General features: G+C 60.5%; 50 protein-coding genes (1 of these 50 running past the window's edge). 27 read left to right on the top strand and 23 right to left on the bottom strand.

Translation table 11 applies throughout. The features are described 5' to 3' along the window. The 3 genes from JKG68_RS13860 to JKG68_RS13850 form a co-directional block, all read left to right on the top strand. Positions 1 to 1,136, top strand: partial view of a glycosyltransferase family 2 protein gene (locus JKG68_RS13860; RefSeq protein ID WP_202060371.1) — the 3' portion only. Its footprint begins 79 nt before the window's first position; the window shows 1,136 of its 1,215 coding nt (coding positions 80–1,215); its start codon lies beyond the left edge, outside the window; the stop codon is at positions 1,134 to 1,136. 8 nt (positions 1,137 to 1,144) lie between these two features. Then, entirely contained in the window at positions 1,145 to 2,167 is a 1,023-nt protein-coding gene (locus tag JKG68_RS13855; RefSeq protein ID WP_202060369.1) for a glycosyltransferase family 4 protein, read from the top strand. A 170-nt stretch (positions 2,168 to 2,337) separates the two neighbouring features. Next, on the top strand, positions 2,338 to 3,312 hold the full coding sequence (locus JKG68_RS13850) for a class I SAM-dependent methyltransferase (RefSeq protein ID WP_202060367.1): 975 nt from the start codon (positions 2,338 to 2,340) through the stop codon (positions 3,310 to 3,312). A gap of 125 nt (positions 3,313 to 3,437) precedes the next feature. Here the strand turns inward: JKG68_RS13850 and JKG68_RS13845 are convergent, their stop codons facing one another. Beyond that, positions 3,438 to 4,328 (bottom strand): glycosyltransferase family 2 protein, encoded by an 891-nt coding sequence (locus JKG68_RS13845; protein ID WP_202060365.1) that lies wholly within the window; start codon positions 4,326 to 4,328, stop codon positions 3,438 to 3,440. A 390-nt stretch (positions 4,329 to 4,718) separates the two neighbouring features. Between JKG68_RS13845 and JKG68_RS13840 the strand changes: the two genes are divergently transcribed. The 8 genes from JKG68_RS13840 (at position 4,719) to JKG68_RS13805 (ending at position 14,330) form a co-directional block, all read left to right on the top strand. Next, positions 4,719 to 6,026, top strand: coding sequence for a nucleotide sugar dehydrogenase (locus JKG68_RS13840; protein WP_202060363.1), 1,308 nt, complete (start codon positions 4,719 to 4,721; stop codon positions 6,024 to 6,026). A 128-nt stretch (positions 6,027 to 6,154) separates the two neighbouring features. Further along, positions 6,155 to 6,958, top strand: coding sequence for an ABC transporter permease (locus JKG68_RS13835; protein WP_202060361.1), 804 nt, complete (start codon positions 6,155 to 6,157; stop codon positions 6,956 to 6,958). Between the two features lie 9 nt (positions 6,959 to 6,967). Next, complete coding sequence (locus JKG68_RS13830) at positions 6,968 to 7,732, top strand: ABC transporter ATP-binding protein (protein ID WP_202060359.1); 765 nt, start codon at positions 6,968 to 6,970, stop codon at positions 7,730 to 7,732. Positions 7,733 to 7,870: 138 nt separating this feature from the next. After that, positions 7,871 to 9,886, top strand: coding sequence for a glycosyltransferase domain-containing protein (locus JKG68_RS13825; protein ID WP_202060357.1), 2,016 nt, complete (start codon positions 7,871 to 7,873; stop codon positions 9,884 to 9,886). A gap of 176 nt (positions 9,887 to 10,062) precedes the next feature. Next, positions 10,063 to 11,124, top strand: a complete 1,062-nt coding sequence (gene rfbB, locus JKG68_RS13820; RefSeq protein ID WP_202060355.1) for a dTDP-glucose 4,6-dehydratase — start codon at positions 10,063 to 10,065, stop codon at positions 11,122 to 11,124. Between the two features lie 83 nt (positions 11,125 to 11,207). Further along, positions 11,208 to 11,765, top strand: coding sequence for a dTDP-4-dehydrorhamnose 3,5-epimerase (rfbC, locus tag JKG68_RS13815; protein WP_202060353.1), 558 nt, complete (start codon positions 11,208 to 11,210; stop codon positions 11,763 to 11,765). 45 nt (positions 11,766 to 11,810) lie between these two features. Next, positions 11,811 to 12,707 (top strand): glucose-1-phosphate thymidylyltransferase RfbA, encoded by an 897-nt coding sequence (gene rfbA, locus JKG68_RS13810; RefSeq protein ID WP_202060351.1) that lies wholly within the window; start codon positions 11,811 to 11,813, stop codon positions 12,705 to 12,707. Between the two features lie 216 nt (positions 12,708 to 12,923). After that, on the top strand, positions 12,924 to 14,330 hold the full coding sequence (locus JKG68_RS13805; protein WP_202060349.1) for a glycosyltransferase family 2 protein: 1,407 nt from the start codon (positions 12,924 to 12,926) through the stop codon (positions 14,328 to 14,330). 139 nt (positions 14,331 to 14,469) lie between these two features. Here the strand turns inward: JKG68_RS13805 and JKG68_RS13800 are convergent, their stop codons facing one another. The 6 genes from JKG68_RS13800 to JKG68_RS13775 form a co-directional block, all read right to left on the bottom strand. Continuing rightward, on the bottom strand, positions 14,470 to 16,386 hold the full coding sequence (locus JKG68_RS13800) for a glycosyltransferase family 2 protein (protein WP_202060347.1): 1,917 nt from the start codon (positions 16,384 to 16,386) through the stop codon (positions 14,470 to 14,472). Between the two features lie 282 nt (positions 16,387 to 16,668). Further along, a complete protein-coding gene (locus JKG68_RS13795) occupies positions 16,669 to 17,388 on the bottom strand; it encodes a hypothetical protein (protein ID WP_202060345.1) in 720 nt (239 codons plus the stop codon). A 42-nt stretch (positions 17,389 to 17,430) separates the two neighbouring features. Further along, positions 17,431 to 18,336 (bottom strand): hypothetical protein, encoded by a 906-nt coding sequence (locus JKG68_RS13790; RefSeq protein WP_202060343.1) that lies wholly within the window; start codon positions 18,334 to 18,336, stop codon positions 17,431 to 17,433. Position 18,337: 1 nt separating this feature from the next. Continuing rightward, on the bottom strand, positions 18,338 to 20,542 hold the full coding sequence (locus JKG68_RS13785; RefSeq protein WP_202060341.1) for a glycosyltransferase: 2,205 nt from the start codon (positions 20,540 to 20,542) through the stop codon (positions 18,338 to 18,340). Between the two features lie 141 nt (positions 20,543 to 20,683). Next, positions 20,684 to 22,750: an acyltransferase family protein gene (locus JKG68_RS13780; protein ID WP_202060339.1), complete on the bottom strand. Its 2,067-nt coding sequence runs from the start codon at positions 22,748 to 22,750 to the stop codon at positions 20,684 to 20,686. Between the two features lie 1,137 nt (positions 22,751 to 23,887). Beyond that, positions 23,888 to 25,015, bottom strand: coding sequence for a calcium-binding protein (locus JKG68_RS13775; RefSeq protein WP_202060337.1), 1,128 nt, complete (start codon positions 25,013 to 25,015; stop codon positions 23,888 to 23,890). A gap of 1,184 nt (positions 25,016 to 26,199) precedes the next feature. Here JKG68_RS13775 and JKG68_RS13770 point away from each other — a divergent pair. The 3 genes from JKG68_RS13770 to vapC all read left to right on the top strand — a co-directional run bounded on the left by JKG68_RS13770 (position 26,200) and on the right by vapC (position 27,996). Continuing rightward, positions 26,200 to 26,820, top strand: coding sequence for a hypothetical protein (locus tag JKG68_RS13770; protein WP_202060335.1), 621 nt, complete (start codon positions 26,200 to 26,202; stop codon positions 26,818 to 26,820). A gap of 544 nt (positions 26,821 to 27,364) precedes the next feature. Then, positions 27,365 to 27,583, top strand: coding sequence for an antitoxin (locus tag JKG68_RS13765; protein WP_202060333.1), 219 nt, complete (start codon positions 27,365 to 27,367; stop codon positions 27,581 to 27,583). Then, positions 27,583 to 27,996: a type II toxin-antitoxin system tRNA(fMet)-specific endonuclease VapC gene (gene vapC / locus JKG68_RS13760; RefSeq protein ID WP_202060331.1), complete on the top strand. Its 414-nt coding sequence runs from the start codon at positions 27,583 to 27,585 to the stop codon at positions 27,994 to 27,996. Before JKG68_RS13765 ends, vapC begins: the two co-directional genes overlap by 1 nt. A gap of 272 nt (positions 27,997 to 28,268) precedes the next feature. Here the strand turns inward: vapC and JKG68_RS13755 are convergent, their stop codons facing one another. Beyond that, on the bottom strand, positions 28,269 to 28,646 hold the full coding sequence (locus tag JKG68_RS13755; protein ID WP_202060329.1) for an HNH endonuclease signature motif containing protein: 378 nt from the start codon (positions 28,644 to 28,646) through the stop codon (positions 28,269 to 28,271). A gap of 279 nt (positions 28,647 to 28,925) precedes the next feature. Here JKG68_RS13755 and JKG68_RS13750 point away from each other — a divergent pair, with 279 nt between their 5' ends. Both JKG68_RS13750 and JKG68_RS13745 read left to right on the top strand, forming a co-directional pair. Continuing rightward, positions 28,926 to 29,189, top strand: a complete 264-nt coding sequence (locus JKG68_RS13750) for a hypothetical protein (protein ID WP_202060327.1) — start codon at positions 28,926 to 28,928, stop codon at positions 29,187 to 29,189. A gap of 345 nt (positions 29,190 to 29,534) precedes the next feature. Continuing rightward, positions 29,535 to 30,482, top strand: a complete 948-nt coding sequence (locus JKG68_RS13745; RefSeq protein ID WP_202060325.1) for an NAD(P)/FAD-dependent oxidoreductase — start codon at positions 29,535 to 29,537, stop codon at positions 30,480 to 30,482. A gap of 9 nt (positions 30,483 to 30,491) precedes the next feature. On the opposite strand, the gene JKG68_RS13740 is transcribed toward JKG68_RS13745, so the two are convergent. Then, positions 30,492 to 31,511, bottom strand: a complete 1,020-nt coding sequence (locus JKG68_RS13740) for an alpha/beta hydrolase (RefSeq protein ID WP_202060323.1) — start codon at positions 31,509 to 31,511, stop codon at positions 30,492 to 30,494. Between the two features lie 163 nt (positions 31,512 to 31,674). Between JKG68_RS13740 and JKG68_RS13735 the strand changes: the two genes are divergently transcribed. Next, a complete protein-coding gene (locus JKG68_RS13735) occupies positions 31,675 to 33,006 on the top strand; it encodes a solute carrier family 23 protein (RefSeq protein WP_202060321.1) in 1,332 nt (443 codons plus the stop codon). A gap of 146 nt (positions 33,007 to 33,152) precedes the next feature. Here the strand turns inward: JKG68_RS13735 and JKG68_RS13730 are convergent, their stop codons facing one another. Then, on the bottom strand, positions 33,153 to 33,356 hold the full coding sequence (locus JKG68_RS13730; RefSeq protein ID WP_202060319.1) for a hypothetical protein: 204 nt from the start codon (positions 33,354 to 33,356) through the stop codon (positions 33,153 to 33,155). Positions 33,357 to 33,553: 197 nt separating this feature from the next. On the opposite strand from JKG68_RS13730, the gene JKG68_RS13725 reads away from it, so the two are divergent. Then, complete coding sequence (locus tag JKG68_RS13725; RefSeq protein ID WP_009494036.1) at positions 33,554 to 33,727, top strand: DUF1328 domain-containing protein; 174 nt, start codon at positions 33,554 to 33,556, stop codon at positions 33,725 to 33,727. An 85-nt stretch (positions 33,728 to 33,812) separates the two neighbouring features. On the opposite strand, the gene JKG68_RS13720 is transcribed toward JKG68_RS13725, so the two are convergent. Both JKG68_RS13720 and JKG68_RS13715 read right to left on the bottom strand, forming a co-directional pair. Further along, a complete protein-coding gene (locus JKG68_RS13720; RefSeq protein WP_202060317.1) occupies positions 33,813 to 34,358 on the bottom strand; it encodes a sigma-70 family RNA polymerase sigma factor in 546 nt (181 codons plus the stop codon). Next, positions 34,355 to 34,579: a NepR family anti-sigma factor gene (locus JKG68_RS13715; RefSeq protein ID WP_246515414.1), complete on the bottom strand. Its 225-nt coding sequence runs from the start codon at positions 34,577 to 34,579 to the stop codon at positions 34,355 to 34,357. Before JKG68_RS13715 ends, JKG68_RS13720 begins: the two co-directional genes overlap by 4 nt. A gap of 185 nt (positions 34,580 to 34,764) precedes the next feature. On the opposite strand from JKG68_RS13715, the gene JKG68_RS13710 reads away from it, so the two are divergent. The 5 genes from JKG68_RS13710 (at position 34,765) to JKG68_RS13690 (ending at position 38,655) form a co-directional block, all read left to right on the top strand. Then, on the top strand, positions 34,765 to 35,571 hold the full coding sequence (locus tag JKG68_RS13710; RefSeq protein ID WP_202060315.1) for a response regulator: 807 nt from the start codon (positions 34,765 to 34,767) through the stop codon (positions 35,569 to 35,571). A 303-nt stretch (positions 35,572 to 35,874) separates the two neighbouring features. After that, a complete protein-coding gene (locus JKG68_RS13705; protein WP_202060313.1) occupies positions 35,875 to 36,399 on the top strand; it encodes a hypothetical protein in 525 nt (174 codons plus the stop codon). A 375-nt stretch (positions 36,400 to 36,774) separates the two neighbouring features. Beyond that, complete coding sequence (locus tag JKG68_RS13700; RefSeq protein ID WP_202060311.1) at positions 36,775 to 37,539, top strand: PRC-barrel domain-containing protein; 765 nt, start codon at positions 36,775 to 36,777, stop codon at positions 37,537 to 37,539. A gap of 308 nt (positions 37,540 to 37,847) precedes the next feature. Further along, complete coding sequence (locus tag JKG68_RS13695; RefSeq protein WP_202060309.1) at positions 37,848 to 38,084, top strand: hypothetical protein; 237 nt, start codon at positions 37,848 to 37,850, stop codon at positions 38,082 to 38,084. A 28-nt stretch (positions 38,085 to 38,112) separates the two neighbouring features. Further along, entirely contained in the window at positions 38,113 to 38,655 is a 543-nt protein-coding gene (locus tag JKG68_RS13690; protein WP_202060308.1) for a hypothetical protein, read from the top strand. Between the two features lie 80 nt (positions 38,656 to 38,735). Here the strand turns inward: JKG68_RS13690 and JKG68_RS13685 are convergent, their stop codons facing one another. After that, positions 38,736 to 38,930 carry a con-10 family general stress protein gene (locus tag JKG68_RS13685; RefSeq protein WP_202060306.1) on the bottom strand — a complete coding sequence of 65 codons (195 nt, stop codon included), beginning with the start codon at positions 38,928 to 38,930 and terminating at the stop codon, positions 38,736 to 38,738. A 491-nt stretch (positions 38,931 to 39,421) separates the two neighbouring features. Between JKG68_RS13685 and JKG68_RS13680 the strand changes: the two genes are divergently transcribed. After that, positions 39,422 to 39,847: an HIT family protein gene (locus tag JKG68_RS13680; RefSeq protein ID WP_202060304.1), complete on the top strand. Its 426-nt coding sequence runs from the start codon at positions 39,422 to 39,424 to the stop codon at positions 39,845 to 39,847. Positions 39,848 to 39,906: 59 nt separating this feature from the next. Here JKG68_RS13680 and glpK read toward each other — a convergent pair whose 3' ends face one another. The 3 genes from glpK to JKG68_RS13665 form a co-directional block, all read right to left on the bottom strand. After that, positions 39,907 to 41,403, bottom strand: coding sequence for a glycerol kinase GlpK (gene glpK / locus JKG68_RS13675; protein ID WP_202060302.1), 1,497 nt, complete (start codon positions 41,401 to 41,403; stop codon positions 39,907 to 39,909). Between the two features lie 21 nt (positions 41,404 to 41,424). After that, a complete protein-coding gene (locus JKG68_RS13670) occupies positions 41,425 to 42,945 on the bottom strand; it encodes a glycerol-3-phosphate dehydrogenase (RefSeq protein ID WP_202060300.1) in 1,521 nt (506 codons plus the stop codon). Positions 42,946 to 43,024: 79 nt separating this feature from the next. Beyond that, entirely contained in the window at positions 43,025 to 44,227 is a 1,203-nt protein-coding gene (locus tag JKG68_RS13665) for an MFS transporter (RefSeq protein WP_202060298.1), read from the bottom strand. A 268-nt stretch (positions 44,228 to 44,495) separates the two neighbouring features. Between JKG68_RS13665 and JKG68_RS13660 the strand changes: the two genes are divergently transcribed. Next, the gene (locus JKG68_RS13660; protein ID WP_202060296.1) at positions 44,496 to 45,998 is read left to right on the top strand and encodes a DEAD/DEAH box helicase; all 1,503 of its coding nucleotides are present in this window, start codon (positions 44,496 to 44,498) and stop codon (positions 45,996 to 45,998) included. 458 nt (positions 45,999 to 46,456) lie between these two features. After that, positions 46,457 to 47,707 (top strand): DUF763 domain-containing protein, encoded by a 1,251-nt coding sequence (locus tag JKG68_RS13655; protein ID WP_202060294.1) that lies wholly within the window; start codon positions 46,457 to 46,459, stop codon positions 47,705 to 47,707. Here the strand turns inward: JKG68_RS13655 and JKG68_RS13650 are convergent. Beyond that, the gene (locus tag JKG68_RS13650; protein ID WP_202060292.1) at positions 47,704 to 48,651 is read right to left on the bottom strand and encodes an acetamidase/formamidase family protein; all 948 of its coding nucleotides are present in this window, start codon (positions 48,649 to 48,651) and stop codon (positions 47,704 to 47,706) included. The two genes, JKG68_RS13655 and JKG68_RS13650, sit on opposite strands and share 4 nt — an antisense overlap. A gap of 166 nt (positions 48,652 to 48,817) precedes the next feature. Between JKG68_RS13650 and JKG68_RS13645 the strand changes: the two genes are divergently transcribed. Continuing rightward, positions 48,818 to 49,243 carry a GNAT family N-acetyltransferase gene (locus JKG68_RS13645; RefSeq protein WP_202060290.1) on the top strand — a complete coding sequence of 142 codons (426 nt, stop codon included), beginning with the start codon at positions 48,818 to 48,820 and terminating at the stop codon, positions 49,241 to 49,243. 31 nt (positions 49,244 to 49,274) lie between these two features. On the opposite strand, the gene JKG68_RS13640 is transcribed toward JKG68_RS13645, so the two are convergent. The 6 genes from JKG68_RS13640 to JKG68_RS13615 all read right to left on the bottom strand — a co-directional run. Continuing rightward, positions 49,275 to 50,438 carry an ABC transporter permease gene (locus tag JKG68_RS13640; protein ID WP_202060288.1) on the bottom strand — a complete coding sequence of 388 codons (1,164 nt, stop codon included), beginning with the start codon at positions 50,436 to 50,438 and terminating at the stop codon, positions 49,275 to 49,277. Then, entirely contained in the window at positions 50,435 to 51,454 is a 1,020-nt protein-coding gene (locus JKG68_RS13635; protein WP_202060286.1) for an ABC transporter permease, read from the bottom strand. Before JKG68_RS13635 ends, JKG68_RS13640 begins: the two co-directional genes overlap by 4 nt. Further along, on the bottom strand, positions 51,451 to 53,364 hold the full coding sequence (locus tag JKG68_RS13630; RefSeq protein WP_202060284.1) for an ABC transporter substrate-binding protein: 1,914 nt from the start codon (positions 53,362 to 53,364) through the stop codon (positions 51,451 to 51,453). Before JKG68_RS13630 ends, JKG68_RS13635 begins: the two co-directional genes overlap by 4 nt. Beyond that, the gene (locus tag JKG68_RS13625; RefSeq protein ID WP_202060282.1) at positions 53,364 to 55,229 is read right to left on the bottom strand and encodes an ABC transporter ATP-binding protein; all 1,866 of its coding nucleotides are present in this window, start codon (positions 55,227 to 55,229) and stop codon (positions 53,364 to 53,366) included. Before JKG68_RS13625 ends, JKG68_RS13630 begins: the two co-directional genes overlap by 1 nt. A gap of 31 nt (positions 55,230 to 55,260) precedes the next feature. Then, positions 55,261 to 57,192 (bottom strand): glycosyltransferase, encoded by a 1,932-nt coding sequence (locus JKG68_RS13620; RefSeq protein WP_202060281.1) that lies wholly within the window; start codon positions 57,190 to 57,192, stop codon positions 55,261 to 55,263. Beyond that, positions 57,189 to 57,671 (bottom strand): glycosyltransferase family 4 protein (locus tag JKG68_RS13615; protein ID WP_202060279.1); only part of this gene is annotated, 483 nt, incomplete at its 5' end. The genes JKG68_RS13615 and JKG68_RS13620, both read right to left, overlap by 4 nt.

Raw genomic sequence — 57,671 nt, 5'->3', positions numbered from 1 at the left:
TTCTTGATCAGACCGTACAGGACTTCGAAATCGTAGTTGTAGACGATGCATCTAGCGATCGATCGGTCGAAATCGTGCGGAGCTTCGCCGATCCTCGGATAAGATTGCATGTCAATGAACGCAACGTCGGAGGCGCCGCGAGCTACAATCGCGCGGTGGAAGCCGCCTCCGGGGATTGGCTGGTAAACTTGGATGCCGATGATTGGATCGCTCCGCAGAAGGCCGAGCTTCAACTGGCAGCTCTCGCTGCTGACCCGTCGCTCGACATTATTGGAACGTACGTTAAATTCGTCGACAAGCAGGGCATGCCACATCCAAAGGCCCAGGAATTGGAGGCGCTCACGAACGTCGCGCACGACCTCAACCGCCTTGATCCATGGTTGGGAGCCAATCCACTCTGCCGGTCGTCTACAATGGTACGTCGCGCGGCCCACTTGCGGATCGGTCTCGATGATCCAGCGATGGTTCGGGCCCCCGATTATGAGTTATGGACTCGTGCACTCCGTTTAGGCTGCCGCTTCGCAGTTCTACCTGAGCCTCTCACGTTCTCTCGGCAACATTCACAGGGCGTGACACATGCTGATCCGCTAGGGACAATGCTTGAAATCACCCACTCGATGTTGCGAAACCTCGTCCCGTTGGCCGAGGCCCGGGCCCTATATCCATCAATTGAGCGCATTGTGACCTGGGTCGCACGCCACCCTCAACTCAGCGCACTGCAGCCTATCGAGGTACATAGGCTGCTTGGTCTGATGATGGCAGGAACTGGGTTTGCCGATTTTACAACGTTCCGAACGGCATTGGCTGCGCGCGACGAGGACCCCTCTCTCACACGCCTCGGTCGCCGAACTCTTGCCTTGACGGATGGTTCAGAGCAGGCGGCGCACCTGAGTAGGCTTGAGCGAGATATCGGGGCTTATATTGAAGCTCGAGACTACTGGTATCAGAAGAGTAAAACATGGGAGGATCTATATCGGGAGGCTTCGAAGGCCACTCGGCACAAGAAGAGCAGTAGCCCTCAGCCCAAACCCACAGTACTTCCAAAGAAACCTGCCACTAAAACTCCAAACTATCTTCGATGGGGACTCGGTCGTTTATGGATCAAGGTATACTCGCGCTTCACCCGTTCCTTGTGAACGGAGCCTTGTCTCTGATCGTGCTCCGCGCGATGCGCGATCGAGGCATCGATGTTCATGTCGGATATTATCGAACGGGAGCCGGAGGTTACACACCCGATCGAGCTGAGGATTTCGCTGCCGATGATCGGTTGATCGACTTCTCTGATGCACATGGTGTGACAGGCGTTGATATGCTGGCCGGTGTTGTGCGAGAGCGGCAAATTGGTCTGGTGCTGCAAATTGGATCACCTTGGGCATACCGTCAGCTCCCATATTTAAAGGAGCGTGAGCCGCAGCGACGTATCGTTGATGTGCTCTATAATAAGGTTGGTCATACGCTAAATCACTTCCTCTTTGAGGCCTGCTTCGATGGGGTCATCGTTGAGAGCAGTGACATGCAGCAGTTTATATGTGATAATACTTCTAAGACTGACCCAAACATATGCAAAGTAGAAAGTGGGATCGACCTAGATATTTTTAAACCAAAGAGCTCTATTCGGAATGACAATAGCCTTGTTGTAGGGTACTTTGGGAGAATGTCACCTGAGAAGAATCCTCTCGGCTTCGTCACTCTCGCTGAATACTTGCATCAAGCTCTGCCAGGGTTACAATTCGTTATGTTCGGTGAAGGAGAGATGTCTGGGGCAGTTAAAGCCCGCATCGGAGATGGTCCGGCTGCGGATGTCATTCAGTTTGGTGGTTATGTGGACCAAGCATCTGCGGCTCTCGCCCAGCTCGATGTTCTAGTTGTGCCGTCGAAGCTGGATGGCAGGCCAAATGTGATCATGGAAGCAAACGCCTGTGGTGTCCCGGTTATTGGTGCGCCAGTCGGCGGCATCCCAGAACTCATCCAGCCCGGTTCTAACGGCTTCTTGTTCCGACCCGAAGACCACCCGCAAATTGCGCGGGTGCTTGCCGAGTGGCTCAAGGAGCCGTCAATATTTCGTCAGATGCAGCTCATGTGCAGAATCGTAGCGGAAGAACGGTTTGATCGGACCCGAATGCTAGATGATTACGAGGCAGTATTCAGGAGCCTAATATTATCATAGTTCATTGATCGCTCATTCTGTAATATATTCAAGTTAGATCTCTGAATTACGCTCGACTCTGGAAGGATGCGCCCATGAGTTTCTCATGTAATGTCTGCCACTGTGTACAAGTTGCAAACTATGTTGCACGCGGGGACGGGCGTCGCATACAGTTCTGTGCAGATTGTGGAATGGGTACAATTGAGGATCCGCCTGAAAGTACGGAGGCCTTCTACGAGGATGGTTATTATGGTCAGACTGCCGCCGGTGCGGTCGGCTATGAAGATTATGCTTTTACTGCTGAGCACGGTCTTCTTTGGGCAAGATTATTTGTTGAAGCTGCAAAGCCTTCTGGAGGTAGGGTCTTAGATATTGGTTGCGCTGATGGGTTTCTGCTCCGACGCTTAGCCGGCCCCTATGAATGTTTTGGAATCGAAGTGAATGGCAGTGCAGCGGCGCAGGCTGCGAGCCACGGCGTGACGATCCTGTCTCACGATGTTGCTGATCCTGCGATATCCGTTGATAAAGTGGGTCGCTTTGATGTCATCACATCTATCGCTACCTTCGAACACGTACTTGATTTCTCTGGCGCTATTAGAAAAAGTCTCGATCTGTTGACGTACAATGGAGTCCTGCTGTTCGAGGTCCCACTTATCTCTGATCATCGCGACAATCGAGATTGGTTCAACTCTTCATATGAACATATTTCATATCCGACAATCTCGGGGCTGGAACGTCTTTTTGCTATAAATATCGACGCGTACTTCAGTGGGTTCGAGTCCGACATCAAGGGATATGGATCCACTTATATTGGCGCGGCAACGCGAGATCCCGCGATGTTCGCTTCTATTGATCGGCTCATGAGAGTGATGGCTCAAGACGGATTGGACGATCTGAGTGTTATTGAGACACGCCTCAATCTCGCTTACCATGTAGTGCATTGCTTCCGGCCTACCCCGGAGCGGGTGTTGGCATTGCCGGCTCTCCTTGATATTGCAGCGACACCCAACTTGCTGAAGCGATTAACCCAACTCTGGTATGGGGACAGCGTTCGAGCTTTGGAGGCAGAGACCAACTCGGCCCAAGCCAAGTGGATGGAAAAACAGGCTACGAACTGGCAGAATGCATATCATGAACTTGCATCAACAATGCAAAATTCGAGATAGAGAGCGACCCTGTTGTCTGGCGTCGTTACCAAGATCAGCGTGTCTAGAATGACTGTAGCCATGGGTCAATGTGCTGTCGACATGAATGCAGGGATATAGCTTTCACTAGCTTAGTAAGCCGCCGTTCACTTCAAAGAACCCAAATGCCCAGTGAAACTGTCCCAGATCCCACGACAAATAAGCCGGAGCCTCATGAGTCGATGGTCGGTAAGAGTTGTGTAAACGAGCGGAAATATTAAGGCCCTGCTGATGAAATAGAGCCGCCAAGCCAAGGGAGTGTAGGGCTGGCGGGAGAGCCAGAGGGCATTTCTGACCCAGTAATAGTTTCGTATCGGCACATGGACCGCCACTCTCCGGGGGCCAATTCGTGCGATCGTGCTACCCAAACGATGCTCGACTGCGGCTGTAGGAGACAAAAAGCTCTGATATCCACTTGCACGGGCACGTAAGCACCACTCAACATCGACAAGATCAATGAATAGATCCTCCTTGAAGCTGCCAATTTTATCGAGCGTGTCTAAGGAGACTAGAGATGCCGAAGCGATGATGAAGTCGCTCTCCACGGGACAGTCCAAGCCTTTGAGCGAACGACGGGATAGGAGAGGCCCGTTGGCCTGATAGGCTCGGGTCTGCCGCTCGCTGTTAAGTTCGTAATAGGCTGGACCTATGGCAGCGACTCCATCGTACTCTACCTCAAGAGCGGCCAGATGGCTCGAAAGGTCTGCCACGACGCCAGCTGCCAACACCGTATCCTGGTCTAGCAGCAGTATGTGCGAGTAGCCTTCGTCACGTGCCAATGCGACGCCCTGATTCTGAGCAGCAGCTATGCCGAGATTCTGTTCATTTTCAAGGACATGAGCCCGAACCGCGGATGCGGCATCTCTCACGCTCCTAGCATTGGACGAATTATTATCAACCACCGCGATCCCCTGGACTTGGGGGGCGACAGATCCTAGGACACGGGCCAACAGGTCCGGATCTGGATTGTAGGTGACCGCGACGGCCAAAACGCGCATTCATGCTCTCCAAGATCGGATCCGTTCTAGTAAATCGATCAGATGAGGCAGGCAAGACGGAGACGCAGAGGATGGCTAACCCCTCCATAACCTTGGCCATGTCGGGTCGGGCGGCTAACGAATAGGACCTATGAGAGGCCCAGATGCCGTTCGGAAAGGCGTCGTTTCGCCCTCATTGCGTCAGGTTGGTCTGACGCTGTGTCAGGGTTGCTGGACCGAGTTCAAAGAGGTATAGCGGCGCCCAAGGGACGCCGGTCAGGCTTGTTGGCCGGATTGGCCTTCACCTGCAGGAGGCGCGGCACTATGGCGCTTTCCGGAGGTATGCGGTCTAGATCAATGCCCTTATAGAAGGGCCGTCCTATCCTAGGCGCCTAAAGCCGAGATTTTTCGATGCACAAAGATACGCTGCTGAAAAAGTTCAACGAGAAGACCGCTGTGATCGGCATCGTCGGGCTGGGCTATGTCGGTTTGCCGCTTTCGCTCCGTTATTCCGAGGTCGGCTACAAGGTCGTCGGTTTCGATATTGACCAGAGTAAGGTCGATCTCCTCAAACAGGGGCAGACCTATATAGAACATATCGGCTCCGAAGGGATTGCCAAGGCGATCAAGAACGGGTTCGAGCCAACCTCCGATCTGTCACGTGCTCGCGACGTAGACGCCCTGATCCTGTGCGTCCCCACGCCCCTGAACAAGTATCGTGAACCGGACCTCAGCTTCGTATTGAATACGGTCGACGCGCTTCTGCCGCATCTGAGAGTTGGTCAGATCATATCTCTGGAGAGCACCACCTATCCTGGCACCACTGAAGAGGAGTTGCGCCCCCGGATTGAGAGGGCTGGCTTCACCGTGGGCGAGGATGCGTTTCTCGTATTCTCGCCCGAGCGCGAGGATCCGGGGAATGCCAAGTTCAGTACGCACAATATCCCCAAGGTTTGCGGCGGCAGCACCCCGTCCTGCCTAGAAGTGGGCCTTGCTCTCTACGGCCAAGTGATCAACACGGTTGTTCCGGTAAGCTCCACGCAGGCTGCTGAGTTGACAAAGCTGCTGGAGAACATCCATCGCGCGGTCAATATCGGTCTCGTCAACGAGATGAAGATTATCGCCGACCGGATGGGAATCGATATCCACGAGGTCATTCGGGCAGCCGCTACCAAGCCGTTCGGCTTCGTTCCCTATTATCCCGGCCCAGGCTTGGGAGGGCACTGCATCCCGATCGATCCGTTCTACCTGACCTGGAAGGCGCGCGAGTATGGCCTCCATACCCGCTTCATCGAGCTCGCGGGCGAAATCAATAGCACGATGCCGGAATGGGTCGTCGAGAAAATCGCCGATGCCCTCAACGAGCGCGAGAAGCCGATCCGTGGCAGCAAAATCCTTGTTCTCGGCATCGCCTACAAGAAGAATGTCGACGACATGCGGGAGTCGCCCTCAGTCGAGCTGATGACGCTGCTTCAGGATAAAGGGGCGCAGATTTCCTACAGCGATCCGCACGTCCCGAGCTTCCCTAAGATGCGGCGTTATTCCTTCGATCTCAAGAGCGTCGAGCTAACCCCCGAGGCACTTGCCGATTACGATCTGGTGCTTCTCGCAACGGACCACGACAAATTCGACTACGGCATCATTGAGAAGCACGCGAAGCTCATCGTCGATACGCGCGGACGATATCTGGGCGCCCGCGGTAACGTGGTGAAGGCGTAAACGCGCAGATGTGAGGTCATCCGAGACGAGAGCCACTGCCTCACCAATGGGCGTCGGCCCAAGTTTAGATAAGTTTGGCGTCTCGGGTTCAACGTCCGAGCGCCAGGAACGGGATCAAGGAAGCGAAGTTGAGAACCAACGGTTCGAATATGTTGGATGTCCTGCAAGAGGTTCGGGACGGCTGGCGCTGGCGTGAGTTGTGGATGACGCTGGGCTGGCGCGATGTGCAGACACGTCACCGTCGCTCGCGCATCGGCCCGTTCTGGAATACGCTGAGCCTGGCTTTGTTCGTGACCTGCATTGGCAGCCTGTACGGTGGGATCATGAGCCATCCGACGTCTGACTATATCCCCCATCTTGTCACCGGTTATATGGTATGGGTTTTTCTCAATGCTCTCGTGCTCGAGGGGAAGGACGCCTTTGTGGGTAATGCCACTGCGATCCGGGAGATCCCCGTTCCGAGGACCGTCTATATCTATAAGCTTCTCTGGAAGAATTTGATCATCCTCGGCTTCAACTCGCTGGTGTATATTGCGGTTGTTATTCTCTACGGTGTGTCGGCATTTCCTAATGTCATCCTGATCCTTCCCGCCTTAATGCTTGTGTTTCTCAATGGGATTTGGGTTGCACTGCTGCTTGGTCTCATCAACGTGCGTCACAGAGATCTGGGGCAGATGATCCCGAACGCCATGCGTCTCGCCTTTTTCGTGACCCCGATCCTCTGGTATCCGGACAGTGTCACGGGAATCCGCACGATCTTCGTGGATTTCAATCCATTCTATTATTTTATCGAACTCTTACGCGCACCGCTGCTTGGGCACGCACCGACCACCTTGGTCTGGGCGGTGGCCATCGGGATTACAGCGATTGGTTGGGGTGTCACCGTCCCGATCTATGCCCACTGGCGCCGGCGCATTGCGTTCTGGCTTTGAGGTGGGGCAATGGCACTAATCAAGCTTGAAAACATCACGCTGGAATTTCCCGTGCAAGCGTCGAAGTCCGACCGGCGGCAGTCGTCCAAGGAAAGCCACATTGGCGGGCAGTTGTCACAGGGGCAGTCGGGCCAAATGGTGGTTCGCGCCCTGGATCAATTGTCGCTCACGCTAGGGCCGGGGGATCGCTTGGCTCTTCTGGGACACAACGGTGCAGGCAAGTCAACGCTCCTGCGCGTCATGGCGAAGCTCTATCCGCCGACCCACGGGCGGGTCACCGTCCAAGGACGGGTGGCACCACTGCTGAATCTCGGCTTCGGTCTCGACATGGATTCCACCGGCTACGACAACATTTTCATTCGTGGTCTGTATCTGGGGATGAGCAAAGCTGAGTTGAAGAAGAAGGCTGATGCCATTGCAGAATTCAGCGAACTCGGAGACTTTCTCGATCTTCCGATGCGTACCTATTCCTCTGGCATGCGAGCACGTTTGGCCTTTGCAATTTCCACACACGTTGAAACCGACATCCTGTTGTTGGATGAGGTGGTTGCTACCGGCGATGCACGATTCCTGAAGAAGGCCAATGAGCAGCTAGAGAGCTTCGCTCGTGACTCCAAGCTCTTGGTGCTTGCTTCCCATTCCAACAAGGTGCTGCGAGACCTCTGCAACAAGGCGATTATCTTGGAGCACGGTCGAATCAAAGCATCTGGGCCCATCGATGAGGTTATTGAAACATACGCTGTCTCCATGGGCGTAGATGGTAATGACGGGTGATCCTGTCATGCTATCGGAAAGGCTCAATGATGATGAGCATGGAACTGACGCGAAAATCAGCATGACCGCCTCGGGTTCAGCATTCCCACGCAGCCATCGGCTGGGCTCGCGGGTTCTGATCGGCAAGGTCCCGATCGCATGACCCAAGAACTTCCGCGTTCCATGTCCCAACCCGCTGACCCTAGCGCTTTAGCAGATGCCGCCTCGCTGCAGGAGCAAGTCCAGCAACAAAAGGACGAGATCGCGGAACTCAAAGCCACGGTCCGAGAGCTGCGATCAGAAGTCAACGGGTTACGCGGTTCTCTGTCCTGGACAGTGACGCGTCCCTTGCGGCTGCTGGCCAGGCGTCTTCCCAGTATGGCGGCTGGGGTGCAGCGCGGTGTTGATCGAACGAAGGACATTCTAGCGACAAGATTGCCGAGGCGGGCCGCCCGGGCCTTCTTCGACAATCGATGGGATGTGAAGGACGATATCGCGCGGCAGATTTCTGCCCACCGTTCCTCTGCACCGGAAGGCCGGAGAATCGTCTTTTACACGGCCATCTTCGGCGAATACGACAACTTGCTTCTTCCAGATCGCATCGATCCCGATGTTGAGTACGTGTGTTTCACGGATCGCCCGCGGAATGATTACGGCATCTGGCAGATGCGATCCTCGCCATACTATCACCCTGATCCAACGAGGATCGCCCGCTGGGTTAAGACACATCCGCACGAGCTTTTCCCGACCCACCAGGCTGCTGTATGGCTGGATGCCAACATCATCTTCAGAGGCGATGTACATCACTATATCGAGATGGTCAGGCAGCAGGGCGCCCAGCTTGGTTTGGTATCGCACCCGCATCGCACGTGCTTCTATGAGGAGGCCGAAGCCTGCAAGCGGCTTAAGAAGGATGCAGCAAAGCTCATCGATTTACAGATTGAGCACTACAGGAGCGCTGGTCTCCCCTTGAATCAGCCGCTATTCGAAACCGGGTTCATGATCGTTCTCCTCAAAAGTCAGGAGACTGCCGATGCCCTTCATGCCTGGTGGCGGCAGATCGAAAGCTTCAGCCGCAGGGATCAACTCGCCTTGGCATGGGTCACCTACAGCCATCCACCTCTCCAGATCGTTCCGCTTCTGCCACAGGGTGCGTCCGTCAGAGACCACGAGGACTTCTCCTACTTTCGCCACAGCTTCGCGCGGGCTTTGAAGCTTCCGGATATTCTCGTAAAGCTCGGCCATGTCGCCACCCCTTCAGCGGGATTGAGCTTCGCCGAGGTCAAGAGGGAGCGACTGGAGCCTCTAGTCGACATTCCCATCGACATAATCGTCTGCGTTCACAACGCTCTCGACGACGTCCGGCTTTGCCTGGAGGCAGCGTGGGCGAGCCTGTTGCCAAGTCACAGGATCATTGTCGTCAATGACCGTTCCGACGAGGCGACGACCTCTTATCTGCGAGAATTTTCAGCGACCCGGGACCGGGTCGTCCTGCTCGAAAACGAGCACAATTTGGGGTACACGCGTTCGGCAAATCGTGGCCTTGCCGCTGCGGGAGCCGGATTTCGCATCCTTCTCAACAGCGACACGATCGTAAGCCCGAACTGGGCCTTGAAACTGCTCGATGCAGCCAACCAGAGCGATAGGATAGGCATTGTCGGCCCGCTCTCGAATGCAGCGGGAGCGCAATCCATTCCTCAGATCAAGGATAAACGCAACAACACGACCATCAATCCGCTACCGCGTGGCCTGAAACACTCCGATCTCGACCTTGCCTGTGAGACTTGGAGCAAGGCGGATCTCGTGCCTCGGACTCCGCTGGTTCACGGCTTTTGCTTCGGCATCAAGAAGGAAGTCATTGAGAGCATCGGGTTCTTCGATGAAGTGAATTTCAAGCTCTTCTATGGTGAGGAAAACGACTACTGCTTCCGGGCTCGCGCCGCGGGCTTCGAACTGGCCGTCGCAACTAACACCTTCGTCTTTCACCGCAAGTCGAGGAGCATCGACGAGGAAAAGCGGGTCGTTCACATGGCGGAAGCTTGGAAGCGCCTGCGGGAGCTCTACGGCGCTGACAAGATCCTCGCCGCTTACCGTCAGGTGGAGGAGCATCCGCTATTAGAGCGGATCCGCAAGGAAGCGGCGGGTTATTTCCGGTCAATGCAACGGATGAGCTAGTAGTTGTTTTTGCTACCTGGAGTTGAGGTAGAGCCTCGATTGTGGCTTTTTGCCCCCAGGCAGAGGAGACGCCAGAGGCCGTGGACGATATTTCTTTGATAGGTTAGAACCCTCGCCTCAACGAGCGGGCTTGCTCGGCAGTGCCGACGTAACTGGTAATGGAGAGAGCACAGGTCATGGCAAAGCGATATCTGGTCACCGGGGGCGCCGGGTTTATTGGATCGGCCGTCGTGCGCAAGCTTATCGCCAGTACCCCGCATGAGGTTCTCGTCGTCGATAAACTCACCTATGCGGGAAATCTCGACTCCCTCCGATCTGTCGCAGGCAGTGACCGATATCGCTTCATGCGCGCCGATATCGTCGATGCCGAGCGGATGAAGACCGTGATCAATGAGTATCAGCCGGACGTGATCATGCATCTCGCCGCCGAAAGCCATGTTGACCGCTCGATCCACGGTCCTGGAGTGTTCGTGCAGACGAACGTCGTCGGCACCTTCACACTGCTCCAGGCGGCGCTGGCTTACTGGAGTAGGCTTGATGCCGCGCGGCGCGATACATTCCGCTTCCATCACATCTCGACGGACGAAGTTTTCGGATCCCTTGGCCATGAAGGATTCTTCCATGAGGAGTACCCGTATCAGCCCAATTCGCCTTACTCAGCGTCGAAGGCTGCGTCGGACCATTTCGTGCGCGCCTGGCACCACACCTACGGCCTGCCGACGCTGATCACCAATTGCTCTAACAACTACGGACCTTACCATTTCCCTGAGAAGCTCATCCCTCTCATGATCCTGAATGCGCTCGAGGGAAAGCCTCTACCCGTTTACGGAAAGGGCGAGAATGTGCGCGACTGGCTCTACGTGGAGGACCACGCTGACGCGCTGATCCTCGTAGCCGGCAAAGGCAGGGTGGGCGAGAACTACAACATCGGCGGCTGGAACGAGCGCACGAATATCGACGTCGTGCGCTCTATCTGTCAGCTCGTCGATGAGATGGCGCCGAGCAACGCGATCGCGCCACGAGAAAAGCTGATTTCCTACGTGACCGATCGGCCCGGCCACGATCTGCGCTATGCCATCGACGCCAGTAAGATCGAGCGCGAGTTGGGATGGCGTCCATCCGAAACTTTTGAGACCGGGCTCCGGAAGACCGTCTCCTGGTATCTCGACAATCAAGCTTGGTGGGAGCGCGTTCGCTCCGGCGTCTATCAGGGCGAGCGGCTCGGAGTGGCGATCTAACTCGCAGATATGGGCTGAATCGGTTATTGCGAGTGACGGCGTTCAAGTATGTTGAAGCAGTCAAACCAGAGTGAGGATGGGCCGTGCTGAGTGTGGAGCCAACGAAAATCCCTGATGCGAAGGTGATCACGCCAGGGCGCCTGAGTGATAGCCGTGGATATTTTTCGGAGGTTTTTCACAAGCAGCATTTTGCCGAGGCGGGCATTGCGGCCGATTTCGTTCAGGACAATTGTTCTCTTTCCGCGTCAGCAGGCACTGTGCGGGGCCTGCACTTTCAAGCCGAACCATTTGCTCAGGCCAAGCTGATCCGTGTCGTGCGGGGCTCTATTCTTGATGTTGTCGTTGATATTCGTCGGTCCTCTCCGACCTATGGAAAGCACGTTGCTGTTGAGCTTTCAGCGGAGAATGGTCGCCAGATGTTCGTGCCGATAGGCTTCGCTCACGGCTTCTGTACACTCGAGCCTAATACCGAAGTCCATTATAAAGTTTCGTCATATTACTCTGCCGCTCACGATCATGGATTGCTCTGGGACGATCCTGCTCTCGAGATTGAATGGCCAATCGAGCCTTCCCGAGCCGTTCTTTCCGATAAAGACCGCCACCAGCCAAAGCTTGCAGAACTTCCGGTCTACTTCTCGTAGTTTAGGCTCGCCCCGGTGACGTTAGAAATATCAAGGAGTATAGCGATGAAGGGCATCATCTTGGCCGGCGGCAGCGGAACGCGCCTGCATCCTATGACCTACGTTACGTCAAAGCAGTTGCTGCCGATCTACGACAAACCAATGATCTACTATCCGCTGACCACCCTCATGCTGGCGGGAGTGCGGGATATTCTCATCATTTCCACGCTGGATGACCTGCCGCGGTTCAAGCAGCTTTTGGGTACCGGCGAGCAGTGGGGCATTCGCTTGTCCTATGCGGAGCAACCGAAACCCGAAGGGCTTGCTCAAGCCTATGTTATCGGTGCTGACTTCGTCGCAGGCGAGCCGTCCGTGCTGATCCTCGGAGACAACGTCTATTACGGACACGGATTGACTGATCTTCTGCGTTCCGCAGCACACCGAACATCCGGCGCGTCCGTCTTCGCATACCATGTCACCGATCCCGAGCGGTATGGTGTTGTCGAGTTCGACAGCAATGGCAAAGCGGTTTCGATCGAAGAGAAGCCTAAGGCTCCCCGCTCGAACTGGGCCGTGACGGGGCTGTATTTCTATGACCATCAGGTGACCGACATTGCAGCCCGGCTAAAGCCCTCCGCTCGCGGCGAACTCGAAATCACTGATGTGAACCGCATCTATCTGGAGATGGGTGAGCTCCAAGTCGAGCTGATGGGCCGGGGTTATGCCTGGCTGGACACCGGTACGCCGGACAGCTTGGTCGAGGCCTCCGAGTTCGTGCGCGCGCTCGAGAAGCGTCAGGGGTTCCGCATCGCATGTCCGGAGGAAATCGCCTTTACGAGCGGCTGGATCGACCGCACTCAGCTCGTGTCTCTGGGCACGAAGCTTTCGAAAAGCACATATGGTCAGTATCTGCTCCGAATTGCGGATGATGCGGAGCGTTTTCCTCGCAGATTGCTTGGATAACGGCGCGTTCCGACGCCAGCACCAGAAGGCTGTCCATTCCATATGCAACGTCTCCTCCGAAGCACTGTCTCACGGCTCAAAAAGATCGATCTTCTTCGAAGGATAGTGTCGCGGGCTAGGACAATCGGCTTCAGCCGCCAGAGCGTTGCGCTCCAGCATGCCAGGAGGAACATCGACGCAGGCAACTTCAATGCCGCGGCCGCGCAGATCGAGAGCATGGAGACGAAAAATGCTCGGGCCTGGCGTATACTGCTCGATTGCTATCTCACGGCACACCGATTCAAGGATGTCATACAGGCATACGAAGCGATGCCAGAAGAGAACAGGAAGGACTTTGCCTGCCGGCACGTCTATCTTCTGGCGGCTGCCAATCTGAAGCAGTTCGATGCGGTTGCTGGGATCATCCAGGGTGCCTTGAACGAACCGAATTCCATGGCCGCGTCCGAGTTCCTGAACAAGGTCCGCCCTTTCGCCGAAAGAATGGGGCCGGATGCGCATAGGTTTGTGGTGGAACGAATTGTCTCTCAACGGACTTGGCTGGCGGCGGAGCAGTTCGACACGATCCTCAAATGCGCCCACGATCTTCGCGAGAAAGGCTGGGAGCAAGACGCGATCGATCTGGAGAAGGCGCTACGAGACGCAGCAGGCAGCGCCAGGACGGGAATGAAACTGGACATCTTCGATGCTCAGCTCCACTTCTGGAGCGGACGCTATGACCTTCAGCTTGCCTCAATTAACTCGGTCCTCTCGAAGCAGGGCCTAACCCCGGTCCAGTTGAAGGATGAGAGTGCACCGTTCGCCTGCGAGAATCTAAAAAGTGCGCCGGCCAATCCTCCTTTGCAGGGACCATTGGTGTCGATCCTGGTGCCGGCCTACAACAGCGCCGGAACCATTTCGTACGTCTTGGAGTCCTTGCGCAATCAGACCTACCGCGACTTCGAGGTGATCGTCGTGGACGACGCGAGCACCGATGACACTGCCAGCATCGTGGCGCCGTTCTGTGATGCCGACCCACGCTTTCGCCTGTTGTCCATGGGGCGTAATTCGGGCGTATTTGTTGCCAGGAACATGGCGCTTGCATCCGCCACGGGAGAGTTCGTGACCAATCAGGACGCTGACGATTGGGCTCACCCGCAGAAGATTGCTACCGCGGTTGCCGAGCTCCGGCGAGATCAATCGATCATCGCGACTTGGGTAGATCATGTTCGCTGCTCTAAACAGCGCGGCTTCAGGGCTCTGAACGGCTACTTCAGGCCAGATGCCTCGTCGCTCATGTTCCGACAAAAGCCGGTCCTGGAAACGATAGGATACTATGACTCCGTGCGCGCGGCAGGCGATGGGGAGTTTCATCTCAGGATGGGTCGGTCGTTCGGTTCAAGGTCCATACGAAAGATCGACAAGCTGCTCTCTTTCGTGAGTTGGTCGGACGCAAGTCTCTCGGGGGGAGGGGCTTTCCAGATCGACAGCGATCTGGGTCTTTTCAGTCCTGCACGGAGCGCATACCGCAAAGCTTTCGGCCTCTGGCATGAGACCGCGAACCCGCTCTACGTGCCTTTTCCTCTTGAGAAGCGGCCGTTTCCGATACCGGACAGTCTCGCCCCCTCGCCCGGACATGGCTCCTGAGCGTCGGACCCGGCTCATGACTGGCCGGTCCTGCCAACAACGCCGCTTCCACACGAGCGTCGGCTGAACGACTGGCGACGATGCGTGGCCGACATTGGGTTCTGGCAGCTTCAATCGGCCGTTGAGATCCTGTGGGGATTTACGTCGGGGCCGAACTCAACCCCTTGGATGTCAACGCCGCCAGCAGAGGCTCGGCGTAGTCTGAACCGATCACGACAGGAGCACAGCCGAAGCGTTGCCTGAAGGCTTCATGCTGCTCGTCCGAGAGGCCAAGCTCGGTCACCACATACAGGCGCTCGGTTTGGATGCTCGGCAAAGGATGAGGAGGGTCGTTGAGCAGATCGGAGCCGAGTACGATTGCAGTCGTGCACAACACGGCCTCACCCGGAACGATGTTTTCTGCGAGCCCAATGGCAAGAGCCGTGCGAGCGGGTGAGGCGATGTTGGCTTCCGCCCGCCGGTAGGATGGCCAATGAGCCAACCCCAGTTTGAGGCCGGCTCGGGCCAAAACGTCCCACTGGGCAATGTGGTGTTCGGTCGAGTGCTTAGCATCGGCGAAGTTACCGACGATCACGAGGTCTATGTCCGTGATTTCTCCCTTCTGCCCCAGCAGGATGCGCGGGGCTGGAAACCGACGGGTCTCCGTCATGCGGAGGTCCGGTTCGGGTTTGGCCAACTCGCTCGCATGCCAAAACCGGTAGGCTTCCTTGTACTGCCGGCGTGCCCCATAGTTTACCGTCGCAAGGCCGGCCGCTTTGGTTTGCGTGAGAGACGAACCGCTGAAGAGGATGAGGGTCAGGGGCGTGCCCATGAAGAGCTTGTTCGTTATTAACTTGTGCTTGGCCTTCACACGCTCATAAAGTTCTGAATCAGCGCCCATCCGGGTTTGGTCCCAGCCGCCGAGTTCGACCAGCATTTGCCTCCTCAGGAGCAACGACGACGTGTTCTCCATGAGCATCCCGGCCATGTTCGCTTTCACATCGAACTGGAGGTCGGAGGAGACTCGAACGCCAATGGTTGTGCTAATGCTCTCGGGATGGGAGGTTGCATAGAGCATCTGGGCGGCAAATTTTTCTGGATGTGACCAATCATCTGCATCATGAACAGTCACGAACTCTCCGGTAGCATGTGCAAGTGCGGTGTTCCGGGCCGCATAGGCACCTCCATTCCGCTCATGACGCAAGGGAATAACGCGGCTGTCGGTCTGCGCGAAGCGCTCGATGACCTGCCAGGTATCGTCTTGGCTCCTGTCATCGACGACCAGCACTTCCAGGTTGCGCCATGTTTGGTTCAGGATGCTGATTAGGGAAGTAGGCAGGGTGTCCGCGCAGTTGTAGGCGGGCATCAGAACACTCAATTTCGCCGATGCTTCCACCGGACGGGGATGCGGAACGGTGATATTGCCGAGGGTCAGCGGAGCTGCCTCGTTCATCTTCTCGATCTTCGAGAAGCCTGCACCCTCATAGACTTGGTTCAGCAATGACAGCCTTTCGGCGTCGGCTGAGGATGCCGAGCTCTGAAGGCGCGCCAGCGCAAGGCTGATATTAGCCGCGGACAGACAGAGTTCCGCTTTAGGTTCGGCTCCTCTTGACGCCCACTGCAGCCAGTCCCGGGCTTCATCCGGTCGGTCCAGCTGAAGCAGGCACTCGACTATCATGAGCTGGGTATAGGCGTTGCGGCGCATCCTGGGGATGGCTGTCGTCATTAGAATGAGGTTCTCAAGAGCTCTGCCGTAATCTCTGTTAAAGGCATACCACTTGGCGAGAGACCAGGCAGTCGATGCAAGGACCTTGCGGTCCCGCTGGTCTGATAGCTTCGAAAGCTCGAGCTCCTTGGCCGTCCTCTCCCCAAATCCGCACCACATCTTAGAAGAGAGGTGGTGAAGGCGTTGGTTGGGATTTGGCTGCAGAAGCCTTTTCCACGCGCGTCCGTTCAGAGCGGAAGGAAGCAGGTCTACACCGATAGCAACTTTTTCGACGAGTTCCGGAAATTTCTTCTTTATGAGAACCCGCCCCTCTGCTGGAATCAGGTGCCTAAGTTTCTTTGCTATGGCCATATCTTTAGGCTCAACCCGCAACTTCTAGATGAATCTGAGACGTAAAAGATACAGCCTTCTCCTCGGCCGATATGGGTCCGCGCTTATTCATAACCTTGATCCAGATAGAGAAAGCCAAGCCGCCATCCCAAGTGTCGGCTAAAATCCATCTGGGTTGCAATATCTTGCGTAAAACTGGGTGTCTAGAAGAAGAAGCGCAGCCGGTTCACATTTTGGCCCCGGACCAGCATTCCCATTGTGATCACCGTTGCGCATGAACCAAAGGACCTCCGCATCGTCTCCCTAGCTGCGCAGCATTGATCCAGGAAGGATCACAGCCGTAGCAGGGCTTTCAATAGTAGGGCTGCACCCGAAAGCTTCCCCAGCCCCGCCTCCGTAGACCTCATCCGGCTCGAATACGTTTGCCTCTGCCCAACCCCCTCGATGAAGCCACTCTAGGAATGCGTGCGGGCCCCGCTGCCATTGGATCGGGTGCCACCGACATGAGGTGTCGAGGGTGAAGATCTGCTTTCCCTTGGGGGACAGGAGCGCGTCCAGGCTGCGCAGGCTCTTCTCAGGCCCCATTTTGCTGCCCTGCAGCCAATAGGAGTGGATGCAAAGATCCACCTTGGAGCGCAGGTCGACAGGTACGTCGGCCGGATCCGGCGCGAAGGTGACTTTCTCCAATCCCTCGCAAATGAGTTGGAGGACGTCGTCAGATCCAACAACGAGGACTTGAGTATCCGCCAGCCTCGCATGAGCATAGACGGCGAGCGCCAGTTTCCGGTGATGTGGCAGGGCGCCACAGCCTGTGCACTGGATGTCCAACTGGGATGGGGCGCTCGGCAGGGATGTGCCGCAGATAGGGCATTGGGGCTGAATGGGCCTGCGGCCGTTATCAGCTTTGTCGCGGGTTGAGGCTGGGGGCGTGGCAACTGCGCCGACTATGCGCGCGGGAAGCCGGTTCTTCAGGAAGATGCGAAGCGACAGCGGCGTTAGGTTCTTGATAGCTCTGGAGATCATCGCGTCATCGTCAATTCGGCTGCTGTTCTCATGAGGGGCTGGTCACATGTGCGTCCTCGCACCGGACCTTATCATGTCCTGCTCCCGAGGCGAGAAGAAGTGCCCCGCCTCGGAGAACGAGCGCAGCCTCGCCGCAGCCTCGTCAAGATCCTCTGAACTGCCGGTCCTCCTTGCCCACAGGAGCCTGACGAACCAGAAGTCCGGCAGGTCGTCCGGTGTGTTGCTGTACTCATGACCTTCGGCAAAGAACAACTCGAGGCTGGCCGGATCAAGCAGCAGGTCCGACAAGGTGTGGAGTTCCTTTCCCAGCAGGGGAGCATCAACCGCGATATTCACTGCGGCGAGTAAAGCAGTAAGACGCTTGATCAGCTCAACCTCGCCTTGGTCCAGATCATTGACCGGAAGAACCAAGCGTCCGAGTCCTGCATCCTCCGAGAACAGCAGAGCCGCGGCGATGGTCGGTATGAGGGCATTTAGCTGACCTTTCCCTGGTGAGAACAAGCCAAAGTTGGATGAAATGGTCATGTTGCGCGGGCCCGCCAAAGTCGTCTGCGCGCTCTCGCTCAGCTTGAAGACAACGTCCGGTCTCGTGACCCTCACCGTTGCCGCCATCCGATAGGATCCGTCGCCCAGGATTGCGGTGCGGATGCCCGATGGAATGCGGGCCGGCGAGAGATCGACGCCCTCAAGAAGCACGTTGCGCGGAGAGAACAGATCGCGCAGCGATCCTGCCACATCAGCCCCACAGCCGCGTGACGGGCAAAATCGACCCGAGACGAACGCAAGCAGAAGCAAGGCGTGAGCTGCCGCCTCCCGGTCCCTGTTCAGGTCCGTGATGCGTCCGTCCATCCAGGCATTGGCAGCTGGAGGAAAGGCGTCGTACCGCTCTGGTGAGTACTTGATGGTGATGATCCGCTCGGAGGGGTCGAATACGGTCTCGGTCTGCAAATCAAGCCTCCGACATGTGGCGGCCACTCGTCAGGAAGCGACTTATCTTCGCGTGAACGAGAGCCCTGACTGGCGCTTCGAGCGGCGGAAGGCCCAACCGGTACTCCGCCTTGCCAGTTGCGGCAAGAAAGCAACGGCTGCAGTGTTTGCCTAACGTCCGGATGAGTCCTTCGATATCGTCGCCGACCCGAAAATACTCCCCTTCTCCGGCATCAGTTCCTTCGAAATATGCTTCTATCCGAGATAGGTCGGAATGGGCGCGGGGGAGCACGAAATTGCTGACGTGCTGAATCTCCCCAATCTCTGAGAAGGTGGAGATGATCTGGTTGCAGTCCTTGTTGCTGTCGCAGGCGACGGTGATGGTCTTGACGCCGCCTTGAGGGCCCTTGCTGAACTTGATGTTGATGGGTCGGCGATCAGCCAGCATGGACCTCAACACATCCATTATCCCACCGTCCGCAGGCGGGGGGCTTCGGAACTCGAGCTGCACCCTCTGGGACAGCAGATGCCGAGGCAGGTGCTGAGATGCATCCATGACCTCCGAGAAGGCAATCTGGATCTTCGGGTTCGCTCTTGCAGCTTTCCTATATTGCTGTTCGAGGTCTGCCGACACCGCAGCACGGGCCATAGCCTTGCTGATGGTCGACGTGGATTTCTGAGCCAAATTGTCGGGACCAGCATGATCGTATGGGCGCAGACGCCGAAGGATGACGTAGTGACCGCAATGAGCTAGCCGGACGCTCCCGCGCGCGATCCTGTTCAGCAGGTCGAAGCTGGAGTTCGCCTGAAATGTCTCGTTATATCGGTAATGATCAAGGGTCCGCCTCCTGATCAGAATGCCCCCATGGGCGGGGCCCCTACCAAACATCATCGACGGCAGATCGAACGCTTTCCATCCAGGGTTCGGGGTTAGCGCGCCTGACTGGTCGTCGAAGGCAATCCAGCCGCCATAGGTGCCGGCAAAGTCATGCGCGATGGCGCCAAGCTGATGCTCCAGTCTCTGGGGCAGCATCAGATCCTCATCATCCTGGATTGCGATGTACTCTCCGCGCGCCAGCCTGTTGGCATGGTTCCTCGCATAGGCAATGCCTCTGCTTTCCTCGAGCCGGATCACGCGGAGTCGCTCGTCGCCGAAATCGTCGAGCCTCGGCCTCAGGGCCTCGTTCGATCCGTCGTCGACGACAATGATCTCAAAATCCTGGAACGTCTGCTCCAGACAGCTGCGCACACATTCGCGCAGCAACTCCGGCCTGTTCCTCGTTGCGATGACGATGGATGCCGTGGGATCGGACGAGCGGGATCGCCGAAAGGAGCGCGACAGGTTTCTGACAACCGTGAAATCCTGATCGAGAAGCTTCTTGTTGTTCTCGACAATCTTTGCCTCTGCCGGAGAAGCTCCCCGGGAGTCCGGAGGGTGCCAGATGTGGTAGATCTGGGCCTCAGGGTTCTCGACCCAGTTCAGGATCGCTCCCGAACGGCGGGCTCTTTGCACGAAGTCGTTGTCTTCTCCGCCCCAGACCGTCATCCGCTCATCGAAGCCGTGTAGCCTCGAGAAGAGAGCCTTCCTGAAGGTCGCTGAGCCGCCCATGCCCCATCTGGGGCGGATTGCCGACACCTTGAAAAGATGGTTCCAGTCGAAATGCGAAAGACTTTCAGAACCGAAGCCCTCGGGAAGATCCCGGCATTGGATGATCTGCACGGAATCCGGCATGCGCTGAAGGTTATGAATTAAGACGTCGTGGGACTTTGGTGAGAATATTATGTCTGCATCTGTTGTGAGTATGTTGTTGCTTGAAGCCTCCGCGATGCCTGCGTTGAGAGCCGATGAGCGGCTCCAAACATCAGCTCTACTATAGATGTACTTGCAACCAAACTTTTGGGCTATCTTGGAAACATCGTCGCAGTTGGCTGACCCATAATCTGAAATAATAATTTCCAGGTCCGGAGTATCCGACTCTAAATGTGACCTAAGAGCAACCTTTAGGCGATCTAGCCCCCAGTTTCGGATGCCAATGACCACGCTGAGAGGGGGCTCGCTAGCCGATCCTGAAAACTTGCTCGAAATATCCATTCTGTTAGGTCTGCAGCCTTGGCGATCAAACCGGTTTCTTACCGTGCTGAGCTCTCTTTGAGAAGGGCGGGTAAGTTGTAATATCCAAGGCTGGCTATTAAAGTTCCGGGTGTGCAGGCTCAGATTCCATTCCACGATAACTTGCCGCCTCATGCAGAGCGTCCAAGTGGTTAGGACTGGCTTGCCGCACCCGGTGCGAAGGCAATGGATCTCACAACGATTAGATCCCTCAGTCTTCGTGTTGCTGCAGAGGTGTACTGCTGCAGTGCTAAGAGGCTACTGAGGGTCCATGGCTGAGCTCTCTTGGCTGACGGAAGTTATCTGAAACAGATCTGGCCGAACCTGACGCAGGCGTTCCTCCAAAGGCACGGCCAAGCTTCTGCTGAATGATGCAGTCATGTGATGGTTGTCTCTATAGACAAGCAAGTTCCCCACGACAGCAAGGCACCGTGCCGGATCACAGAAGTGATCGGAGAGGTCGATAAATGAGACATTGCCAGGCTTAGAGGCGAGCCTCGAGGAGGGATCCATGTCATCCAGAACGTCTAAGCGCCGACGGCTGCACTTAAAAACATCCGCAGAGTGCTTCTCAACGCACTCCGGTATGTTGGTACCGAGCCACGGATTGTCGCGAACGGCCACAACTGTCAGCCCCTTTTCGGCAAGACGGGCCCATTGCATCAGATAACCCTCCGGGATGATCTCTCTCGGTTTTTCCAGACCGTGCCCGATAGTGGGGCCGCGGTAGGGACGTGTTGAGGTTGTGAACACGACATCGGGCCTCAATTGGGCCAAATACCCGATGATGTTCTCGTTCCACTCAATGCAGGGCTGCTTGCGCTGAGCATTGATCTCAAAGGGGCAGGCGCTTTTCGTGATGCTGAGAACACGCCATCCATATTGATGAGCGAGCTGCTCAAGGGCTTCGAGCCAATGCGCAGAATGTGACCCGCCGACCAGGGCAATTGTTTTAGTTGGCGCGCGATCGTTCCCATAGTTGCACGCGAGGATATCGGCCTTGCGCTGATCCTGGTGGCACTTATCGACAAATGGCTTGGACTTGTCATCCTTCGCGACGCCGGGATGGGGTTGGATCGCTAGGCCAGGCTTTATTGCAGTGTCGCCTGAGGCCATGACGGATCCGCCAGGATAGTCCTTGATCGAAAGACTTCGGATGTCGTCTACTCCGCCGTTTGTCAGGATCCAAACGGCTGTCACGGCAAGCACAGATGCGGCCATTGCGGCTCCCATGGCGTGGATATGCCATCGGCGGACCTTGCCCAGGGAGGAGCGCTGGATCGGCTGCTCGATCCAGCGGTTGGCGAGGTATGCGCCGCAGAACGCCACCGCAATTACTGTTAATCCAGTCCCTAGGCCGAGATGGGTCCGCCCGGTCAGGAGCATGGCGAATATCAAAACTGGCCAGTGCCAGAGGTAGAACGAGAATGAGATGTCGCCCAGTGCCACCAGCGACCTGGAGGCCAGAATCTGGGTTGCTCCGAAGCGCAGATTGCCGCCGCCTGATAGCAGCACCAGGGCCGCTCCCATCGTTGGCCATAATGCGACATATCCTGGAAAGTCTGCGGAGGCGGGGAGAACAAAGCCGCAACTGACTACCAGTGCAAGGCCAGCCCACCCTGCCAGCCATCGCAGCGCTGGCGGTAGGGTTCGCCGGGGCAAAGCAATGGCAAGAAGGCCCCCTAGGGCAAACTCCCATACACGCGCAAACGTGTTGAAATAGGCTGGAGATGGGTCCTCCCCGGTCTCGATGATCGAATAGGCCAGGGAGGCCAGGAATACGGCTGTCAGAGCCCCAATGTAGATGCCTGTTCTTGACCTAACTCTTCTCGCCGCGATGCCGGTTGCGAGGAGAAGAAATGGCCAGACGGCATAGAACTGCACCTGGACGGAGAGAGCCCAAAACTGCTGAACCGGACTGGGGGCTTCCTCGCGGGCAAGGTAGTCCACCGAGTTCATCATGAGCTTAATGTTCTCAAGATGAACGGCGCTGTAGAGGACCTCAGACAAAAAGCCCACCTGCCGAGATTTGGGCATCCACAGCAGGGCAGCGAGAAGCGTAAGCGCGAGCACCAGATAAGCCATTGGAGCGATGCGCTTGGCAATCCGACCCCAGAAGGCGATCACGTCAATTGTCTGGCTGTTCTGAACTTCCTTGTAGAGCGACCCCGTGATCAAGAAGCCAGAGATGACGAAGAACACATCCACGCCGCCCGAGACTCGCCCGCCCCAAATGTGGAAACAGGCAACGAGCAGCGCCCCAATGACACGGATGCCTTGAATCTCAGGTCGGTAGTTCTGTGTTTTGGCAATCGTGTCGGCCATTCGCTCGATTTTCCATGACTGTAACCTCGCCCGGAGGGAGGTCATACAAGTCTGTGCTGCACAAAGGAAGACCGAGCGTCCGCACTGGCAGCGTAGCATGTCTTTACTAATTTGGACGCCGGCATAGTAGGTGCTACTATGTTCCCGGCAGCTATCATCCTGCTTGGCCCGGGTCTTTCCTACCTGTCGGGGCCACCATGCCGAAAGATCTGTCACTGAGCCTTTGCGGGTCGCGACGATTGGCAACACTTTGAACGGTCCTGGGCTCTCGCACCCAGCCGTTCGTGCCGCGCGCTTTAAGGTCGGCTGTCGAGGTCCGCTCCAGCGGCAACGGAAACCTCGCGGCAAGGTCAGTCCGTTAAGATGGGTTTTTCAGCGCCGGTTAATCTTTTTGATGACGCGATGGAACGCTTGCACGATGCGAACGGGGTCACTCACCATCTTTGCCAGGGAGGTAGCAATGCCCGTATCAACCAAAACTGATATCTCGTCGATGCAACCGGCCGCCTGGCAGCGGAAAAAGCGCCGCTCGCGGAAAGACAACCTGCAAATTCACCCCATAAATCTCAGAGGTCTCTTCCCCAAGCGTCCCTTGGTCCTGGGTGAGGACGAGAGCGAGTACGATGAGCTGCTGTTCAAGGTGATGGCGGCGAGGAAGCCCGCGGATATCCTCGAAGCCATGTGGGCCGAGGACATTACTGACCACATAGGGACCCAACGCCCACGGCGCCCAGGTCGACCTCCTGAACCAGGGCGTTCAAGAGGCACTGGAGGATCACCTGCGAGCAATAGAAGGGTCGGACGTGATTGACGGAGTTGAGCACAGCATTCCGCCTCTCCTGGCTTTCTATACTGTGGTCGACGACCCAGCTCTTGAGGACGTCATAGACCTTCTGTTGCAGACCAGCACACCACACATTGGCCTTGTGTCTCTCCCACAACTTCAGCCGCCCACGATCGCAAAAGCCTAAGTCGGAAGGAGCACTGCTCGGACAGGCGCTGTGAGGCTTAAGATACTGCACCGGACTGAGACGCAACGCGTCCGGTGCATCTGATTCGCAACAGCCAAGGTCGACGTTGCAGGGTGGGGCTGCCTCGCTGACCTGGCGCCTTGCGCGGGATCTCTGGAGACCGAGTCTAGATGACGAGAATATCCATATTGGTCATCCTTAGGCCAGTCGAGAGCTTCGCCACCACAATCTGCTCTGTCGCGCCACTACCGTCGTGATCGTAGTAGAGAACGCCTTGGTCGCGATCATAGATGATGCGGTCGGTTGTATCATGCGCCTCCGTCCCGGTCCTGAAGGCCGATGATCTCAGCTGACCCTCACGCCCTAGACCTGTGAACACACTGTTGTTCAGCCAGAACGTGTCATTGGCAACCGAGAAGTCTCGGATGGTGTCGACGTCCGCCTGACTGTTCGGAACTGCATTGTAGACGAAAGCATCCCTGCCAGAGCCGCCGCGCAGAATGTCTGCGCCCGACTCGCCGTAGAGACGGTCATTCCCGCTTCCGCCACTCAGAACATCGTCATCGAAGCTGCCATAAAGACGGTCATTTCCGCGGCTGCCAGTCAGAGCGTCATTGCCGGATCTGCCGTCCAGATTGTCATTGCCGCTCCCGCCAAACAGAGCGTCATTGCCATTACTGCCGTGAAGGTGATCATTCCCGTCTTCCCCATAAAGGCGGTCGTCCCCATGGCGGCCGTAAAGCCGATCGTTCCCAACGCCGCCCATGATACGGTCGTTGTTCGCCGTGCCGAAGAGAGCATCGTCCACGTTCATATACTGGAGCTGGCCGTAGAGAGGGGCATCGGAGCGGCTGACGCCATCCGGGAAGCTTGTGGTCAAGTTCAGGCCAACCGAATGGAGCACTGACGCGACAACCGAGTTGCTGTTCAGGTCACCTCCAGAAATTTCCTTGAAGATATCAACGCTATAGTCCAGATCCGCTTTCTCGATGTTGTTGGCATGCTGGACCATAATCTGCCAGACATCATTAGCGTCCCTGGTGCCAGTATCGAGAACCTCACGATGCCTCTCCTCGGGAGTGTCGGAGCCTCTCCGATCGGGCGAGGTGGCCAGATTGGCATCGACTAACGTCTCAAGATCACCATTCGATCCTGCTGTGCCTCGGATCACCTTTTCCGAGACGACGCGCCCTTGCTCGTCCGTAACGGTCTTGACGAGGTAGAGGTGAAGGAAGCCGGTATCGATTCCCTCGAATTCAACGGGCTTGGCCTCAATGGCAATCACGGTCGGCATGGGCAGACTCCTACAACGGTTCGGGTCGGCCCGGGCACAACATTTCTCCTTCATCAACTTTGCTTGTGGCTTTGCCGTTCCATGCTGTATCAAAGTAGCGCACAGTCTTTCCTCCGCCACAGTGCCGAGCTTGACCGTATCGGTCGCATGATTGCGGTCGCGAAAGCCCGTCGCCGATCGTTTCTTCAGGAACTGGAGCGGTACCGCGAGACCCAACGGGCCCGGGTCCGCAGGGCTGGGAGAAGCCACGCCTCATTCACAGAGTTAACCTCATCGTATTGACGGCAAATGGTACCGGGCGAGAGCCTCCCCGATGACCTACATGCCCGTGCGCACCAAGCCTCGACGGAGATCTGCGGCATCTGCAGCAGGCCTAGACATCATTCGGGGCGAGGACCACAGGACCTATCAGGCGCTGCATCAAGCGATCACCTCTGACATCAGTCCATGCGATGCCATAGGGACTGCGCTCACCCAAGCCATCATTGATGAGAACTGGGGAACCCCACGTTGCCGGATGATCGGGGCGTGCCTGCGGCTGGTCACAGGCAGGAAGGGGGCAGCCTGACCGCCACAGTTGTGCCGGCACGCACCAGCCAACCCGGAGGGCTGCGGGGTGGTCAGAGCACGGCATTGCGCCAGAGCGGGTGAACAACGCCATCGACGCAGATCGCGCCGGGACACGGACGACACTTCCCGCCACCAACAAGTATGGTCAGCGGATTCGTGCATGATCTGCGCGATGAGCTAGAGGCAAGCCAAGAGCACTTATCGGAGCGTCCCCCGATTGTTGAGGCACAGATCAACGTGTTGCGCGCCTGTAACATCAGGGCAAATCGGGTGCAGGAGATTTCAAATCAGCTATGGGAGACGCTTTGAGCGGCAGCGTAGCGATCTATCACCTTTTGATCTGCAGTCCACGACGTTCGGCCTCTCCTGAACGAACTTGGACATTTCTCCCGGCCTTCAAGCGCGAAAGCCTTCGTGACAGGCATTCCCCAGCTGCCAGGACCCACAAGCCGCCGAGACCAGATCTGACAACCTCACGGAAAGGTCGGCGGTGTAGCCTGTGTGAGTGCGCACAGACCGGTAAATGGGGCTTCGGTCGGGCGCTCGCTGACAACATCCCGGTTCAGAAAAGGTCGCGACTGGCACGCACCGGGTGCATGCAAAGGAGAGGACCAATGTCGCCCACCCCCGCTTCACGCCCGTCAAAGACGGCGCCCAGATCTCGAAAGCCGTGTCGTCCGAGAGACGAGGACGTTCAGGTTCATCCGGATGGCCTCGGTAGTCTTTTCGCCACACGCCCTCTGGTTTGGGGCGAGAGTGCACAGGATTATGATACGTTGCTAATAAAGGTCACGGCTGCCATCAAACCCACCGATGTGATCGAAGCCATGTGGGTCAGGGACATTACGGATCTGATGTGGGAAGGCGAACGCCTGCGGCGGCTCAAGAATGGCCTCCTGAGACGGCGTGCCCAGGAAGAGTTGGAAGACGTGCTGGAGGGTATCGAAGGAGCAAACGTGATCGACGGCATTCCGTCCATTGCAGCGTGCTATTCCAAGGGTCATAAACCCGCAGTCACTCACATAAAGGGCATCTTTGCTGAGCATGACCTCGACGACAATGAGATGACCGCACGGGCTTTTGCCTTTCATTTTGCCTCGGTGGAGCGCATTGAGCGGATGATCGCTGGGGTCAATACTCGCCGCGATCGAGTGATCGGTGAACTCGATCGGTATCGGGAGGGAGGCAAACGCCGGTCCCGGATGATCACCGACGATGTCACCGATATCGACTGAACCCTTGGGCACGACTCATGTGTTCCCCTCGAAGAATTGCTGCCAACCGTGCCAATGCCCAACGCAGCACTGGGCCACGCACAGCAACGGGAAAGGAGAAATCCCGTCGCAATGCGCTAAAACATGGTCTCTCCATTCCGGCTTCGGCCGATGCGGACTGGTCATGCGAGGTAGCGCGTTTGGCACGTCTCATAGCAGGTGAGGAGAGAGACAATCCCCGGATCCTAAAAGCAGCCGAGCGCGTTGCGCAGGTCTCCGTCAGCATGATTCGGATTCGGCACATCAGGACGACCTACTTTGACATTATGTTCCGCAACCTAAAAGTCATCGACTTTGCGCTCGAGATGCTTGGGAAGGGGTTAGCTCGGTTGGACCGTTACGAGCGTCGGGCCTTGTCGGGACACCGCACGGCCATTCGCGCCCTCAATGAGGAGTGCGCCGCTCTGCAGAACCACACGACCGAAAAGCTAGACGACTTATGAGGGGAAACCTTGCATAGTTGCCGATCAATGTATATACTAATATGTATATACGGAGATTTGGGATGGCGGTCGCCAAGGTATTTCAGTCCGGCAACAGCCAGGCTGTTCGGCTGCCGAAGCAGTTTCGCCTCACGAGCGATGAGGTCGAGATCTTTCGCCGGGGCGACGAAATCGTCTTGCGGGAGAAGCCCAGAAGTTTGGCCAAAGCCTTCGAGCTGCTGTGTGATCTCCCGGAGATCGAGCGCGACGAAGCCCCGCCTCAGGAGCGTGACGGCCTATAATGCTCAAATGTCGTTATCTCCTCGACACCAACATCTGCATCTACATCCGCCGGGAGCGCCCGCAAGCCGTCCTCGAGCGATTTCGGATCCTGCCTCCCGGCTCGACGGCGATCTCGGTCATAACCTATGGTGAACTGGCTTATGGCGTTCGGAAAAGCCCGGACCCCGGCAAAGCTATGGTGATCTTGGCGGAGTTGACAGCACTGATTCCGGTCTTGCCGATGGCCGCCAATGTGGCCGATATGTATGGGACCATCCGATCCGATCTTGCTGCTCGAGGTGAACTGATCGGCAACAACGATCTCTGGATCGCCGCCCATGCCAAGAGCCTTGAGGTGATCCTGGTCACCAACAACGAGAGGGAATTTCAGCGGGTGAGTGGCCTTCAGATCGAAAACTGGGCCACTGGATAAGTGCTGTCAGCTGAACTGCCTCGGGCGTGACCCATTCGGTGACGATGCGGCAACCTTGCTTGGTCAGCTCACACGTCTAGACCGCCGTGTGCCTACCCATGCCGCAGGTTTGCTGTTCATGGATTGCGTCTGTGCTCTGACGAGCCGTCCTTGGCTTCCGCAAGCGGCGGGCGACAACCCGAAGCTGGGCCTGAGGCTGTTGCGAGGGTTGGCCTGACCGCCATGTCGCACGTTGGAGCGCAATCAGCGAACTTGTTAAATGGGACGGAGGGTTATTGTCGCGGCACGATGGTGCCATCAATCTTTCTTTTCCAGCGGCTGCGTCTGCCACAGGGCAGGGGGCGTTTGGCTTCATTAGCACCGAGATGCTGGATCTTCTGCCGCTTCGCTTTGGCCGTGCGGCGGTGATCCTCGCGGGTCTTGGTGCGCCCACACGTCTCGTGCGCTGGTCCCATGTTGTCGGGCTCGTCTTGGCCTCCAAGCTCAAGCGCCCGGATGTGCTCAACGATCCAGCGCTCGCGAACACCATCAATTCTCCGTTCACAGATCGCGCAAATGCCCCGCGCCCGCTCCCAGATGGCCAGCCGCTGCCGCGGCGAAAGCCGGCGCCGTAGCGTTGTCCCAAGATCACACGGTCGGGCAAAGGGCATGTTGAGGGCTCCTCAGCGCTCGGCGCAGCCAGAGGGCGGGTCGTCCGACCGTGGAGAGCTGCTGTTCTGTTTGCTTTCGGCCGGAGAGGCGGTCCCGTTCTCACCCTCAAATGGGACGAGCCGTACCCGCAATCCGGTTGATGCGACAGTGGGCGCTTGAGGTGCCTGAGGAGAGGTGTGCGGCCTGTCACCGGCTTCTGGCTCGCCGGAGCAAGGGTCGCAGGACTTGCGAAGTTCGACCAGCGTACTGTCCAAGTTTCGACAAGAGAGAGCAGGAGAATGTTCATTAGGCGCTGCATCCTGCACGATCGCCAGTACGTTGTTCGCGCGGCGGGCCAGGACGAACGTTTCCATCGGGTCAAGGCCAAGCTGCTGGTTGCGCGGATCTCCCAGCAGCGACGCAACATCGCGGAGCAAGCGAACCAGAAGATCACAGTCGTGGCAGGTGCGCAGTGCAGCTTCTTCGGCAGCATTCAGGTCCCGCGCTATCAGTGCCGCGACAACAGCCCGCGCAGAATGGATGGCATACTGGATGTGGGTTGAAGGATCACACGCGGGCCAGTTTTGATCATGAACCATCGGAAAGCCTCACCTTGTCTTATGAACGATATAGCGTTTAGAACGTTAGTCAAGCGTGTTGAAAGTTCGACAGCATCGCTCCGGCCTCGCGGGGCTGTTGTCACGTCGCCTGCTATTACAAGGTCTCTGCAGAAGAGCGTTCGCCCTGATCCCTGATCACCTGTGGGGGATTTTGGCAGAACGAAGCCAACCGTGTTGGCGTGCTCTTCTGAGCCTCTGATCGACGGGGGCGGTTGACGCTTCCCCCACGATCTTTTCCCGCTCTCAAGTGTTGTGCTTCCTGTAGATCACCAGGAGGATTGCAGGGGAATGGCGGCAAACGGAGGGATTCTCGATTGCCTGATCGTCGGCGGAGGGCCGGCGGGGCTGACGACGGCGCTGTATCTGGCCCGCTTCAAGCGCGAGTTCCTTGTGGTGGACAGCGGAACGCCGCGGGCGGCCTGGATCCCCACCAGCCACAACATCCCGGTTTTCGCGGAGGGCATCTCCGGCAAGGATATCGTGGCGCGCGCGCGCTCGAACCTGGAGCAATACGGAGCACGGATCCAGACGGGGCGGGTCACGGGCCTGCGCAAGCAGCCGGATCGCTTCATCGCCGTGGTGGAAGGCAATGACGGCAGCACGAACCAGATCGCGGCCCGCCGCGTGGTGATGGCGACAGGCGCCGTCGATATCGAGCCCGACCTGCCGGACGTGCCAAACGCGGTCCAACGGGGCCTCGTCCGGTATTGCCCGATCTGCGACGGCTACGAGTCGCGGGATCAGAAGATAGCCGTGATCGCCTATGGGGCCCACGGAATAGGGGAGGCGGTCTTCATCGCCAGGACCTATTCCCGCGACGTGACCCTTCTTACCCTAGGGCAGCGCTTGGAACTGGACCCGGAGCAGCAGGGAAAGCTCGATGAGCACGGGATCAAGGTGGTGGAAAGCCCGGTGGAATCCCTCGACATGGAGGGCGACCGCATCTCCGCCGTGAACGCGGGAGGCAAGGAGCACCGCTTCGACGTACTCTACTCGGCGCTCGGGCTCAAATACCGCTCGGATCTTGCGATTTCCTTGGGCGCCGAACACGACCCGTCAGGCAGCCTGATGGTCGACAGTCATTGCCAGACCACGATCAAGGGCCTCTATGCCGCAGGCGACATTGTTCGCGGCATCGACCAGATCGTGGTTGGCATGGGCCATGCGGCGCTCGCGGCCACGCATATCCACAACCACTGCGAATTGCCGACCGAGGATGAGCCGGGCGGCGCCTGAAGTCCCCGTCTAAGCGAGGCCCTTGGCCAGGATCGGCAGGCTGGTGTCCATGCGGTAGTCGACCGAGGAGTGGTCGTCGTGGAACTCCTCGTAAGTATGGGGAATGCCGGCCTTCTTCAGCTTCCGGTGCAGGATCCGTGAACCGTAGACCATGTTGTACTGGTCGATGTCGCCGCAATCGATGTAGAAGGCTTTCAACTGGTGCAGGTTGTCCTGGTGGCCCGGATCATCCGCCATGCGCAGCGGGTCCCAGCGCAGCCAGTTGGCCCAGCGCTCCTCGATAACCTCGCAGGTCTCGAGATCCACCGGCAGGCGGACACCGTAGAACTGGCTCGGGTCGGGGTCGAAGCTTGCTGCCTGCGCCAGCAGCATCAGCACATGCCAGTCCTTGTCCTTCGCCTTCGGGCCGGCCTCGAACTTGCGCAGGAAGGCCTCGATGGACATGCCGTGATCCACGAAGTGGCGCAGCGCCCCGGTGAATTCCCCAAGGTGATAAAGGTATTCGAAGCCCACATCGCCCGAATGGGAGGCCGCGGCCGACCAGACCGATCCTCCGTGCCGCATGGCGTGGACCATGGCCCCGTAGCCGCCCGAGCTTTTGCCGAACACGCCCCGGCGCCCGTCACCTCCGCAGCCGAAACGCTTTTCCACGAAGGGCAGCATCTCGCGGATCAGGAACGTCTCCCACAATCCCATCGCCGCGCTGTCGATATACTGGTTGCCGCCGAGACGGGTGAAGCAATCGGGAAACGCCACCACGACCGGCGGCATCGCCCCGGTGCCGATCAGCCGGTCGAGCCGCTCCGGCACGTTCTCGCCGTAGTTCTTCCAGTTGGTATGGGCAGGGCCGCCGGCCGTGTAGCCGACGAGGTCGACAAGGAGCGGCAGATCCCGGCCGTCGTGGCCTGCGGGAACATACACATCCACCCGCCGACGGCTGGGGTCGCCCAGGAGATTGCCTTGCAGGCACTGGCTGTCGACCCAGAGGCTGTGCACCGCCCCCGTCGGTACGTTATGGTCCTTGCGCATCGGCGTCTCCATAGGCTCGTCGTGTAATCTTGTGGCGATCAAACGGGCATTTGTCCAGAATCTGGGCTCCGACGCCGGTTAATAAGTCCTTACGCCACCTAGCCATTCGGCGGGTGCCAAGTCTACGGTGCAACCCAATGCGTCATAGCCTGGGGGAGTAATCATGGCCGACAGTTTCCTGCCGCGATGGTCGTTGAAGACCGAAGGGGCCATCATGCCGGACGAAAGGCTGCCGACCGGCCAGATGGTGGTTGTGGGCCTGCAGCACGTGGTCGCCATGTTCGGCGCAACGGTGCTGGCGCCCATCCTGATGGGCTTCGATCCGAACGTCTCGATCCTGTTCTCCGGCCTTGCGACCTTGATCTTCTTCTTCGTGGTGGGAGGCCGGGTGCCGAGCTACCTCGGGTCGAGCTTCGCCTTCATCGGTCCCGTGCTCGTCGCCACCGGGGCGAGCGTGGGCAGCCCGAACCCCAATATTCCCCTGGCCCTCGGCGGCATCATCGCGGCCGGCGCGCTCTATTTCCTGATCGGGCTTGTGGTTCAGCTGGCGGGGCACCGCTGGATCGAGCGGATCATGCCGCCCGTGGTGACGGGCGCCATCGTCGCGGCCATCGGCCTGGTGCTGGCCCCGATCGCGATCAACAGCGCTTCCGGCATCACGTCGGACAACCAGGCCGGGTCCGATTTCGCGCGCTGGATCGCGCTCGCCACCGTTGTGGCGGTCGGGCTCGTGGCGGTTTATGCGCCGGGCCTCTGGCGCCGCCTGCCGGTTCTGGTCGGCGGCATCATCGGCTACTTCATCTACTTCGTCTGCGCGAACCTCCTGGGCTACGGCCAGCCCATCGATTTCGCCAAAATCGGCCAAGCGGCCTGGTTTGGATTGCCGTCCTTCCAGAGCCCCGTGTTCGATATACGGGCGATCAGCCTGATCGCCCCCGTCGCGGTGATCCTGGTGGCGGAGAACCTCGGGCACATCAAGGCGATCGGCGCCATGACGGGCCGCAACCTCGATCCGTATCTGGGCCGCGCCTTCATGGGCGACGGCATCGCCACGATGCTGTCGGGGGCAGCCGGCGGCACGGGAATGACCACTTACGCGGAGAACATGGGCGTCATGGCCGTGACCCGCATCTACTCGACGCTGGTCTTCATCATCGCCGCCGGGTTTGCCCTGCTTCTCGGCCTCTCGCCCAAGTTCGGCGCCTTCATCGGCACCATCCCGGGCCCGGTGCTCGGGGGGTTGTCCATCGTGGTGTTCGGCCTCATCGCCGCAACGGCCGGACGGATCTGGGTGGAGAACCGGGTGGATTTCTCCAACCCGCGCAACCTGATCACCGTAGCCGTGGCCCTGATCCTGGGCGCCGGCAATTTCAAGCTGACGGTCGGCGGCTTCACCCTGGACGGTATCGGCACGGCAACGTTCGGCGCGATCATCCTCTACCACATCCTGCGCGTCGGACCTGTGGCGGCTGAACATCCGCAGGCGGCCGAGTAGCCAAGGCCGCTCCGGAGCCTTGCCGTTCGGGCCCGCGTCGAGCTTCGACGCGGGCCTTTTTTTATCGAAGCCGGATGGCGTGATGCGGCGGTCCCTGCATGTAAAAGGCGGCCCTGGCGGCCGCCCTTTCAGGAAGGTTCAGGATGTCAGCGCCTGCGGCGGACGCGCACCGGAACGGGGCTGTGCGCAGGTGTCGCCAGGGCGAAGAAAAGCATCAGAGCAGAGAGCGATCCACCGATCAGGAAAAGTACTTCGGCAAGCTCTACATGGGATGCCAAGCCGGTGATTGCAGCGAGCGTAGTAACAATCGTAAAGATGCAAAATGCACGAAGGGCAATTGAACGATCCATTGGACATCTCTCCCAAGTGTTCTGGAAAACGTCCGGGTAAGAACCAGGTTCCATGCTCCTAAAAGGCATCTCGAATACTTTTGGTGAATTGCCGGACAGCTGTGAATTGAGTCTTTTTCGCGGAACCTCACAGTCGCGCTTGGCGTTGTTTGAACATCTTCGACTTCTGGTCGACTTCAAGTTAGCGAGGTAACACCATGCTCGGTTGGGCAGTCACTTTTCTCATCATCGCTCTGGTTGCGGCTCTGTTCGGCTTCGGCGGCATTGCCGGCACGGCCGTGGAGATCGCCAAGCTGATCTTCTTCGTTGCAATCGTCCTGTTTGCCATCTCGGCTGTCATCGGGCTGCTGCGCGGACGAAGCCCCATGTAACGGGGCATGCTCCTCTAAAAAAACGACGCCGCCTGAAAAGGCGGCGTTTTTCGTAGGGGCGCTTGAGGCGCGAGTTGGCCGAAACCTACCCCTGCAGGGCGGCGCGGGTCATGCTGTCGGGGCCTAAATCTTCGATGTCGTCGACATTCAGCAGGGAGGCGAGACGGAAGCGGGCGCGGTTCACCCGGCTTTTGATCGTCCCGACCGCGCATCCGCAGATGCTCGCAGCCTCCTCGTAGGAGAAGCCCGAAGCCCCCACCAGAAGAAGCGCTTCCCGCTGGTCGGAGGGGAGCTTGGCAAGGGCGGTGCGGAAGTCCTCGAAGTCCAGGCGGGAGCCTTGCTCGGGCTGGACCTTCAGGCGGCCTGCATAGGATCCATCGGGATCCTCCACCTCGCGGCGGCGCTTTCGATACTCGGAGTGGAAGAGATTGCGAAGGATGGTGAACAGCCAGGCATTCAGGTTCGTCCCTCGTTCGAACCGATGCAGGTTGGAGAGGGCGCGCAGGATGGTGTCCTGCACAAGATCGTCGGCTCTATCGACCTGACCTGATAACGAAATGGCAAAAGCCCGAAGGCTGGGGACCGCAGCAAGAAGAGCCTCTCGTAACTCGGGCTCCGGGTCTGGGGTCATTGAGACCCCTCCTTGGTCCCGTTCTTCTTGTCGAGCTGGTCGAGCAATTCCCTGAAACGGTCGGGCACGGGCTGCTGCATCAGCTCGTCGTACATGGCGCGCAACTGGTCGCCGATTCGTTTCTGGCTGCCGCTGTCGAGTTTCGGATCGGTTGCAAGCTTGTCGTCCAGGGAGTTGTCCATCACGGCCCGCGCCAGCTTGTTCCCCTTGTCAACCGTCATATTCTTCCCCTTGCCACCCCGATTTTTTTGGAGGGATGGCCAACCTTGGCAGTATCCGTATATTTGTTTTCGAGCAATAACGCTCATCGGTGCTCTCGGTTCCCTCCCGTGGAACTTTTGCAGCCCAGCCGAGTTTAAAGAACCATCGGTACAGCGAGTCAAAAGCACAGTTTAAGGGGAAGCGAATGTCGACAGCTCAGCTTGTCGTCCAGCACTTACCATATCTTCGCCGTTATGCACGCGCGCTCACGGGCAGCCAGATGGCGGGCGACGCCTATGTGGCCGCCACGCTTGAAACGCTCGTGAGCGAGCCGGAAACCATCGGGCCTTCCGGAAACGTGAAGGTCGAGCTCTTCCAGGTCTTCACACGGATCTGGAACTCCCTTTCGGTGAACGGCCGCAGCGAGCAGATCCAGCGCGATCTTCCGGCGGAGGTCCGCCTCGGACAGATTACCCCACTTCCCCGTCAGGCCTTTCTTCTGTCCTGCCTCGAAGGCTTCGGAGAGGAAGAGGTCGGCCAGATCCTCGATGTGGACACCAGAACCGTTCGTGAGCTTGTCGACGAGGCCGGCCGCGAGCTGGCAGCCGACATGGCCACCGACATCCTCATCATCGAGGACGAGCCTCTGATCGCAATGGATCTCGAGGCCCTGGTCGAAGGCCTTGGCCACAACGTGACGGGTGTCGCCCGCACACGGACCGAGGCGGTCAAGCTTGCCTCCGCCAAGCAGCCGGGCCTCATCCTGGCCGACATTCAGTTGGCGGACGGCAGCTCGGGCCTCGATGCGGTGAACGATCTGCTCAAGGCTTTCGAGGTGCCCGTGATCTTCATCACCGCGTATCCGGAGCGCTTCCTGACCGGTGAGCGGCCCGAGCCGGCCTTCCTAATCGCCAAGCCGTTCCAGCCCGCGAACGTATCCGCGGTGATCAGCCAAGCCCTGTTCTTCCAGCAGAGCGCCCGCCGCCGCGAACCCCGCGCCGCCACCGCCTAAGCCCCGTCTGCCAGGACTGGATGCAGTAATAGCCCGGCCGCAAGGCCGGGTTTTCTTTGGTGCTCATGTATTCAAGACAAAAAAAGACGGGCTCATAAGCCCGTCTGAGGTGCCGGCCAATGCACAAGGGGAATGCGGGGAGGACCAGGAGGCCGGTGCTTAAAGAACGCTGCTCGGAAAACAAAGGTTCCAGGCTTTTTATCCCTCTTTTTATTCTGCACTCCTACGTAAGGATGCAGGAACATCAAACATATGGTCGCGTTGTTTTTTCGAATAGTTTAGGTGGGAAGGCAGGAGACAGGGATGTTCCGCACGCCTGTGGCATTGACCGGATTGGCTGGGGTTCTTTTCTTCGCCGGGAGCTTCGTTCCCGCTTCCTTCAGCATCGCCTCGCTGGCGCAGTCCGAAGCCCTGGTTCATGACGCCGCGCCGCAGGCGGCTACGGCAAAGGGCGACAGAGTGGCGAGGGCCGTTCCGGCCGACAGTCTTGCCACGGTGTCGACTGTGGAGCTGGTTGGGGTGAGCCAGGCCACCGTCATCCTTCGGGACCGCGACGGGCGGGTCCTGTATCGCTCGGATCCGCAATCGGGCGTGACAACCTTCGCCCGCAACACGGACCTGCCCGTTATCACGCTGAAGGAAGAGGCTCACAGGCCTGTTGCCCAGCACCCCGTTCGCCGCCAGGAAGGCAACGAAGCTCCGCAGGAGCAAAAGCAGAAGCGTCGCAATCCGGTTGGTTGCGTGGGGGATGTCAGCCCCCTGGCCAAGGCCAGCGCCAACAGGATGCCGAGCCTGTGCCTCGCCCAGCTCCCGCAATCGCTTTCCTGAAGCAGCCAGGCGTCCCGTCGGCTGAAGCGCTCCGCCGAGGCATCTGCGCTGCGCCGGTAGTGTGCCGCGATGGATCGAGGGCGCCGAGTGCGTCCTATACCCCTTGAGCCTGAGCCTGGCTTGCCTGGAACCATTCGGCCCAGCGTCGGTTGCCTTCAGCAAGAAGACTATTGCCGCTTGTCGACTGACGGGTGGCAAGGTTGCTTTGCTGTCTCAGAATATAAAAAAGTATTCATGTGACGGCTTGAAGATATAGGTGCCTGTAACATTACTTTGAACAGGCTTATATTCGGAACGCTTGCTTGGGCTAAGCGTTACTCTCTCGCGCACTTTGGCGCATAACGCGATTCAATGTACCCTCAGGAGAAATAAGCAATGCTGAAGAAGCATATGGCAGCTTGCCTTGTAGTGACGGCTTTCGCGGCTGCGCCCGCCCTCGCACAGACATCCACCACCCCTTCCGGCGCCACCGACCGCCCGGCCGCTTCGGGCTCCGGCTCGACCACATCCGGCTCCTCGGCCATGCAGCCCGGCGCTGCCGGCGCTGCCGGTTCCGCCACGATGAACCAGGGCGCCTCGTCCGCCATGGGCCAGGGAGGCATGCAGGGTCAGTTCATGACCCAGATGCAGCCCGAGCAGATCATGGCTTCCGAACTCATCGGCACCCGGGTGGTCAGCGCCAACAACGAGTCGATTGGCGACATCAATGACGTGATCGTGGACCGGAACGGTCAGGTAATGGCGGCCGTGGTTGGCGTGGGCGGCTTCCTTGGGATCGGCGAGAAGGACGTTGCGGTTCCGTTCAAGTCCCTCGAGTTCGCCAATAGCCAGCAGGCTCAGGCCATGGACAGCAGCAACAGCGGTAACGCCGCCAGCGGCAACGTGGCCACCACCGGGTCGACTGCAACGACCGGCAATACGGCGACCACCGGCTCCGGTGCTGCCGGCTCGACCAACATGGCGGCGAACAACAATGCTGGCGCATCCGGCAGCAGCGCTGCCAACAACCAGCCCGAGCGCGTTGTGCTTCGCATGACGAAGGCTGAGCTGCAGGCTGCCCCGGCGTTCAATTCCGATGCCAGCAACACAGGCGGCACGACCACGGGTTCGGCCGGCAACACCACCGCTCCGAAGCAGTAACCGAACGATCAGCTTCGGCTGACAGGCGGCGCCTGGGGAAACCCAGGCGCCGTATGCTTTTGAGGGCGGCTTGGGATCGCAGCAGGCAAAATAAAAGGCGCAGCCATTGTAGCTGCGCCTCTAAAGGTGCCAGTCCAAGGGGGCATTCGGACCGGTTGTAGTCATAACGGGCCGCACTGAAACTGGTTCCGCGGAATGCGAGAGTTTTTTTCGCGGCCGGTTTTCGGGGCGAAACCGGACTTCTTGCCGCGGAAGGAACCCTGGCTTGGCGCATACGTTGCCGTTGCAAGAACAATGCGGAGGAAGCCATGACAGCTACGAACGAACTGGACGCCGTGCTTTGCCAGGAAGAGCTCCCGGACGAGTTTTCCCGGCTAACGTCGAGCTCTCCCTCCCGGGACAGGCAGTCGACGGCCTCCATGCTGAGCGGCATCATTCCCGTTTCCTACCAGGACGAGGTGACCTGTCCCTTGTTGCTGAAGCGTCACCTCCTCATTCCGGCATGGCCGCATGTTTCCGCCGCAGGAACAGGCCTCCGTGCCTGAGCGGGCATAGTTCAAGGTTCGCCCTTTCATGGTTGAAGTTCCCCCATTTCTGTCGGGTTCGGTCGCGGTCCTGCTCCACCCGAGCATGGTTCCTGTCGTTGACGTGTTCCGCTCCCTCGGCAGCCTGGAAGACCAGTACGACCTGGCTCTTCTCGACGGGCCGGAGCAGGCCCTTGCATTCTATACCCAGCCGGAAGCCGCGAAGGGGATCGTCTCCGACGCCCTGCTGCTCGCCTTTGCCTTGACCCGGCAGCGGGGGAGGCCGTTCTCCCACAAGCCGGTCGGCTCCCGTCACGGCAGCATGGACGAGTACTGTCTCCTGGCGATGATCGGCTCGACGCGGAATCCGGCCTCCGGAGTGGCCGTGGAGGCTGCGGCGCTCCTCGAGATCGTCTCGCTTGATTTCATGTCGGCCCTGGCCGGCGAACTCGTCCGTCAGATGGATCTCGGCTCGCTTGCGTTCGAGCCTCCAGCCCTGCCCGAGTTCAGGGCGATCGTCGGCTATCGCCAGCCTGACGAGGTTGTCGTGGACTCTGTTTTGAGCAGGGCTGAGTTCAACTTCAAAAGCTGAAGATGTTCTAAAAATTATCAAGCACTCAAAAGTAAAGGGGCCGCGATGCGGCCCCTAAACCAATGTGCAGAATCGAGTCGTTATTCCTGGTTGCCGCGAGTGTTGCCTGAGGCCTGACCGCCTTTGCGGCCTGCTTCAGAGGCGAGCTCACGATCCTGGGAGAAAGACCGCTTCTCAGCTGGAACGCTCTTGCCGCCTTTGCTTGCAATTTCGCGCTGCCGGTCAGAGTCCATCGACGCGAAGCCACGCTTCGAAGTCGAACTACCTGGCGCCATCTTATGCCTCCTTAACAAATGGTGTTCGTGCTTCAACAACCGCTCGCGGAATCGATGGTTCCGATGAGGAAGTGTGAACCTTTGCAAAAAAATTCGTGAAAATATTCACGTGCTACAAATTGTTACGCTTAGAGTAAATGTTCGCGCTCGTTCAAGGTGGCTATTGCCTGGCTCAAGTAGAAAGAACCAGCAAGCTACTTACCTTAATGTGGGCTGTTAGGGTTCAATATTTGAGAATTGGATCCTCCTGAAAGGTATGTAGTTGATCCCCGGTCGCTCAAGAGGCTGTTCGGCGCAAGGATCATCCTGGCTGATCTGTAACCTTCGGCACATCCTGGGCGGGAGCGTCACTCTACCGCAGCCTAGTCGGGCCCGTGCCCCATCGATGAATTCTGCCGGACGGGATGGTTGTGTGTTCAAGCCAGTATAGTAACTACGGTAGCGCCCCCGGGGCGCTTGGCCGGGCGGATGGCTTACGAGCAGAGGGCAGGATGACCTACGACGACAACAACGTGTTCGCGAAGATCCTTCGGGGCGAACTCCCATGCCACAAGGTCTACGAGACGGACCGCGTCCTGGCCTTCATGGACGTCATGCCTCGGGGCGACGGCCATGTGCTCGTGATCCCGAAGACCAAAGCCCGCAACCTCCTCGATATCGCGCCGGACGATCTGTCCGAGGTCGCAAAAGCGGTTCAGGTGGTGGGGAGAGCCGCGAAGGCTGCGCTCTCGGCCGATGGGCTGACGATCCAGCAGTTCAATGAAAGCGCAGGCGGGCAGGTGGTCTTCCACATCCACTTCCACATCATCCCCCGCTTCGAGGGAGTGCCGCTGAAGCCCCATACGGGCCAGATGGAAAAGCCCGAGGTCCTGGCGGAGTTGGCCGCCAAGATCCGCGCAGCGCTGCCGGCAGGGTAGTGTGCTGAAGAGGGCGGCGGCAGACGACGGATCGCTGCTGCCCCTGGATTCTCAAAGGATCAGTCCGCCCAATCGAGGGAGCGGGAGACCGCCTTGTTCCACACTGCGTTCAGACGCTCGCGGCGGGAAGCGTCCATGGCGGGCGTCCAGCGCTTGTCGCTGGCCCAGTTGCGGACGAGTTCGTCCGTTCCGCTCCAGAACCCCGTTGCGAGCCCGGCCGCATAGGCGGCGCCCAGGGCCGTGGTCTCGATGACCTTCGGGCGCACCACGGGAACGTCCAGGATATCGGCCTGGAACTGCATCAGCAGCTCGTTGACGACCATGCCGCCATCCGTGCGCAGCTCCCTGGCCGTGATGCCCGTGTCCTTGGTCATGGCGTCCAGCACCTCGCGGGTCTGGAAGGCCGTGGCTTCCAGTGCCGCCCGGGCGATGTGGCCCTTGTTGGCATAGCGGGTCAGGCCGCCGATCAGGCCTCGCGCATGGGAGTTCCAGTGCGGGGCATAGAGGCCCGAGAAGGCCGGCACGATGGTCACGCCGCCATTGTCGTCGACGCTGCGGGCGAGCGGCTCGATCTCCGTGCTGTTCTGGATGATGCCGAGATTGTCCCGCAGCCATTGGACGAGCGCGCCCGCAATCGCAATGGAGCCTTCCAGGGCATAGATGGCCTTGGCCTCGCCGAAGCGATAGCCGACGGTGGTCAGCAGGCCGCATGTGGACGGGTAGGGGGTCTCGCCGGTGTTCATGAGCATGAAGCAGCCGGTCCCGTAGGTGTTCTTGGCCTCGCCCTGCTGGAAGCAGGCCTGTCCCACCAGCGCCGCCTGCTGATCGCCGAGAATGCCGGCAATCGGAACGCCGGCCAAACCGTCGGCCGCTTCCCCATAGACCTCGCTCGACGAGCGGATCCGTGGCAGGCAGGCGCGGGGAATGTCGAAGAGCTGCAGGATTTCCTCGTCCCAGTCGAGGCTTGCCAGATTCATGAGCTGCGTGCGGCTCGCGTTGGTCACGTCGGTGATGTGGCAGCCGTTGTCGATGCCGCCCGTCAGGTTCCACACGAGCCACGTGTCGATATTGCCGAACAGCACGTCGCCGGCCTCGGCCTTCTCGCGGGCTCCCGGCACGTTGTCGAGCAGCCAGCGCAGCTTGAGGCCCGAGAAATAGCTCGCCAGCGGCAGGCCCGTCTTGTCGCGCAGGCGGTCGGGGCCGCCGTCCCGGGCGAAGCTCTCGACGATGGGGTCGACGCGGGTGTCCTGCCAGACGAGGGCGTTGTGGAGGGGTTTGCCCGTATGCCGGTCCCAGATCAGCGTGGTTTCGCGCTGGTTGGTGATGCCGATGGCCGCAAGATCGCGGGGGGACAGCCCTTTCTTGGCCAGTGCTTCCTGGATCACCGTTTGCGTGTTCCGCCAGATCTCGAGGGGATCGTGCTCCACGTAGCCCGGCTTCGGGTAGATCTGCTCGTGTTCCTTCTGTCCGACCGAGACGATGGTTCCGGCCTTGTCGAACACGATGAAGCGCGAGCTGGTCGTGCCCTGATCGATGGCGCCGATATATTGAGCCATGGTCTCCCCCGGAAGGCCTTGTTATTGGGCGGCCACGGAGGCCGCGTTCTGCGTTGCGATGTAGGCGTCGATCCTGGCGGGTGCCTCGGCCGGCACATGGAGGCCGAGCTTGGACCGGCGCCAGAGGATGTCCTCGGCCGTGCGCGCCCATTCCCGGCGCACCAGGTAATCGACCTCCGCGGCAGTCAGCCCCGCGCCGAAATCCTCGCCGAGATCGGGCATGGATGTGGCCGAGCCCAGGAGCTCCTCGATCCGCGTGCCGTAGGCCCGGGAGAGGCGATGGGCCAGGGGCTCGGGCAGGAAGGGCCAGCGCTGGCGCACGGTGGCGAAGAAGCGGTCGAAATCCGCATCCGGCATGTCGCCGCCCGGCATCTTGGCCTTCTCCGTCCAGGAGGGCTTCATGTTCGGGAAATAAGCCTTCAGCTCGTCGAGGGCATGCTCGGAAAGCTTGCGGAAGGTGGTGATCTTGCCGCCGAAAATCGACAGAACGGGCGCCTGGCCCCCAGGCGCATCCATGTCGAACACGTAGTCGCGGGTCACGGCAGAGGCGTTGGTGGAGCCGTCGTCGAAGAGCGGGCGCACGCCCGAATAGGTCCACACCACTTCCGCGGGCGTGACCTCGCGCTTGAAGAAGTGGTTCACGACGTTGCAGAGATACTGGATCTCGTCCTGGGTGATCTCGACCGTCTTGTCCGGCACGGATTCGACCGGGATGTCGGTGGTGCCGATCAGGGTGAACTTCTCCTGGTACGGAATGGCGAAGACGATGCGCTTGTCCGTGTTCTGGAGGATGAAGGCTTCCTTGGTGTCGAAGAGCTTGGGCACCACGATGTGGCTGCCCTTCACCAGGCGCACGTTCTTGGTGGTGTTCAGCCCCAGCTTGGCGTTGAGCACGTCGGCCACGAACGGCCCGCCCGCATTGACGATGACCCGGGCGCGAACCTCCTCGGTCTCGCCGGTCTCCACGTTCTGGAGGGTGGCGACCCAGGTCTTTCCGTCCCGCCGGGCGGAGGTGAGCTTGGTGCGCACCCGGACATCCGCACCGCGCTCGAAGGCGTCGAGGGCGTTCAACGCCACCATGCGGCTGTCCTCGACCCAGCAGTCGGAATAAACGAAGGCCGTGTCGAAGCCGGGCTTGAGGGCCTGGCCGGCGGCATGCCGGGTGAGCTTGATCCCTTCCGTGCCGGGCAGCTTCTTGCGCGGAGCCAGGTGGTCGTACATGAACAGGCCGAGGCGCACGAACCAGGCGGGACGCACCCCCTTCTCGTGCGGCAGGATGAACCGCAGCGGCCAGATGATGTGGGGGGCAGATTCGAGAAGCCGCTCCCGTTCGAACAGGGCCTCGCGAACGAGCCGGAACTCGTAATATTCCAGGTAGCGCAGGCCGCCATGGATCAGCTTGGTGGAGGCGGAGGAGGTGTAGCCGGCAAGGTCGCCCTGCTCGCAGAGCACCACCGAGAGGCCTCGGCCCACGGCATCCCGCGCGATGCCCGCGCCGTTGATGCCGCCGCCCACAATCAGAAGATCTGTCACTGTCGTCACGAACGCGTCTTTCCTTGCAACCCGGTAGCCCTGCAGATGATTTCTTTAGCCGCCTAAAGCAAGCCTGTTGTTTGAATTTTCACGGTTCTTTCGCCAAGGCCAAGTTTAGCACGAATGTGGCCAAAGAGCACAAGGCCATGCCCAAGCAGAGCGCCACGACCGCATCGTAGCTGCCCCACCAGGCCCAGAGAGCGCCGAACGCGAAAGGGGCTGCCGCCATGGCGATCCGGACCGGCATGGCGATCATCCCCTGGATCGCTCCGTAATCCTCGCGGCCGAACAGCTCCGGCGGCAGGAGCGCCTTCACGATGGTGAGCATCCCGTTGGACGCGCCGTACAGCCCCGCAAAAGCCAGGATCAGCCAGGAGCCCGCCGGAACGAAGGGCAGCAGGAGAAAGGCAAGCGCGCTCAGGGCCATGGTGGCGACGCCGATCCCTCTCAGGCTCATGGCCCGCTCGCCGAACCCGGTGAGGAACCGCGCCGCAACCTGGGCCGGCCCAATCACCGCATAGGCGGCCACGGCCGCGTCGATCGAAAAGCCCCGCTCCAGAAAGATCGGGATCAGGTGAATGGGAAGCCCGGTCGAGATGATGCCCTGAAGGACATTGGTCACCACGAACAGCCAGAAGGCCGGCAGCACGAGAACGCAGCGCGGATTCGACAGCGATGGCAGGACCGCCCGGCTTCCGGATTCATGCCGTGGCGGCTTCGAGGCCGCCGGGATGCTGGAGGCGTGCAGCAGCGCGCAGATCCCTATATTCAGGGCCGCCATCGCGAGAATCGTCCCGCGCCAGCCGTAGTGCTCGATCAGGATATGGAGGAGAGGGATGAACACCGTGCTGGCGAAGCCGGCCACAAGGGTGATGATCGTGATCCCACGGCGGGCCAGAAGGCCGAGGTTGAGCGCCAGCACGGCAAAGCCGGCATCGTAGAACAGGGCGCTCATGGCAGCCCCCATGGCGAGCCAGATCAGAACGAAAGCCGGATAGCTCTCCGTCAGGGCCCAGAGAACGAGGAGGAGGGCCGCCAGCACCGAGCCCCCGGTCATCACCGCCCGTCCATAGCCCCGGTCGATGAGCCGCCCGACGGGCAGCGCGAAGAAGGCGGAGGACACGAGGGCGAGCGAGAAGGCTGCGGTCAGCGCCGTCTTCGACCATCCGAGGTCCCGCTCCATGGGCTCGATCAGAAGCGCGAAGGCGTAGAAGAGCGTCCCGTAGGAGACCAGATGGGTGATCGAGAGAGCCGAGACGATGCGCCAGGGCATGGAGCCGGAGGGTGACATTCTTGCTTTATGTCAGGCCCCGAGGTTGACGGATAGGTTTTTAGCCCCCATATGCACAACAGGCGACGGCGCTCGATCATCGAGGCGCTTGAGCGGGACTGCGTGACGGATAATCGCGGAACGGCGAGGACCCCGGTCCCCTTCTTCAATCGCTCAATCATACGACGGCCCCATCACGCGGGCTCTCGCCTCAAGAGCCCTGAAGCGCCAGCTTTTTCAAGCCGAACATGCCTCGCGGCTCACCGCATCCGTTCGAAAGACACCTGTTTTGACACTCTTTACCGATTTCGGATTGGCCCAGCCGATCCTGAAGGCGCTCGCGACCGAGGGCTACGAGAAGCCCACGCCGATCCAGGCGCAGACCATTCCTTTTGCCATGGAAGGCCGCGACGTCTGCGGCATCGCCCAGACCGGCACCGGCAAGACGGCCGCCTTCGCGCTGCCGATCCTGCACCGCCTCTCCGACAGCCCGAAGCCGCGCAGGGCCAAGAGCCCCCGCGTGCTCGTGCTCAGCCCGACCCGTGAGCTCGCCAGCCAGATCGCCGACAGCTTCCGTACCTATGGCCGCAACCTCCGGCTCACCACCGAGGTGGTGTTCGGCGGCGTCACCATCTCCCGCCAGGAGAAGGCGCTGGCCAATGGCGTCGACGTGCTCGTCGCCACGCCCGGCCGCCTGATCGACCTCATCGACCGCAGGGCGTTGAGCCTGCGCGAGATCGAGATCCTCGTTCTCGACGAGGCCGATCAGATGCTCGACCTCGGCTTCATCCATGCGTTGAAGCGCATCGTGACCCTTCTGCCGAAGGACCGCCAGAGCCTGTTCTTCTCGGCCACCATGCCGAAGACGATTTCGTCGCTGGCCGAGTCCTTCCTGCGCAATCCGGCTCATGTGGCCGTCACCCCGGTGGCGACGACCGCCGAGCGTGTCGAGCAGAGCGTGATCTTCGTGCAGACCGGCCGCAAGCAGGCCCTGCTCGAGGTGCTCCTGCGCGACGCGTCCATCGACCGCGTTCTCGTCTTCTCCCGCACCAAGCATGGGGCGGATAAGGTGGTGCGCGGCCTCGAGAAGGCCGGCATCGTGGCGGCCGCCATCCACGGCAACAAGTCCCAGCCGCAGCGTGAAAAGGCCCTGGCCGCTTTCCGCAACGGCACTTGCCGGGTTCTGGTGGCGACCGACATCGCGGCCCGCGGTATCGACGTCGAGGGCGTGTCCCACGTCATCAACTACGACCTGCCGAACGTGGCGGAGTCTTACGTCCACCGCATCGGCCGCACCGCGCGCGCCGGCGCGACAGGTCTTGCGATCTCGTTCTGCAACGACGAGGAAAAGGCCTACCTGAAGGACATCGAGAAGCTGACCCGCCTCAAGGTGCCGGTCGCGGCCCTGCCGGAAGGCTTCTCGGCCGGTCCGGTGGCTGGCGAGGCTTCCGAGCCGTCCCAGCGGGACAGGCAGCCGCAACGCGGTCGTCCGGCTCCGCATGCCCGCGGGCATCAGGGCCACGGCCAGCCGCGCAGCGCCGATCCGAACGCCGACCGGGGCCCGCGTCGCCGCGGACGCAGCGGAAAGCCTGCGGGCAACGGTCAGCCGCAAGGCGGCCAGCCGGCCGGAAACCAGCAGCGTCCCGCACAGGCGCAGCGACCGGCTCAGGGCCAGAGGCCTGTCCAGGGCCAGCGCCCCTCACAGGCAAAGCCTGCCGCGGCCCGCTCCGACGGACGGCGTGGGGACGGTGCCCAGGTGGCTTGGCTCGACAAGAGCCCGCGCCGCCGCTGAGGCATGAGAATAAAAAAAGGCGCCGCAAGGCGCCTTTTTCTTTGAAGAGCGAAGCGTGCTTCCCACCCCTCTCGGCCCCGTCCGAGAGGGGTTTCTTTCGATCGATGCGGGAACACCGCGACTGACGGCCGTGAGGGGAAGCGCGCACGCCCTTGTCGTCCCCTGCGGGTTTTCAGGACCGGGAGGGGGATCATCGGCGCGCTTGATCGTGGATCCCCGTCCTTCACTTCGTGCGCTGGGGATGACACTGGCACCACCTTCAGTGTCGTTCCCGGCCGGAGCGAAGCGGAGGGGGAGGGGATCCACCCACACGCACACCGCTATGAATCCTCATCCCGGCTTTACGGCCGCAAGGCAGACAGTGAACAACAAACCGATCCACTGCCATCATGACCGATGGGTTCAAGTCATGGCATACCATTGGGTTCTTGAAGCCTAACCCGAGGAGACACAGCCCGATGGCCAAACGCGCCGGAAGCGCCGACCTGCCGCTGCATTCCGGCCATGTGCCGAAATGGCTGGCCGATCGCATGACGCGCCTCGGCGGCGTGGTGAGCGAGGCCGTCGTGCACCACTACGGGCGGGACGAGCTGCTGCGCCGGCTCGCGCACCCGTTCTGGTTCCAGTCGTTCGGGGCCGTGATGGGCATGGACTGGCATTCCTCCGGCATCACCACCAGCGTCATCGGAGCTTTGAAACGCGGATTGACGCCGCTCTCCAAGGAGCTCGGAATCCATGTCTGCGGCGGGCGCGGAAAACACTCGCGCCAGACCCCGCACGAGCTGATCACTATTGGCGAGCGCGTGGGCTTCGACGGGGCTGCCCTCGCGAATGCGAGCAGATTGGTCGCAAAGGTCGACAGCGCGGCGATCCAGGACGGGTTCGACCTGTATCTGCACGGCTTCATCGTCACGGACGACGGCAAATGGGCGGTTGTCCAGCAGGGGATGAACGACGGGCGCCGGCAGGCGCGCCGCTATCACTGGCTGTCGGAGGATCTCGAGAGCTTCGTCGACGAGCCGCACACGGCCATCGACGGCATCGGTCAGGGGACGATCGTCAATCTGACCGATCGCCGGGCCGAGGCTTCGCGTCGGGCGCAGATCGAGCTTCTCGGATCCCTCGGACCCGACGGCATCGCCCGCAAATTCCTGGCGCTGGAAGAGCGCGAGCCGGAAACGGCGCCTGTCTCGAGCCCGCAGCTCTTGCTGCCGCACCTGGTGATGCCGGAGCATCATGACGTACGGCCCAAGGATGTGGTGCTGCGGCGGCTCCACGGAACCCTCGCGGCAGCAGCGGATCGCGGACCGGCGGATTTCCCCGATCTCCTGCTGACGCCCGGCGTCGGCCCGCGAACCGTGCAGGCGCTCGCCATGGTGGCGGAGGTGGTGCACGGCACGCCCTGCCGCTTCAGCGATCCGGCGCGCTTCTCCTTCGCCCATGGCGGCAAGGACCGGCACCCGTATCCGGTGCCGGTGCGCGTCTATGACGAAACGATCCGGGTGCTGAAATCGGCCGTCCAGAAGGCGAAGCTTGGGCAGCAGGAGGAGCTGTTCGCCCTGAAGCGCCTGGACGACCAGGCCCGCGCCCTCGAGCGCCACGCCACGGGACCCGACGTGGAGGAGCATATCGGGCGGGAGCGGGCGAGCTCGCATTCCTACGGCGGCCGCTCCATCTTCGGAGACGAGCCGCCGCCCGGGACCGTTTAGCGCTGGGCCTTCTGCAGCAGGCTCTTGTCGAGCATCACGTGGACGCCCTTGTTGCCGTTGACCACCTGCGTGATGCGCAGGTCCGCCGCGAGGCTGCACAGGGCATAGGCCTCCGCCTTCGTGATGCCGGTGCGCTCCACGATCAGGCCGATCATGCTGCGCAGCGCGATGACCACGCAGTCGTCGAGATCGGGATCGAACGCCATGGTCATGACGTGCGTCGGCGTTTCGGCCATGGGCCAGGTGAGGCTCATGTCCTCGCGCAGATGCAGCCCGAAGGTGCCGATCAGCCCGGTCTCGATGGCCGTGACGCAAACCTCGCCGTCGCCTTGCACGCCATGTCCGTCGCCGACGGAGAACAGGGCGCCGTCCACATGGATCGGCAGATAAAGAGTGGTGCCCGCCACAAGCTCCTTGTTGTCGAGATTGCCGCCGTTGCGGCGCGGCGGAAGCGTGCTCAAGCTCCCCCATCCGGCAGGCGGTGCAACCGCCATGACGCCGAAGAACGGCCGCAACGGCAGCTCCAGACCCCAAGGCATCCGGCCCGTCATGCGCTCGCGGTCGAGCGGGATGTGCATGAGGTGCATCTCGTCGAAATCGTCAGGGAGCGCCCCCTTCTGCGGCCCCACATAGGTGAAGCCCCAGTCGTAATGCAGCTGAATGTCCTCGATGCGGACTTCGAGAACCTGACCCGCCTTGGCGCCGCGCACCGCGACCGGGCCGGTGCAGATATGGCCCGGCAGCTTTGGCCGCATGGCCGCATGCACCGCCGTCAGCGCTTCCGGGATCGCGAAGGGCGCCTGCGGCATCACCTCCGGCCCTCCCGACACGGTCGAGATCGTGACCGTGTCGCCTGACTCGGCGGTGAGACGAGGCGCAAGCCCCGCATCGAAATAGCCCCAGTGAACGGTGTCCGGGGAAGCATCAATCCGGTATTCAGCCACGAAGCACCTCTGCAGGACGATCTCTGTACGGGATGTCTCGCATTCCCTGCCCGCAAGAACAACAGGCCACTTGTGCCAGAGTCCAGCCTTGCCTCTTTCGAGAGACAAGCATGGTCTTGAAGCGTTGTTATAATGTATAAGGATCTTCCTTGTCCCAGGAGATCCCATGTCCAAGCCTGAAATCGTGGTCACCGATGCCGTCGACGAGGAGATCGAAGCGATCATCCGCGGCGGCCTGAACTCTTACAACGATGAGATGACCGGATATTCAGATCGGCAACCTCTTGCCGTTCTCGTGAAGAATCCGGCGACCGGAGAAGTGTTGGGAGGCGCAGTGGGTCGCTCATCCCTGGGTCTGCTGTTCCTGGACCTCTTCCATCTCCCAAAACATCTTCGGGGGTCGGGTCTTGGAACCTCCATCCTTCAGGCCTTCGAGGAGGAGGGGAGACGCCGAGGCTGCGTCACGGGAGTTCTCTACACCATCAGTTTCCAAGCGCCTGGATTCTACGAGCGCCATGGCTGGCGCCGTTTCGGTGAGATCGCCTGCCAGCCGCCGGGAACAAGCAGGATTTTTCTGACAAAGCAGCTTTAGTTCGATCACCGGAGAATATAATTCTCCCGGTCTAATGATACGGGTCGGCCGCGTCTCTCAAGCCATCGCCCATGAAGTTGAACGCCAGCACCACGATCACCACGGGCAGCATGGGAAAGAGCAGCCAGGGATGAAGCTGCACGGCGGCGAGGTTCTGGGCTTCGTTGAGCAGCACGCCCCAGCTCGTCACCGGCGGTCGAAGGCCCAAGCCTAAGAAGGACAGGGCCGTTTCGCCGAGGATCATGGACGGGATCGAGAGCGTGGCGGACGCGATCAGGTGGCTCATGAAATTCGGAATGAGGTGGCGGGCGATCACGCGCTGCTTGGACGCGCCCATCAGCTCCGCCGCCTTCACGAAATCCTCTTCGCGCAGCGAGAGCAGTTTCGAGCGCACGGCGCGCGCGAGGCCCGGCCAGTCGAGAAGGCCGAGGATGATGGTGATGCCGAAGAAGACCAGGATCGGGCTCCAGTTCGGGGGGAGTGCCGCCGACAGCGCAAGCCACAGGGGCAGCTCCGGCAGGGAGCGCAGGATCTCGATGATCCGCTGGATCACGTGATCGACCCAGCCGCCGAGATAGCCCGCGAGCCCTCCGAAGAGGAGGCCGAGCGTGAACGACACCGCGATGCCGACGATGCCGATGGTGAGCGAGATGCGCGCTCCGTAGATGATGCGCGAGAGCAGGTCGCGCCCGAGCCTGTCGGTGCCCAGGAGGAAGAACGTGCCGCCTTCGGGCGGGCAGAACAGGTGAATGTCGGTCTGCCACATCCCCCACAACTCATAGGCATCGGCCCGGCAGAGGAACCGGATCGGCTGCGGGCGCGAGGTGTCGACCGTGTAGACGCGCCGGAAGCTCTCCAGGTCGAAGCTGTAAGTGTAGGGATAGGTGAAGGGGCCAATGAGGCGGCCCTCGTGCATCAGGTGGATGCCCTGCGGCGGCGCGTAGAGGAATTCCCCGTGGCGCTTGGTCTGGTTGTAGGGCGCGATCACCTCGACGAACGGGATCAGGGCGTAGAAGGCGAGAAGAATGAAGGCTGCGGCCACCGCCACCTTGTGACGGCGGAACTTCCACCACATGAGCTGCCAGGAGGAGGCGCGGTAGAAGCTTTCGCTGCCTGCGCCCACCGGCTCCGTCTTGCCGGGATCGAAGGGCGCCGGATCGACATAGTGGCGCTTGGCGGGAAGGGCCGTGTTCATCGTGCGCCTCCCATGCGGATGCGCGGATCGAGCCAGGCGAGCAGGAGATCGGAGACCAGCATGCCCACAACCGTGAGAACGGCGACGAACATGAGAATGAAGCCGGCCAGGAACTGGTCCTGGCTCTTCAGCGAGCTCAGCAGGATCGGCCCGACGGTGGGCAGGCTCATCACCAGCGACACCAGGACGGAACCGGATACCAGATTCGGCAGCAGGTTGCCGATATCGGCGATGAAGGGGTTGAGCGACATGCGGAAGGGATATTTCAGCAGGGCCTTGGTCGGTCCCAGGCCCTTCGCCTTGGCGGTCACGTAGTATTGCTTGCTGAGCTCGTCGAGCAGGTTCGCGCGCATGCGCCGGATCATGGCCGCCGTTCCGCTGAGGCCGATCACCACGGTCGGCACGAGAAGATGCGAGAGCAGGGACTGGATCTTCGGCCAGCTCCATGGCTCGCCCGCGAATTGCGGGTCGTAGAGCCCGCCGATGGAAATGCCGAACCAGCGGTTCAGGTAGTAGAGCAGGATGAGCGCCAGCAGGAAGTTCGGCGTGGCGAGCCCGATATAGCCGATGAAGGTGGCGATGTAGTCGCCGGTCGAATACTGGCGCGTGGCCGAATAGATGGCGATGGGGATCGCGATCACGTGGATGAAGATCACGGCGGCGAAGTTGACGAACAGGGTGAGCCACAGGGCATCGCCCACCACATCGACCACGGGCTTGTCGAACTCGAAGGACCAGCCCCAGTCGCCCTGCAGCAGGCCCGAGAAGCCGTTCGGGCCGGGCATGACGCCGAGCCACACCAGGTATTGCTGCCAGGCGGGCTTATCGAGCCCGTATTGCTGAATCAGGAACTCGGCTTTCGCGATGGAGGCGGATTCGCCCTGCGCCCTCAGCTCGGCGATCTGGTTGGTCAGGAAGTCGCCCGGGGGCAGCTTGATGATGAAGAAGACCAGGGCGGAGATGATCAGCAGCGTCACCGCCATGGTGACCCCGCGACGCAACAGAAAACGGATCATCGACGGGCCTCTTTGCCGGCGGCTTTGTTCCAGTAGATCTCGTCAAGGCGATAGATGCCGAGCATGGCGGTGGGCTCCCAGCTGTAGAGCGCCTTGGCGGGAAGACCCTCCAGCCCGTTGCGGGTCACGATGGGCTGCAGCGCGCCGGAGATGGTGCCGATGGTCCATTGATTCTCCACGTGGTTGCGCAGCATCTCGCGCCAGGCGTGCCGCTGCACCTCCCTGTTCCCGGTGTTCATCCAAGTATCGTAGAGATCCAGCAGGCGCTGGGCTTCCGGCAGGTCGACGGCCTCTCCGTTCTTGCCCTTGGTTTCCACGTACTGCCCCCATTTCGGCCAGGCGTAATTGTCCTGGCGCATGGGCGCGAGCTCGGTCGGGGGCATGAGGGCGGTGGGGATCGCGTTGTCGAGCCCCGGTGCCGCCACCATGACCGTGAGGCCAGCGAACGAGCGGTTGCGCAGCACGGTGCGATCCTGCGGCTTCACGAACAGCCTGACGCCGATCTCGCGCCAGAATTCGCTGACGAGGGTGAGCCCGTCCACCACGAGGCTGCTCTCCCCGTCGGTTTCGACGATGATCTCCAGCTCGCGCCCGTCGGGCAGCAGGCGGATGCCGGCGCCGTTGCGCTTGGACAGGCCGATCTCGTCGAGAAGGCGCGAGGCCTCCGCCGGATCGTAGGCGGCGTTCGCGGTTCTGAGCTCCGGCGAGAAGAGGGGGCTTTCCGGCACGATGGTGTTGTTGCCCTCGTGGCCCAGCCCGAAGAGCAGCGCGTTGTTCAGGGTCTTGCGGTCGATGCCCAGCGACAGGGCGCGGCGGAAACGGATGTCCCGGTTGAGCCCGCGCCACACGGGATCGGCCGTGTTGAGGTTGGGATAGAGCGCAAGCTCCGTGCCGCGCGCATAGGGCCAGAGCAGGGTCTTGTAGCCCTTGGCCTTCTCGCCCTCCTTGAGCACGGGAATGTCGCCCATGGAAAGGCCGCGGAACAGGAGGTCCTCCTCGCCCGCATTGGCCTTTGCGGCGAAGAGGCCGGTGGCCGACACGTCCATGATGATCCGGTCGACGTAAGGAAGCTGCTGCCCCTGCCGGTCGACGCGGTGGTAGTAGGGATTGCGCTCGAAGACGAAGCGGTTGGCCGGCGCCGTGTTCGTCACGCGCCAGGGCATCAGGGTGGGCAGGCCGGGGTTGGTCTGCTCCTTCATGTCGTCCATGCGGTTGTGCAGGGCCGCCCAGGATTTCAGCTTCTGCTGCTTGGCCTTCTCCTCCAGGGCTGCCTTGTCGGCATATTTCGCGTGGAACTGCCTCAGGTAGGCGGATGCCCGGTAGATGCCGGGATCGAGCGGGCCTGCCAGCTGCGGCAGGAAACGCGGATTGGGCCTGTCCCAGGTGTAGCGGACGGTGCGCTCGTCGACGACCTCGAAGCGCGGAGGCTTTCCGTCCACCAGCATGAATTCGGGCGGACCGGCCGGCGAGAGGTCCAGGTTGTGGGCGATGTCCTCCCAGTAATAGCGGAAGTCCTCCGCCGTGAAGGGGGAACCGTCGGACCAGCGGTGGCCCGGGCGCAGGGTGAAGGTAAAGACCCGGTCGTCCTCGTTGTCGAATTTTTCCAGGAGATCGGGCTGGAGCTCCAGGTTCCGGTCGTAGCCCACAAGCCGGGTGTAGGCATAGGTGGAGATGTAGCGGATGTCCCGGGGGCGGGGCACCAGGGTGACGATGTCGCCGCCATATTGGCCTGCCGCATCGACCACGATGGGTGTTTTGGGCAGGCGTTCGGCAAGCGGCGGAAGCTTCTTGTCCGCGGGCAGGCTCGCGAAGAAGGGCGGCTCCTTGAAGTCCTGCGCCAGGGCCGGGAGCGCCAAGGCGCCGAGGACGGCCGCAAGCAGGAATGCTCTTTTGGGTGCTCCGAGCAACATCACGCAGCCTCCTGGGCTGTCACGGCGCCGAGACGGACCTTATGGCCGGGTTCGATTTCTTTCATATGCCCTACCTCGCCGGGCTGGATGCGGAAAGGCTCCGGCCATTCGGAAGGGTTCGAGAAGCGGTCCGCCCGCAGCTTGGCGAAGTCGAGGGGCCGGTCGATGTCCGGGTCCGGCACCGCGGCCAGGAGCGCCTGCGTGTAGGGATGCACCGGATTGCGGAAGAGGGAGGATTTCGGCGCTTCCTCGACGATGTAGCCCCGGCACATGACCGCGATGCTGTCGGCGATGTAGTCCACCACCGCAAGGTTGTGCGACACGAACAGATAGGACAGGCCGAGGGCCGACTGCAGGTCTTTCAGCAGGTTCAGCACCTGCGCCTGCACCGACACGTCGAGGGCCGAGACCGGCTCGTCGCACAGCAGCACGCGCGGCTCGAGCGCCAGCGCCCGCGCGATGCCGAGGCGCTGGCGCTGGCCGCCGGAGAAGGAGTGCGGATAGCGCCGCAAGGAACGCTGGTCGAGGCCCACCATGTCGAGGAGTTGCTTGACCCGCTCGTAGCGGCCGTCCGACGTGCCGATGTTGTGGATGCGCAAGGGCTCCGTGAGAAGCTCGTACACGGTCATGCGCGGGTTGAGCGACGAGAACGGGTCCTGGAAGATGAACTGCACCGTGCGCCGGTAATCGGTCAGCGCTTCCCCTTCGAGCTGGTGCACGTCCCTGAGGCCCGTGCCGTCGTCGAACATCACCCGGCCCGCGCTGGGGGGAAGGGCGCGCATGATCATCTTGGAAACGGTGGTCTTGCCGCAGCCGGATTCGCCCACGAGGCCCAGGGTCTTGCCCGCGGGAAGCTCCAGGTCGACCTTGTTCACGGCGCGGATCTCCCTGGTCTTGCCGGAGAACCAGCCGGATCGGAGCGTGAAGCACTTCGTCAGGCCCTCGACCTTCAGGATGGGCCCTGCGGGTTGGACGCGTTCGGGCGCATGAGCGGTCGCAAGGGCCGAGCTCGTCACCTCGCGAATCGGGGTCAGGCGCTCGTTCTCCCCCATGGCGAAGCGCGGGACGGCGCGCATGAGCGCCTGGAGATAGGGATGCTGCGCGTTGCGGAAGATGTCGTCCCGGGAGCCGGCCTCCATGATCCGCCCGCGGTACATGACCACCACCTCGTCGGCCACGTTGGCGACGACGCCGAGATCGTGGGTGATCAGGAGCACGGACATGCCGGTCTCGCCCTGAAGCTCCTTGATCAGGTCCAGGATCTGGGCCTGCGTGGTCACGTCGAGGGCCGTTGTCGGCTCGTCGGCGATCAGCAGGGCCGGGCGGGTGATGAGCGCCATGGCGATCATGGCGCGCTGGCGCAGGCCGCCGGAGAGCTCGAACGGATAGGTTCGCAAGGCGCGCTTCGGATCCGGAAACCCGACCCGCGCCAGAACCTCCATCGTCCGCCGGTTCGCCTCGCCCTGATCCACCTTGGCGTGGATGGTGAGCGCCTCGGAGATCTGGTCGCCGACCGTGTGCAGCGGCGACAGGGACGTCATCGGCTCCTGGAAGATCATGGCGATGCGCCCGCCGCGCAGGGCGTGCATGGCATCGCTCTCGGGCCGCAGCTCCGCAATGTCGACAGGGGCGCCGTTGGTCGGATCCTTGAACAGGATGGAGCCCCCGGAAATGCGGGCCTTCTTCGACAGGATCTGGAGAATGGCCTGAGCCGTGACGGACTTGCCGGAACCGGACTCGCCCACGAGCGCCACGGTTTTCCCTTTGGGAATGTCGAACGTCAGACCATCGACGGCCCGGAAGTCTCCGGCATCGGTGTGAAAATCGACTGTCAGTTGGCGAACCGACAGGAGCGGCGCTTCCATATGCTCCTCCAGAGGCTACGAGCATAACGCATTAGATCGCAACCGTGATCCTGTTTCCATTGCGAAGCAACTCATCGGGCCTCAGGAAATAAATTTCCCGATCGGCAAGATGGGCCATAAGCCTTTCGCATAACGACCAGATGACTTCGTCATGAACGAGATGATGGGTGAGAAAGCCGATGGGCTCGTTCGGATCGGCTTTGCCGGCAACCCGCCGCTCGACGGCCCCGGCGATGCCGGCGACGAGCTCTTCCGGCTCGACAAGGCTGCGGGTGCCATGCCAGTCGATGGGGTCGATATGGGTGTTGATCCGGGTGAGCCCCGGCGCTGCAAACGCGGTCTCCCGATCCCCGAAGGTCGACAGAGCCGTAAAGCCCAGGGACGGCAGGGGGGCGATGACATCGGCGGAGATCCGGTTCCAGGGCGGAACGAAGACCGGCAGGAGCTTCGGCCCGAGGCGCTCCCTTGCCCGATGCAGCCCTTGTTCGGCCTCCAACGTCATGATCTCGCGCGGACGGTGAGCACCGAACTCGGCCTTCTTCTGGCCGGCAGGCGCATGGTTGGCATGGCTCCATCCATGCACGAGAGCAAAGGCCCGGTCCTCATCGGCCATGCGCCGGATCAGGGAAGTTTCGAGAGCCTGGGGAATGACCGCGAGCGCGATTCCGGCATCGAAGCGCCCGGCAAGGGCGAGGAGCCGGTCGAGCTGGGGCGTCGCGGCAACCGCGTCGTCATCCCGCCACCAGAAGCCAACAGGGCAGCTCCGGTCCCGTGCCCGATCCAGGGCCTGATCGAGAGGGGACCAGTCGATGGTCCGATGAAGAGCCGGTCTGGCGAGAGCGAGATCTTCCGCAACGGCAACGCTCCGTCTTGCGCCATCGAGCGAGATGGAAGGAGACTGGTAGGATGCATGTGGAAGTTCCTGCCGGATCGCTTCCACAAGACGCTCCGGCGACAGCTCCGCCTCCGGCACGATTGCGGCAAGGCCCAGCGCCTTCAGGCGCTCCGCGCGAAGCCGCTGCTCCGTCTCGTGGCCCGCCTCGAACGGGACGAGAACCGACCGGACGCCGCAGCGCAGGAGATCGACGACCGTGTTGTAGCCCGCTTGGCTGACCGACAGTTCGGCCCCGGACAGGAGGGCACGGAAATCGGGTCGTGCCCGCTCGACGGTGACGTGGGCGGGAGCGCTCCGCCGGAGAGCTTCGAATTCCGCCTCGGGCACCCCCCGTCCGATCAGGACGCGCCAGAGGCGATCCGTCAGGCTGCGTGCCGCCTCGACGGCTGCGCGGTAGAGCGGAAGGCTTGCCGCGCTCGACCCGCCCGACACCACGATGCCCTGCTTCTCCTTCTGCGGCGGAGGGCTCTCGCTCTCATCCACATAGCCGGTGTAGCGGAGAAGCGGCGCAATCCGCTCGTCCACCGGCCATGAGGCTTCGAGCGGAACGAGCTGCGGATCGCCATGGACGAGGATCGCATCGTAGTTGCGCAGAACCCGTTCATGGGCTTCCCCGATCCGCTCTGCCTTCGAGGGCGCCACGAGGATGTCGCGGATCGAGCACAGGATGAGCGGGCGCGGGTTCAGCGCGCGGGCAGCCTCGACGAGGGCCATGAATTCCTCCGCCAGAACACGCCGCCCGAAGGGGAAGAGCTCCGTGATCAAAACGTCGGGCCGAGCAGCCTCGAGGATTTTGAGCACAAGATCCTGCCGGGCGCCGCGATAACTGTCATCGACCGGAACCCCTGCTTCGTCGAGCAGTGTCTTGAAGTCCGTGCCAACGATGCGCACGGGCGGCAGCTGGATGAAGGAAACATGATCGAGAGGCGTGAGGCGGGCGGGGGCTCCGCCCGACACAAGCGTCGTCTGGTGCCCCGCTTGAGCAAAGGCGCGTGCCAAGGCGGCGGCTCTGGTGAGGTGGCCCGCTCCGAGAAGATGCGTGACGGCAATCAGGACGCGCAGGCTCATGGTCGGGCTCCGTCCGTGAGCGGCCGGAGCGCATCGCGCAGGCGCTCGGCGGCGCGATCGAGATCCCGTTCCTGCCTGACGAAACGGGAGGCGGCGAAGCCGAGACGATGACGCATTTCCCGATCCTGCAAGAGATGGCCCACTGCATCGGCAAAACCCGCAATGCTGCCGGGCGGGGTCAGCAAGCCGGTTTTGCCGTGCTTCACCACGCTGGCGACGCCCCCGTAAGCGCCGGCGACCACCGCGCAGCGAAAGGCTTGCGCCTCGAGCAGCACCATGCCGTAGGCCTCGTTGACCGCAGGCCAGACGAAAAGATCGGCAGCCTCATAGAGCGCCTTGAGGTCCGCCTTGCTGTCGATCCTTCCATGCAGGCGCACCCGTGGCGCGAGGGGAGCAAACAGCCGCTCCACCTTGTGTCGCGCTTCGCCGTCGCCCACGACGTCGAGGGTCCAGGGGAGGTGCCGAAGGTTGTGGAGAGC

It is taken from the genome of Microvirga aerilata (assembly GCF_016743775.1).
In the GTDB taxonomy this organism is placed as follows: Bacteria; Pseudomonadota; Alphaproteobacteria; order Rhizobiales; family Beijerinckiaceae; genus Microvirga; species Microvirga aerilata.
The sequence above is the reverse complement of the archived record's forward strand: the minus strand, read 5'-3'. Positions and strand labels throughout refer to the sequence as shown.

Coding starts and splice junctions, on each gene's coding strand:
- JKG68_RS13680 (WP_202060304.1), top strand. CDS start 39,422: ATGACCTACGACGACAACAACGTGTTCGCGAAGATCCTTCGGGGCGAA.
- rfbB (WP_202060355.1), top strand. CDS start 10,063: ATGGCAAAGCGATATCTGGTCACCGGGGGCGCCGGGTTTATTGGATCG.
- JKG68_RS13740 (WP_202060323.1), bottom strand. CDS start 31,511: ATGCGCAAGGACCATAACGTACCGACGGGGGCGGTGCACAGCCTCTGG.
- JKG68_RS13630 (WP_202060284.1), bottom strand. CDS start 53,364: ATGTTGCTCGGAGCACCCAAAAGAGCATTCCTGCTTGCGGCCGTCCTC.
- JKG68_RS13625 (WP_202060282.1), bottom strand. CDS start 55,229: ATGGAAGCGCCGCTCCTGTCGGTTCGCCAACTGACAGTCGATTTTCAC.
- JKG68_RS13635 (WP_202060286.1), bottom strand. CDS start 51,454: ATGATCCGTTTTCTGTTGCGTCGCGGGGTCACCATGGCGGTGACGCTG.
- JKG68_RS13710 (WP_202060315.1), top strand. CDS start 34,765: ATGTCGACAGCTCAGCTTGTCGTCCAGCACTTACCATATCTTCGCCGT.
- JKG68_RS13770 (WP_202060335.1), top strand. CDS start 26,200: ATGTCGCCCACCCCCGCTTCACGCCCGTCAAAGACGGCGCCCAGATCT.
- JKG68_RS13780 (WP_202060339.1), bottom strand. CDS start 22,750: ATGGCCGACACGATTGCCAAAACACAGAACTACCGACCTGAGATTCAA.
- JKG68_RS13755 (WP_202060329.1), bottom strand. CDS start 28,646: ATGCCCTTTGCCCGACCGTGTGATCTTGGGACAACGCTACGGCGCCGG.
- JKG68_RS13705 (WP_202060313.1), top strand. CDS start 35,875: ATGTTCCGCACGCCTGTGGCATTGACCGGATTGGCTGGGGTTCTTTTC.
- JKG68_RS13695 (WP_202060309.1), top strand. CDS start 37,848: ATGACAGCTACGAACGAACTGGACGCCGTGCTTTGCCAGGAAGAGCTC.
- JKG68_RS13655 (WP_202060294.1), top strand. CDS start 46,457: ATGGCCAAACGCGCCGGAAGCGCCGACCTGCCGCTGCATTCCGGCCAT.
- JKG68_RS13795 (WP_202060345.1), bottom strand. CDS start 17,388: ATGATCTCCAGAGCTATCAAGAACCTAACGCCGCTGTCGCTTCGCATC.
- JKG68_RS13750 (WP_202060327.1), top strand. CDS start 28,926: ATGTTCATTAGGCGCTGCATCCTGCACGATCGCCAGTACGTTGTTCGC.
- JKG68_RS13715 (WP_246515414.1), bottom strand. CDS start 34,579: ATGACGGTTGACAAGGGGAACAAGCTGGCGCGGGCCGTGATGGACAAC.
- JKG68_RS13775 (WP_202060337.1), bottom strand. CDS start 25,015: ATGCCGACCGTGATTGCCATTGAGGCCAAGCCCGTTGAATTCGAGGGA.
- JKG68_RS13690 (WP_202060308.1), top strand. CDS start 38,113: ATGGTTGAAGTTCCCCCATTTCTGTCGGGTTCGGTCGCGGTCCTGCTC.
- JKG68_RS13725 (WP_009494036.1), top strand. CDS start 33,554: ATGCTCGGTTGGGCAGTCACTTTTCTCATCATCGCTCTGGTTGCGGCT.
- JKG68_RS13825 (WP_202060357.1), top strand. CDS start 7,871: ATGACCCAAGAACTTCCGCGTTCCATGTCCCAACCCGCTGACCCTAGC.
- JKG68_RS13845 (WP_202060365.1), bottom strand. CDS start 4,328: ATGCGCGTTTTGGCCGTCGCGGTCACCTACAATCCAGATCCGGACCTG.
- JKG68_RS13830 (WP_202060359.1), top strand. CDS start 6,968: ATGGCACTAATCAAGCTTGAAAACATCACGCTGGAATTTCCCGTGCAA.
- rfbA (WP_202060351.1), top strand. CDS start 11,811: ATGAAGGGCATCATCTTGGCCGGCGGCAGCGGAACGCGCCTGCATCCT.
- JKG68_RS13735 (WP_202060321.1), top strand. CDS start 31,675: ATGGCCGACAGTTTCCTGCCGCGATGGTCGTTGAAGACCGAAGGGGCC.
- JKG68_RS13840 (WP_202060363.1), top strand. CDS start 4,719: ATGCACAAAGATACGCTGCTGAAAAAGTTCAACGAGAAGACCGCTGTG.
- JKG68_RS13765 (WP_202060333.1), top strand. CDS start 27,365: ATGGCGGTCGCCAAGGTATTTCAGTCCGGCAACAGCCAGGCTGTTCGG.
- JKG68_RS13800 (WP_202060347.1), bottom strand. CDS start 16,386: ATGGCCATAGCAAAGAAACTTAGGCACCTGATTCCAGCAGAGGGGCGG.
- JKG68_RS13745 (WP_202060325.1), top strand. CDS start 29,535: ATGGCGGCAAACGGAGGGATTCTCGATTGCCTGATCGTCGGCGGAGGG.
- JKG68_RS13640 (WP_202060288.1), bottom strand. CDS start 50,438: ATGAACACGGCCCTTCCCGCCAAGCGCCACTATGTCGATCCGGCGCCC.
- JKG68_RS13700 (WP_202060311.1), top strand. CDS start 36,775: ATGCTGAAGAAGCATATGGCAGCTTGCCTTGTAGTGACGGCTTTCGCG.
- JKG68_RS13685 (WP_202060306.1), bottom strand. CDS start 38,930: ATGGCGCCAGGTAGTTCGACTTCGAAGCGTGGCTTCGCGTCGATGGAC.
- JKG68_RS13620 (WP_202060281.1), bottom strand. CDS start 57,192: ATGAGCCTGCGCGTCCTGATTGCCGTCACGCATCTTCTCGGAGCGGGC.
- glpK (WP_202060302.1), bottom strand. CDS start 41,403: ATGGCTCAATATATCGGCGCCATCGATCAGGGCACGACCAGCTCGCGC.
- JKG68_RS13730 (WP_202060319.1), bottom strand. CDS start 33,356: ATGGATCGTTCAATTGCCCTTCGTGCATTTTGCATCTTTACGATTGTT.
- JKG68_RS13645 (WP_202060290.1), top strand. CDS start 48,818: ATGTCCAAGCCTGAAATCGTGGTCACCGATGCCGTCGACGAGGAGATC.
- JKG68_RS13850 (WP_202060367.1), top strand. CDS start 2,338: ATGGGTACAATTGAGGATCCGCCTGAAAGTACGGAGGCCTTCTACGAG.
- JKG68_RS13805 (WP_202060349.1), top strand. CDS start 12,924: ATGGAGACGAAAAATGCTCGGGCCTGGCGTATACTGCTCGATTGCTAT.
- vapC (WP_202060331.1), top strand. CDS start 27,583: ATGCTCAAATGTCGTTATCTCCTCGACACCAACATCTGCATCTACATC.
- JKG68_RS13720 (WP_202060317.1), bottom strand. CDS start 34,358: ATGACCCCAGACCCGGAGCCCGAGTTACGAGAGGCTCTTCTTGCTGCG.
- JKG68_RS13665 (WP_202060298.1), bottom strand. CDS start 44,227: ATGTCACCCTCCGGCTCCATGCCCTGGCGCATCGTCTCGGCTCTCTCG.